We start from the raw sequence: 44,280 nt of genomic DNA, 5'->3' as shown, positions 1-44,280 counted from the left end.
CCGCGTAACAGCCCTGGCCGACGCGGTGCCGCACGACCGATCCGGACGCCGCGCCCGCCGCCACCGCCACGCACTGCCCCTACTGCGCCCTGCAGTGCGGCATGCTGCTGCGCCCCACCCCGGACGGCGCCACGGTGACGGTGGAGGAGCGGGCCGACTTCCCCGTCAACCGGGGCGCGCTGTGCGGAAAGGGCCTCACCGCCCCCGCCGTGCTGTCCTCCCGGGTCCGCCTGACCGAGCCGCTGGTGCGCGACCGCGACGGACGGCTCGCCCCGGCCACCTGGGAGGAGGCCCTCGACGCCGTCGCCGCGGGCCTCGGCCGCACGGCCCGCGTCCACGGCCCCGACACGGTCGGCGTCTTCGGCGGCGGCGGACTCACCAACGAGAAGGCCTACGCGCTCGGCAAGTTCGCCCGCGTCGCCCTGCGCACCTCCCAGATCGACTACAACGGCCGATTCTGCATGTCCTCGGCCGCCGCCGCGCACCAGCGGGCCTTCGGACTCGACCGCGGGCTGCCCTTCCCGCTGGAGGACCTGCCGCGCACCGGCTGCGTGATCCTCGTCGGCTCCAACCTGGCCGAGACCATGCCCCCCGCCCTGCGCTACCTCACCGAACTCAAGGCGAACGGCGGCACCCTCATCGTCGTGGACCCGCGCCGCACGCGCACCGCCGAGCAGGCCGACCTGCACCTCGCCCCCCGCCCCGGCACGGACCTCGCGCTCGCCCTCGGACTGCTGCACCTGGTGGTCGCCGAGGGCAGCACCGACGAGGAGTTCATCGCCGCCCGCACCACCGGCTGGGAGGAGGCGAGGGCCTCCGCGATGGCGCACTGGCCCGAGCTGGTCGAACGGATCACCGGCGTGCCGGTGCCGCGACTCCGCGAGGCCGTCGGCCTGTTCTGCGCCCCCGACTCCGCCATGGTCCTCACCGCCCGGGGCCCGGAACAGCAGTCGAAGGGCACCGACACCGTCGGAGCCTGGATCAACCTCTGCCTCGCCACCGGCCGCGCCGGCCGCCCCCTCTCCGGCTACGGCTGCCTCACCGGCCAGGGCAACGGCCAGGGCGGCCGCGAGCACGGCCAGAAGGCCGACCAGCTCCCCGGCTACCGCAAACTCACCGACCCGGCGGCCCGCGCGCACGTCGCGGGGGTCTGGGGAGTCGACCCCGAGAGCCTGCCCGGCCCCGGCCGCAGCGCCTACGAACTCCTCGACGCCCTGGGCACCGACGTCCGCGCCCTGCTCCTGATGGGCTCCAACCCGGTGGTCTCCGCACCCCGCGCGGCCCACATCGAGGACCGCGTCCGGGCCCTGGACTTCCTCGCCGTCGCCGACGTGGTCCTCTCCGAGACCGCCGCGCTCGCCGACGTGGTCCTGCCCGTCACCCAGTGGGCGGAGGAGACCGGCACCACCACCAGCCTCGAAGGCCGGGTCCTGCTCCGCCGCCGCGCCCTCACCCCGCCGCCCGGGGTCCGCACCGACCTGGAGGTCCTGCACGGCCTCGCCGCCCGCCTCGGCGTGGAGAAGGGCTTCCCCACCGACGCGGAGGAGGTCTTCGAGGAACTCCGCCGCGCTTCCGCGGGCGGTCCCGCCGACTACTCCGGCATCACCTACGCCCGCGTCGAAGCCGAACAGGGCGTCTTCTGGCCCTGCCCCGAGGGGTCCCCGGGCGAGCCCCGGCTCTTCCTGGACCGGTTCGCCACCGACGACGGCCGGGCCCGCTTCGTTCCCGTCGCCCACCGCGAAGCCGCCGAGGTCCCCGACGCCGAGTACCCGCTGCTGCTCACCACCGGCCGGGTCGTCTCCCAGTACCAGTCCGGTGCCCAGACCCGCCGCGTGCCCGAGCTCAACGCCGCCGCCCCCGGCCCCTTCGTGGAACTCCACCCGCGCCTCGCCGCCCGCCTCGGCGTGAGCGACGGCGCCCCGCTGGCGGTGACCTCCCGCCGGGGCCGGGCGGTGGCCCCGGCGCGGGTCACCGACACCATCCGGGCCGACACCGTGTTCATGCCGTTCCACTGGCCGGGGGAGGGCCGTGCCAACACCCTCACCAACCCCGCCCTGGACCCCGTCTCCCGGATGCCGGAGTTCAAGGTGTGCGCGGTGCGCGTGGAGCCCGCGTGAGGGATCCGCCGGAGCCCCGGGACCATCAGCCCCGAGACCATCTCTTGCCGGAGTCTTGGCCGCCGCTTTGGCGAGCGCCCCGCACCCCCGAACTACCGTTCCCGCCATGGCCTTTCGCCCCCCACAGCCCCCGGTCTCCCGCGGTCTCCCGGTGCTCCCGTACCGCAAGCCGACCCGCGGCCGCGACTACTGGGTACTGGACGACGTACTGCCCGACGTGGACGCCGTACGCGCGCGCTGCCTGGCCAAGGAGGACTGGGTCCAGGGCGCCCCGCACAAGCCCGAACCCTGGCCCGGGCTGCGGGCCATGCCCGGGCTGGAGCCGGCCGAACTCGCCCGCGTGGAGCGGCTGGTGCGGCAGGCCACCGGGGCGAAGCGGATCTGGCCGGAGAACCCGGAGGGCGCGGGCACCTTCAACCACAACTGCGTCCAGGTCGTCGGCAAGGACGAGTGCGAGCCCCGTCCGCACACCGACTCCCGCACCCTGTGCCGCTACGCCGCCGTGCTCTACCTCAGCCCCGGCACCCCCAAGGACTGCGGCACCAGCTTCTACCGCCAGAGCCTCCCGGGCGGCGTCCTCGGCGGCAACCAGGTCCTCGCCCCGCACAACAACCTGGTCGACGCCCTGGGCACCCGCTTCGTCCCCGAGGACTCCTTCACCGAGGACGTCCGCGTCCCCCACCGCTACAACCGCCTCCTGCTCTACTCCGCCAACCTGATCCACAGCGCGACCGGTTACTGGGGCACGACCCTGGAGGACAAGCGGATGACGGCCGTCTTCTTCTGGATGGCCTGACCCGGCCCTCACCCCCGCCGGTCGAAGGTCGGCCCCAGCGCCGTGATCAGGCGCCGGGCGTAGGACCCGGCGGAGCCGCCCACCCCGGGGTACTCCCGCTGGAACAGCTCCCAGTCGGCCGACCCGGCCTCCGCGAACGCGTCGAGGGTCAGGGGCGTGTCCCGGGGCGACTTCGGCGGGAACCACTCGCCCGACTCGCGGAACACCGTGTGGACCAGCTCGTACGGGGCCGTGCACCGCTCGGCGAGCAGCACCGCGTCGTAGAGGTCCTTCCCGTGCGGGTACATGTCCGTGGCCAGCCACACCAGCTTCCAGGCCAGGGAGAGTTCGGGGGTGGCGGCCACGAGCCGGACCCCGGCGACGTCGGCGGGCTCCGGCGGCGCGGGCAGCCGCTCGTTGAAGACGAAGTCCAGCTGGACCTGCCCGCCCGGCAGCCCCGGCGCCGACCAGGGCAGGACGAGCCGGCGCCCCGGTACCCGCTCGTACGTCCAGATGTCCTCGCAGACCGCCTCCCCGGCACTGATCACCAGGCCGTCCTCCTCGGCGGCGGCCCGTTCGGCCGCCTCCGCCACCGCCTCCAGCATCCGGCCGGTCCGGGGCTCCTCGATGCCCCAGTCCTGCGGGACCACCACGAAGTCCAGGTCGTGCGGCTCCCGGGCGGCCGCCCCGAACCAGCCGGCCATCAGCATGCTGCCGCGCAGCACCAGGGAGTCCAGCCGGCCGGAGCGGGCGACCCCGCGTACGACCACGTCGAGCGCCCGGCGCCGGGCGGCCCGCCAGGCCGGGCGCAGCGCGGGATCGACGACGCCGTCCGCCACCCGGTAGCCGTGCGCGAAGTGCTTGAGGGCGGGGTCGAAGAACCGCTCTCCGTCCCGGCCGGGCGCCCCGATCCCGGCGGTCGAGGTCCGCGGCAGCTGGTCCTGGCGTCGCGCCCGGTCGGCGTCGTACGTGCTCATCGGTCCGTCCCCTCCTCGTCGATCCACCCGTCGTCCACCGACAGGTCGCTGTCGTACAGCACGAGTTCCCGCTCCTCCGAGCGGATCTCGTACCCCGCCGCCACCAGCTCCGCGATCAGCGTGTCGCAGGCAGCCGTCGCCCGGGAGGCGGTGCCCCGGACCCGCTGGGTGACGAAGCGCTCCTGGCACCCGTCGGGCCCCGGCAGGACGCGGCGGGCGTTCCACGACAGGTGCGCCCCGTGCGGCAGCACCAGGGCCTCCAGCAGCAGGTGGTCGTAGCCCGCCGGCAGCAGCAGCTTCAGGTGGTGCTCGAAGTAACCCCCGCCCGGGCCCGCCGGCTCCGTACTCCAGGGCACCGTCTCGATCTTGACCCGGACCGGGTCGAAGCCCGCCGCCCTCAGCTGCGGCACCAGCCGCTCGTGGCCCGTGCGGTCCGGCAGCGTCAGCATCGGCTGCGAGCGCGTCCGGCCCCGGCCCAGCATGATGTGCGTGACCTTCAACTCCCGTGCCCCGGCCCAGGATTCGAGGCGGCTGAGTTCCGCCTCGTCAGGGCAGCGGACCGTCACGTGGGTTTCGTGGGTTCCGTACGAAGACATGATGTCGATCATCTCGGACATGCGTCCGATCCGCATCGGGGTTCCCGGCGGCGGGTAACCATCCGGTCACGCACCGGACTCAGAAAGTGCTCGCACGCCCCTCGTGGCAGCGATGTGTCGTACCCCACACTGAGGTGCGGTGCTTGAGTCCTCGCCAGCCCTGGAGGTCGCCCCCGTGCAGACCCAGACCCTGACCGTGAACGTGAGCCACCCCGCCGAGATCCCGGTCGCCCCGGAGGCCGGAGCAGCGGACGAAGCAGCGGACGAGGCCGTGGACGAAGCGGCGGATCCCGCCGCGGACGCGGCCGACGACGGGGTCGCCGACGACGAGCCCGAGGCCCTGGAACTGATCGAACAGGTGCCCCCGCCGCGCACCCGCGCCGCGGACGGCGCCGGCGGAGCGGGCCCCTCCGCGGACCTCTTCCGCCAGTACCTGCGCGAGATCGGCAGGATCCCGCTGCTCACCGCCGCCGAAGAGGTGGACCTCGCGCGCCGCGTGGAGGCCGGCCTGTTCGCCGAGGAGAAGCTCGGCAGCGCCGCCGACCTCGACTCGCGGCTCGCCGTCGACCTCGACCGGCTCGTCGTCATGGGGCGGATGGCCAAACGCCGGCTCATCGAGTCGAACCTGCGCCTCGTCGTCTCCGTCGCCAAACGCTACGTCGGGCGCGGGCTGACCATGCTCGACCTGGTCCAGGAGGGGAACCTCGGCCTGATCCGCGCCGTCGAGAAGTTCGACTACGCCCGGGGCTACAAGTTCTCCACCTACGCGACCTGGTGGATCCGGCAGGCGATGTCGCGGGCGCTGGCCGACCAGGCCCGCACCATCCGCGTCCCCGTCCACGTCGTGGAGCTGATCAACCGCGTCATCCGCGTCCAGCGCCGCATGCTCCAGGAACGCGGCTACGAGCCCACCGCCGAAGAGGTCGCGGTCCACCTGGAACTGACCCCCGAGCGGGTGCTGGAGGTGCTCCGCCTCGCGCAGGAGCCGGTCTCCCTGCACGCGCCGGTCGGCGAGGAGGACGACGTCGCGCTCGGCGACCTCATCGAGGACGGCGACGCCGCCTCCCCCGTGGAGTCGGCCGCGTTCTTCCTGCTGCGCGAACACCTCGAAGCCGTCCTCTCCACCCTCGGCGAGCGGGAACGCAAGGTCGTCCAGCTCCGCTACGGGCTCGCCGACGGCCGCCCGCGCACCCTCGAGGAGATCGGACGGATCTTCGGCGTGACCCGCGAGCGGATCCGCCAGATCGAGTCCAAGACCCTCAACAAGCTCCGCGACCACGCCTTCGCCGACCAGCTGCGCGGCTACCTCGACTGACCGCCCGGACACGCGGAAGGGGGCGCCCCGTAAGGCGCCCCCACCCCGTCGTGCCGTCTGAGGACTAGTCGACCTCGGCCACCGCCTGCGCGAACTGCGCCGCGTACAGCCGCGCGTACGCGCCGTCCGAGGACAGCAGATCCTCGTGCGTGCCCTGTTCGACGATCGAGCCGCTCTCCATCACCAGGATCACGTCCGCGTCGCGGATCGTGGACAGCCGGTGCGCGATCACGAAGGACGTACGGCCGTGCGCCAGGCGCGCCATCGCCTTCTGGATGAGCACCTCGGTACGGGTGTCCACCGAGCTCGTCGCCTCGTCGAGGACCAGGATCACCGGGTCCGACAGGAACGCCCGGGCGATGGTGATCAGCTGCTTCTCGCCGGCGCTGACGCCCGCGCCCTCGTCGTCCAGCACCGTGTCGTAGCCGTCCGGCAGGGTGCGGACGAAGCGGTCGGCGTGCGCCGCCCGCGCGGCCTCCTCGATCTCGTCGCGCGTGACCTCGCGCGAGGCACCGTAGGCGATGTTCTCCGCGATGGTGCCGCCGAACAGCCAGGTGTCCTGGAGCACCATGCCGATCCCGCCGCGCAGTTCCTCGCGGGTCATCTTGGCGATGTCCACCCCGTCGAGGGCGATCTCGCCGCCCGTGACCTCGTAGAACCGCATCAGCAGGTTGACCAGCGTGGTCTTGCCGGCGCCGGTCGGTCCGACGATCGCGACGGTCTGGCCCGGCTCCACGCTCAGCGAGAGGTTCTCGATGAGCGGCTTGTCGGGCTCGTAGCGGAAGGCCACCTTGTCCAGCGTGACCTGGCCGCGCAGCACCTCCGGACGCTCCGGAACCTCGACGTCCGGCTCCTGCTCCTCCGCGTCCAGCAGCTCGTACACCCGCTCCGCCGAGGCGACGCCCGACTGCACGAGGTTGGCCATCGAGGCCACCTGCGTCAGCGGCATCGAGAACTGGCGCGAGTACTGGATGAAGGCCTGCACGTCACCGATCGACAGGGTGCCCGAGGCCACCCGCAGACCGCCGACGACCGCGATCAGCACGTAGTTGATGTTCGATATGAAGAACATCACCGGCTGCATGATGCCGCTGACCAGCTGCGCCTTGAACGAGGCCCGGAACAGCTCCTCGTTCTGCTCGGCGAAGACCGCCGCCGACTCCTTCTGCCGCCCGAAGACCTTCACCAGCGTGTGGCCGGAGTACATCTCCTCGATGTGGGCGTTGAGCGAACCGGTGCTCTTCCACTGCGCCACGAACTGGGGCTGCGACTTCTTGCCGATCTTCGCCGCGACGAAGATCGAGACCGGTACGGTCACCAGCGCGACCAGCGCCAGCAGCGGCGAGATCCAGAACATCATCACCAGCACGCCGACGATCGTCAGCAGCGAGTTCAGCAGCTGCCCCATCGTCTGCTGGAGCGTCTGCCCGATGTTGTCGATGTCGTTCGTCGCCCGGCTCAGCACCTCGCCGCGCTTCTGCTGGTCGAAGTACGACAGCGGCAGCCGCGACAGCTTCGCCTGGAGCTCCTCGCGCATCCGGTACACGGTGCCGTTCATCACGTGGTTCGACAGCCGCGTCGCCACCAGCATCAGCAGGCCCGCCAGGGTGAACGCCACCAGCGCCCAGAGCGCCACGACGCCTACGGCGCCGAAGTCGATGCCCTGGCCCGGGGTGAAGTCGAGGCCGGACAGCATGTCCGCCATCCCGCCCTGCCCCTTGGCGCGCAGACCGTCCAGGGCCTGCTCCTTGGTGAGCCCGGCCGGCATCTGCCGGCCGACGATCCCCCCGAACACCAGGTCGGTGGCCTCGCCGAGGATCTTCGGCCCGACCACCGCGCAGCCGACGCTGCCGACCACGGCCGCGACCATGCCCCAGATCTTGGCCCGGTCGTGCGCCAGCTGGCGCAGCAGCCGCTTGCCCGATCCCTTGAAGTCCATGGACCTCTGGACCGGGCCCGCCATCATCCGTCCTCCGGGCCCGCTCATGCGGCCTCCGCCTCCGTCAGCTGGGAGAGCACGATCTCCCGGTAGGTCTCGTTCCCGGCCATCAGCTCGTGGTGCCGGCCCTCGCCCACCACCTGTCCCTCGTCGAGGACGATGATCCGGTCGGCGTCGCGGATCGTGGAGACCCGCTGGGCCACGATCACCACCGTCGCCTCCTCGGTCTCGCGGGCGAGCGCCGAGCGCAGCGCCGCGTCCGTCGCGTAGTCCAGGGCGGAGAAGGAATCGTCGAAGAGGTAGATCTCGGGCCGCTGCACGAGGGTGCGGGCGATCGCGAGGCGCTGGCGCTGGCCGCCGGAGACGTTCGTCCCGCCCTGGGTGACGGGCGCGTCGAGCCCGCCCTCCAGCGCGGACACGAAGTCCTTGGCCTGGGCCACCTCCAGGGCGCGCCACAGTTCCTCGTCGGTCGCGTCCGGGCGCCCGTACCGCAGGTTGGAGGCCACGGTTCCGGAGAACAGGTACGGCTTCTGCGGAACCATGCCGACCGTCTTGGCCAGCAGCTCCGGGTCGAGGCGGCGTACGTCCTCCCCGTCGACGAGGACCTCGCCGCCGGTCGCGTCGAACAGCCGGGGCACCAGGCCGAGCAGCGTGGACTTGCCGCTGCCGGTGGAGCCGATCACGGCCGTGGTCTCGCCGGGGCGGGCCACCAGGTCCACCCCGCGCAGCACCGGGGCCTCGGCGCCCGGATAGCGGAAGTCGGCGCCGCGCAGTTCCAGCTGCCCGCGCCGCAGGAGCTCGCGCACCGGGTCGGTGGGCGGGACCACGCTGGTGTCGGTGTCCAGGACCTCCTGGATGCGCTCGGCGCAGACCTCGGCGCGCGGCACCATCATGAACATGAAGGTGGCCATCATCACGGACATGACGATCTGCATCAGGTAGGCGAGGAAGGCCGTCAGCTGGCCGATCTCCATGCCGCCGCTGTCCACGCGCATCGCGCCGAACCAGATGACGGCCACGCTGGAGACGTTCACGACGACGATGACGGCCGGGAACATCAGCGCGAGCAGCTTGCCCGAGGCGAGGGAGACGGCCGTCAGGTCGGAGTTGGCGGCGCGGAACCGCTCCTCCTCGTAGCCGTCGCGGACGAAGGCGCGGATCACGCGGTTGCCGGTGATCTGCTCGCGCAGCACCCGGTTCACGGTGTCCAGGCGCTCCTGCATCTGGCGGAACAGCGGGCGCGTCTTGTAGACGATCGCGCCGACCGCCAGGCCGAGCGTGGGCACCACCGCGAGCAGGACGCCCGACAGCTTCACGTCGAGCGAGAGGGCCATCACGATGCCGCCGACGCACATGATCGGCGCCGAGACCATCAGCGTGAAGGTCATCAGGACCAGCATCTGGACCTGCTGGACGTCGTTCGTCGTACGGGTGATCAGCGACGGTGCGCCGAACTGGCCCAGCTCGCGGGCCGAGAAGCTCTGCACCCGGTCGAAGACCGCGGCGCGCACGTCGCGGCCGAGCGAGGCCGCGGTGCGGGCGCCGTAGTAGACGGCCCCGACGTTGCACAGGAGCTGGACGAGGGAGACACCGAGCATCAGGGCGCCGGAGCGCAGGATGTAACCGGTGTCACCGTTGACGACACCGTGGTCGATGATGTCGGCGTTGAGGGTGGGCAGGTAGAGGCTCGCACTGGTCTGCAGGAGTTGCAGCAGCACCAGTGCGGCGATCGGTTTCCGGTACGGACCGAGATGGGTCCGCAAAAGTCGTATGAGCACGCGCAGGCTCCGGTCGGCATGATCGAGGGGTTCAGTCCATCTTCTGCCAACAGGTGGGGTGATCCCCACCCGATTTCGCAAAGCCCGGTCAAAAGGCGTAGGCCGCCCTGCGCCCCGCGACCCACCGCGCGCCGGGCCCGGACCGGTGCGGGTCCGGCGCGCGGCCTACGCCTGGAAGGCGCCGGGGTGCAGCTGTTCGCGCGTCGTCACGTACTGCTGGCGCACGGCCTGCCAGGCCGGGAGCTCCTCGCCCGGTTCGAAGACCTGCGCCGCGGGGGCCGGCCAGACCGGCGGGGTGTGCGGGGCCAGCGTGCCCTGCTGCACCCCGAGCGCCCAGGCCGCCTGACGGGCCGCGCCGAGCGCGGCGTAGTCCGCCGGCGCCGGTACGACGACCTGCGTCCCGAACAGCCCCGGAGCGGCGGCCTGTACGGCGGGCAGCTCGGCCGCCGCGCCCAGCAGGAACACCCGCCGGATCGGTACGCCCCGGTGGCGCAGCACGTCGAGGGCGTCGACCAGCCCGCACAGCATCCCCTCGAAGGCGGCCCGCGCCAGGTGTTCGGGCTTCATCGAGTCCCGGCGCAGCCCCGACAGGGTTCCGGCGGTGTGCGGCAGGTTCGGGGTCCGCTCGCCCTCCAGGTAGGGGAGCAGTACGAGGCCGTGGGCACCCGGGGTCGACTTCAGCGCGAGCGCGCTCAGCCCCTCCAGGTCGGTGCCCAGCAGCTCGGCGGTGCCGCGCAGGGCCCGTACGGCGTTGGAGGTGTTCACCACCGGCAGGTGCATGCCACCGGCGTCGGCGAGCGACGTCACCAGGCCGCCCGGCTCCGACACGGCCTCGTGGTGCACGGCCATCACCGAGCCCGACGCGCCCAGCGAGACCACCGCGTCCCCCGGACCCAGGCCCAGCCCGAGCGCGGCGGCCATGGTCTCCCCGGTCCCGGCGGAGATCAGCAGCCCCTCGGGGGTCATCCCGGCGGCGTCGGCGGGACCGAGCACCTCGGGCAGCAGCGCCTGGTGCCCGAGCGCCAGCTCGACCAGGTCGGGGCGGTAGGAGCCGGTGGCCGCCGACCAGTACCCGGTCCCGGACGCGCCGGCCCGGTCGGTGGTGCGGCGGGCGGGCCGGCCGAGCAGCTGCCAGACGAGCCAGTCGTGGGGGGACATCACCACCGCCACCCGGCGCGCGGCCTCCGGCTCGGTACGGGCCAGCCAGGCCAGCTTCGCCACCGGCTGCGCGGAGTGCGGGACCGAACCCACGGCGGAGACCCAGGCCTGCCGGCCCCCGAGCGCGTCGATCAGCTCGGCGGCGGCCACCTGGCCCCGCTTGTCGTTGCCGACGAGGGCCGGCCGGACCAGGCCGCCCTGCGCGTCCAGCGGCAACACGCCGTGCTGCTGAGCCGAGACGCCGATGGCCTGGACGCCCTCCAGCAGCCCGCCGCCGGCGGCCTCGCCGAGCGAGAGCAGCCAGGCCTGCGGGTCGGTTTCGTGGGGGACCGCCTCGCCGGCGGACTGTGGATGGGACGCGTAGCCCTGGCGCAGCACGGCGCCCGTCTCCGTGTCACAGACCACGATGCGAGTGAAGGTGGAAGAGCTGTCCAGCCCGGCGACTATCCCCATGCGGAGAATTCTGCCGCACGCCGGGCCGGACTCGACTCGTCCGGAACGGCCCTCAGGTGTTGCTGGTGCCCCACTCGTCCTCGGAGCCCGCACCCGCCCGGCCGCGCAGCACCCGTACCCGCTCCGCCAGGGAGGCCGGTACGGCGCCACCGACCGTGTCGCCCACCGCCGCGAACGCCTTGCCCGCGAAGGCGCGCCCGCTCTGACCGGCGGTCTCGGCGGCGTTGCGCACCGCCGGGTTCTGCGCGATCTCCCGCGCCGACTTCTTCAGCTGCTCGTACCGCTCGCGCCCCGCCCGGGTTCCGAGCACGTACCCGAGGGCCAGTCCGACCGCGAACGTGACCTTGTACCGCATGGCTGTCACCCTTCGTCGTGTGGTGCCCGGCCTGCTGTGGATACCGATTGGCGGAGCACCCCCCTGCTTGCGCTAATCTATGACTCGCAACGGGCACTCGCCCCCCGGCAAGGCCGGAGGTGGGCTGTTCGGTGCACCGCAGCAATCCCCTGTAGCTCAATTGGCAGAGCAGCCGGCTGTTAACCGGCAGGTTACTGGTTCGAGTCCAGTCGGGGGAGCGCAGTCCCCTGTAGCTCAATTGGCAGAGCAGCCGGCTGTTAACCGGCAGGTTACTGGTTCGAGTCCAGTCGGGGGAGCAGGAAAGAAGAGGGCCCGGGCGGGTCCTCTTTCTTTTTGCCCTGATCCGGGAACCGGGCAGCCTTCGGCGCGGTCTCTCTGAACAGGCGAAGCCGATCATGCGAGGCATCCGAGGCAGGAGATCGTATGAGCGGCTATGCTGCGGCAGACGGCGCGCACACATGTACGCGCCACGCCGTAAAGGGGCGGTAGCTCAGCCGGTTAGAGCAGCGGACTCATAATCCGTCGGCCGTGGGTTCGAGTCCCACCCGCCCCACTTCTTCACATACGGCATGCAGAAACGTTAAGGCGGCCCCTTGGGGCCGCCTTTCGTGTGTGTGTGGGCGGGGGTCAGTCCCAGCCGATGACGGCCTTCTTCGCGGGGGCCGAGTCCCAGCCGATGACCTGGGGGGTGGCCGGGCCGGCGGCCTGGACGGAGTCCCAGCCGATGACCGCCTTGTCCGCGGGGGCCGAGTCCCAGCCGATCACGCCGGGCGTCGCGGCCTGGACCGAGTCCCAGCCGATCACCTGCGGGGCCGTGGTGGCCGCCACCGCGGTGGCGGTGAAGGAGAGCAGAGCGGTGAGGCCGGCGGCAGCGATCAGGTGAGCGGTGCGAGACATGGAATTCCCCCTGGAGCACGAGCGGATGAGGTGGGGCGCGCTGCTCCGGTCCGGCCTTTCGGCCCTGGCCTGGGGTGGGGCTCCGTGCCCCGCCGTCCCGGTGAACACCATCCTGCTGGGCCCCGCGAGCGGACAGAAGGGGATGCGGGTGGCACCAAAGTGACTGGCACCTTGGTGCCGTCTATGGATCTGATCAAGCCACGTTTAGGATCATGCCGCCGGTGGTGGTCTTCCACCGACAGGGGATGAGTGCCGGGGGGCTGAAGTCATGCTTGAAGCGCTGGGGTTGGACACGGAGGTAGAGGGTGTCTACCGCGAAATGCTCGCGGATCCGACCGGCGGAGTGGCCGAAATGGGAGCGCGTCTCGGGCTGACCGAGGAGCAGGTGCGCGAAGCCCTGGACCGGCTGGTCGACCTCGAACTGCTCACCGCTTCCCGCGAGAACGCGGGCGGGCTGCGGGCCGTCAGCCCGGAGGCGGGGCTGGAGCAGCTCCTGCGCCGTCAGGAGGAGGACCTGATCCGCCGCCAGCAGGAGCTGGCACTGAGCAAGGCGGCCGCGGCGCGCGCCGTCGCCGAGTTCGCGGGCCTGCGGCCCAACACCGAGACCGACGGCGCCGAGCGGCTCGTGGGGCTCGACGCCATCCAGTCCCGGCTGGAGGTCCTCGCCCGCGGGCTGAGCCGGGAATGCCTCGCGATCATGCCGGGCGGCGCCCAGTCCCAGGCGAGCCTGGACGCGTCGCGGCCGCTCGACGAGGACGCGCTCGCCCGGAAGGTGAGCATGCGGGTGGTCTACCAGGACAGCGCCCGCAACGACCCGGCCACCCTCGCCTACGCGCAGTGGACCACCGAGCGCGGCGGCCAGGTGCGCACCAGCCCCGTCCTGCCGCCCCGGCTGGTGATCTTCGACCGGACCACCGCCGTCGTCCCCATCGACCCCGAGAATTCCCGCCTCGGCGCCCTGTGCACCACGGCCCCCGGCATCGTCGCCTCGCTCGTCACCCTCTTCGAGCAGACCTGGGGGACGGCCGTCCCGCTCGGCGCCGCCCGCGAGCAGGCCGACGGGGACGGGATCACCGCCGGCGAGCGCGAACTCCTCAAGCTGCTGGCCTCCGGGATGACCGACGAGGCCGCCGGCAAGCGCCTCGGGGTCTCCCTGCGCACCGTGCGCCGCCAGATGTCCGGGCTGATGGAACGCCTCGACGCGACGAGCCGTTTCGAGGCCGGCCTGCGCGCCGCCCAGCGCGGCTGGCTCTGAGACGGGGGGGGGTCGCGGCCGCGGGTGTGGTGGAAGGCACCCGCGGCCGCGGATCCGTGGGGAGCTAGGAGTTTTCCGTCTCCTCCACCATGAGGCGCAGGACGTCCGTCAGCTTCTGGCGGCGGGCGAACTCCGCGCGCTGGCGGGCCGCGCCCGAGCCGTCGCGCAGCAGGCCGCCCATGGTCTTCGCCGCGTGGTCGAGGTCGCCGGTGGCGGCCAGTTCCGGGGCGACCAGGTCGAGCAGGGCCTCCGCCAGGTCGGCCGCCGGGAGTTCGGCGCCCGTGTACGGGTCCAGGCCGAAGCCCTCCAGCCCGTCGTGGGCCGCCCGCCAGCGCGCGAGACGCAGTACGTCGTCCCGTACGGGCGGATCGGGCCGCTGCTCGGCGATCTCGCGCAGGGCCGTGGCCACCAGGGCGCGGCCCAGCTCGGCCTGGAGGACGGCCGTGTCGATGTCCGGGGACATGTCGGGAGCCCGGATCTCCAGCGTGGGCCAGTTCCCGGACGGCCGGAGGTCCCAGTAGACCATCTTGGTGTCCAGGGCGGCCCCGGAGCCGAGCAGGGTCTGCACCGAGCGCCGGAAGTGGGCCGTGGACGTGAAGTGCGGGGGCGGGCCCGCGGAGGGCCAGCCCGACCAGGCCATCGCCCGCCAGCTGGAGTGGCCGGTGTCGCGGCCGTTCCAGAAGGGGGAATTGGCGGCCAGCGCGATCAGCGTGGGCAGCCATGGTCTGACCCGGTTGGACACGGCCACCGCCGTGTCCACGTCGAGGGTGCCGATGTGGATGTGGCGGCCACAGCTGACCAGGGTCTCGGTCAGGGTGCCGAACCGGCGGTGCTGCTCGCGCTGGCGGGGCTCGTCGTCGGTCAGGTGCAGCGGCCCCTCCACGGCCACGACGGGCGAGGGCGCGGCCAGCAGCCGGCAGCCGTGCTCACGGGCCGCCGCGGCGAGCGTGCGCCGCAGGGCGGCGAGCTCCGCGCGCAGGGCGGCCGCCGAGTCGGCGACCGGGGTGGAAATCTCCACCTGGTACCGGGTTCCCTCGGCGTGCACCTGCTCGGGGAGCCCCGCGACGGTGGCGAGGACGAGCGGCGCGGCCGGGACCACCCGCAGGGTGTCGGCGTCGACGAGCAGGAACTCTTCCTCGACCCCGATCGTGAGGGGGGTGGTGACACCGCTCGTGGTGCGCAGGCTTCTGCCCGTGGGGCTGGTGTGGCCGGTGTCACTGGTGCTCGTGGTGCTGTTGCCAGGTTCGATCACTACGCCTCCCTGGACATACGAGTCTTTCATCATGGGCCGAACGGGAGGCGAGACGGCTACGTCGATTCGGTCAAATCTCCGGTGATAGTGGCGGGTTAGCGGCAAGCCGGACCCCGCTCTGGGGCCCCGGATCCGGATGGGGAGGGCGGTGCGGGTGGGTGCACGGCGACCGTTGTCCCGTGCACGACGACCGTTGCTCAAGGGCCGCGCGACAGGCCGGTGGTTATCATCCGCTGTGACCGGTACCGCCTCGCCTCCCCGCCCCCGCCCCCGAATATTCGCCGACCTGACCCCGCTGCGCACCTCCGCCCACTACCGGCGGCTGTGGATCGGCGGCACCATCTCCTGGATGGGCCAGGCGATGACGGCGCTGGCCATCTCCCTCCAGGTCTACGCGATCACCGGATCCAGTTTCTCGGTCGGACTGGTCGGCCTCTTCTCCCTCGTCCCGCTCGTCGCCTTCGGCCTCTACGGCGGGGCCATCGCCGACACCGTGGACCGGCGCAAGCTCGGCCTCTACAGCGCCGCCGGGCTCACCGCGCTGTCGGTCGGGCTGGCCGCCGCCGCGCTGCTCGACTACCACCGGGTCTGGCTGCTGTACACCGTCGTCGCGCTCCAGGCGGTCTGCGGGGCGCTGAACGGGCCCGCCCGCTCGGCCATGATCCCCAAGCTGCTGCCGGCCGAGCAGCTGCCCGCCGCCAACGCGCTGAACTCCGTCACCATGACCTCCGGGACGATGCTCGGCCCGGTGCTGGGCGGCCTGATCGTCGGCTGGTGGGGGTACCAGGCGGCGTACCTGATCGACGCGGTGACCTTCATCGCCGCCCTGTACGCCATGTGGCGGCTGCCGTCGATGCTGCCGGAGGGGCGCAAGGGCCGCGCTTCGGTGCTGGACGGGCTGCGCTTCCTCGGGACCCGCCCCAACATCCGGATGACCTTCTTCTCCGACATGGCCGCCATGGTGCTGGCCCAGCCGAAGGCGCTGTTCCCGGCGATCGCCGTGCTCTGGTACGGCGGTGACGCCAAGACGGTCGGCCTGCTGGTGGCCGCCCCCGCCGTCGGAGCGCTGCTGGGCGGGCTGTTCTCCGGCTGGCAGGGGCGCATCCGGCGGCACGGGCTGGCGATCCTGCTCTCCGTCGCCGCGTGGGGGCTGGCCATCGCCGTCTTCGGGCTGACCCGGAACCTGTGGCTCGGGCTGCTGTTCCTCGCCCTGGCCGGAGCCGCCGACACCATCTCGATGGTGTTCCGCTCGACGATGATGCAGACCGCGACCCCGGACGGGATGCGGGGCCGGCTCCAGGGCGTGTTCATCGTGGTCGTCGCGGGCGGGCCCCGGCTCGGGGACTTCCTCGCCGGGACCGTCGCCGACCTGACCTCCCCGGCCGTCGCGATCACCGGCGGCGGCCTCGGCTGCGTGCTGGTCCTGGGCCTGCTCGCCGCCCGCTGGCGCGCCTTCGCCCGCTACGACGCCCGCTCGCCGCAGGCGTGATCCCCGGCCCGGCGGCCCTACGCGTCCACCGCGGTCCGGGTGCGCTCCCCGCCCTGGTCGCCCGTGTTGGGGGTGCCGGCCGGCTCGAACAGCAGGATCGAGGCCTCCTCGGCCGCCGCCGGGCAGTGCTCCACCCCGCGCGGGACCACGTAGAGCTCGCCGGGCCCCAGCGTGACGTCCCCGTCGCGCAGGTGGATGGTGAGGCTGCCGCTCACGACGAGGAACATCTCGTCGGTGTCCTCGTGCGCGTGCCAGATGAACTCGCCCTGGAGCTTGGCCACCTTGACCTCGTAGTCGTTGACCCGGGCGATCCGGCGCTGCGCCCACTGCTCGGTGAAAGCGGCCAGTTTCTCCGCGATGTTGACCTTCCGCGCCTGCTGTGCCGTCCGTGAGTTCGTCATGGGGGCAGCCTGCCGTGGTCCGCGCGGGCCGGTCTTGTACGTTCCTGACATGGCCGCTCCCCGTCCGCGCAGCACCGTCTCCGCCTGGCGGCCGCCCGTCGAGGGCATCGCCGAGGTGTTCCACGCGCGCTTCCTCGACCACGCGTACCCGGCCCACGTCCACGACACCTGGGCCCTGATGGTCCTCGACGGCGGGCGGGTGGACTTCGGCCTCGACGGGGAGCGGCACGGCGTCGGGGTGTCGGACCAGGTGGTCCTGCTGCCGCCCGGAGTGGTCCATGACGGGCGGACCGTGACCGAGGCGGGCTTCCGCAAACGGGTGCTGTACCTGGACTCCTCGGTGCTGCCGGAGCGGCTCACGGGCGCCGCCGTCGACGCCCCGCTGCTGGACGATCCCCGGCTGCGCACGCGCGTGCACGCACTGCACCTGGCCTTGGCCCGGGAGCGGGACCCGCTGGAGGCCGCCTCCCGCCTGGCCTTCGTGGGGGAGCGGCTGCGCCGGTGGCTGGCCGGGCGCCGGCCGGCGGCGTACGGGCCCGCGCACGCCCGGGACGCCGTACGGCTGCGGGAGCTGCTGGACGCGCGGGTCGTCGAGGGGATCACCCTGGCGGAGGCCTCGGCCGCGCTGGGCGGGGTCCACCCCACCCAGCTGATCCGCGGCTTCCGGCAGGCCTACGGGCTGCCCCCGCACGCGTACCTGACCGGACGTCGGGTGGCGCGGGCGCGGGAGCTGCTGCTCGCGGGAACTCCGGCGGCACTGGCCGCGACGGCGGCCGGGTTCTACGACCAGGCCCATCTGACGCGGCATTTCGGGCGCCACGTGGGGACCAGTCCGGCCCGCTTCGCCCGTTCCGGCCGGATGTGACGGGGAGTTGGCGGGTCCGTTGCCGGGCCGTTGCCGCGTCTTCCGTTTTCTTTCGAATCGACATATGACAGTTCGGCAGTCTTCCGCCCTCGCCGACGCGGGCGGTCCAGCCGTACCAGCCGATCCAGGAGGAAGGCCTCCATGCGCCTTCGTACGCTCGTCACCACCGCGGTCGCCACCGCCGCGCTCTGCGGAGCATCCGTCCCGCAGGCCGTCGCCGCCGCCGCGCCCGAGGACCGGGCCGCCTGTTCCCCCTTCATGTCCGTCGCGGGCTTCTCCGACTCGCTCGACAAGAAGCTCCTCGACGGGAAGCCGGTCGGCGGCATCTCCGGCCTCTCCCTCGACCGGGACGGCACGGTCGCCGCGATCTCCGACCGGTCCGCCCTGTACGCGCTGAAGGTGGCACGCGGCAACACCCCGACGGCCACCGCCACCGCACGGCTGCCGCTCACCGACGGCGCCGGGACGGCCCTCGACTCGGAGGGCCTGGTCGTCGACCGGGACGGGACCTACCTGGTCACCGACGAGACGACCCCCACCATCCGCCGCTACAGCCGCACCGGCCGGGTCCTGGCGACCCTGCCCGTCCCGCCCGCCTTCCGCATCGCCCCACAGGGCCGGGCCACGGTGAACCAGACCTTCGAGTCCCTCACCCTGCTGCCGGGCGGGCACACCCTGGTCGCGGGCCTCGAAGGCGCGCTCGCCGGGGACGGGAAGGACGCGCAGGGGCACACCCTCCAGCGGATCCAGACCTGGGAGCGGCGCGGGAACGGGGAGTTCGCGCTGGGCCGCCAGTACGCCTACCCGGTCGACGCGGGCCACGGGCTGGTCGAGCTCGCCCCGACCCGCGACGGACGGCTGATCGTGCTGGAGCGGGGCTTCACGCAGCAGTTCGCGATCACGGTCCGGCTGTACGCGGCCGATCCCCTGGGGGCGAGCGACACCTCGAAGGTGGAGACGCTGACCGCGGGCCCGCGGCTGCGGCTCGCCCGCAAGACGCCGATCGGCGACTTCAACGACTGCCCGACGCTCGGCGCCCCCTCGAAGCTGCCGCAGAACCACCCCCTCGTGGACAACGTCGAGGGCATGGTCGTCACCGGTTACGACGGGCTGGGCCGGGTGCGGCTGCTGCTGGCCAGCGACGACAACGAGCTCGCGCAGCAGATCACGCGGCTCTACGCGGTGGACGTGAAGCTGCCGCGCCGCTTCTAGCCCGCCGAGCCCGCCCGGTCCGCCGCCGGGGGCACCACGCCCCGCGCCACCCCCAGGTCCACCAGGTCCTGGGGGCGGATGCGCAGCTGGTCGGCGGTGGCGGGGGCCTCCTCGGCCGGGCGCTTGAGGATGGCCGCCGCCAGTTCCGGGGCGATGACGGAGAAGTAGCTGTCCGGGGTGACCCAGGTGTTCCCGGGCGCGGCCAGGGCGAGCGCCCCGCCCGAACCGCCCTCGCCGATGAGGAGGGTGGTCACCGGGACCCCGGCCGCGGCGAGCGCCGCGAAGGCGTCGGCGATGGCCGGGCCGGCGCCCGCGTGTTCGGCGGCGGCGTCGTTGGCCGCGCCGGGGGTGTCGACCAGGGTGAGCACCGGGATGCCGAGCCGGTCCGCGAGGCGGATCACGCGGGCCGCCGTACGGTAGCCCGCCGGGCGGGTGGCGGTGCCGCGCTGGGCCGCGTACGCGACCGCCCGGCCCTCGCGGAGCCCGATCCCGCACAGCATTCCGGGGTCGGTGCCGCCGGCCCGGTCCCCGCGCAGCGGCAGCCGCAGCTCGAAGTACGCCTCCAGGTACGCCTCGGCCCGCGGGCGCTCGGGGTGCCGGGCCTGTTGGACGGCGTCCCAGCCGGTCTTCGGGGGTGCCACGCCGGCCAGCGCGGCCGGGGGCTCGACGGGTGTGGCGGCGCGGGGCGCGGCCAGCACGCGCAGCCAGTCCCCGAGGACGGCCGGGAGCTCCTCGGGGGGCACGACGGCGTCCACGTGCCCGGCCGCGTACTGCCCCTCGGCGGTGTAGGCCGCCGGGTCCGCGTCCGCGGGGCGCACCCGGGATCCGGCGAAGCCGACCTGCGCGCCGGGCAGCGCCAGCACCACGTCGGCGCCCGCGCCGAGGGTGGCCCAGCCGCCGCCGGTGGTGGGGTCGCGCAGCACGGCGATCTGCGGGAGGCCGGCGGCGCGGGTCAGCACGCACTGGCGGGCCACGCGCTGCAGCTGCGTCAGCGCGAGCATCCCCTCCTGCATGCGGGAGCCGCCGGTCGCGATCAGGGACACCAGGGGCAGGCGGTGTGCGCGGGCGTGCCCGTACGCGGCTTCGAGGCGGTCGCCGGTGCGTTCGCCGAGGGACCCGCCGAGGAAGCCGAACTCGAAGGAGATCACGGTGGCTTCGCGGCCCCCGACGCGGGCGGTGCCGGTGACGACGGACTCCCGCTCGCCGGTGCGGGCCGTGGCGCGGGCGCGGGAGGCGTCGTAGCCGGTCCAGCCGAGGGGGCCGTCGTCGGGGGACTCCCCCGGGGGCGCGGGGAGTTCGGCGAAGCTGCCGGGGTCGGTGAGGGCGGCGATGGCGGCGCGGGCCGAGAGGCGGGTCGTCACGCCGGTCACCCTAGGCGGTGGGGGCCCGCCCGGCGAGGCCGGATCAGAGTGCGGCTTCCCACGTGATCGTCGTGCCGGCGGGGGAGGTGGTGGTGTGGCCGTCGTCGGTGACCGTCAGGCGGACGCGCTTCGGGGTGGCCTCGACGCGGACCTCGATCGCGGTGACTCCGTCGCGGCGGTGGGCCGCGGCCAGGGCGCCGCGCAGGGCGGAGAGGAGGTCGCCCGACACCGCCTCCGGGAGCAGTGCGTCCACCGCGCCCGCGAAGTGCACCGACGGCTGGAAGCCGAGCAGCACCGCCGCGCCGCCCGTCTCGCGCAGGACCCGTCCCCGGAACGTCGTCGGGGCGTCGGTCGGCGGCTGCTGGAGGGCGAAGATGGCCGTGCGGACCTCCTGGATGGTGGAGTCCAGTTCGTCGACGGCGCGGCTCAGTTCGTCGCCCACGGTGTCCCCCGTCGGCGCGTTCGCGGCCCGGCGGCGGGTGCTCTCCAGCATCATCTCCGTCGCGAACAGCCGCTGCACCACCAGGTCGTGCAGGTCCCGCGCGATCCGGTCGCGGTCCTCGTACACCGCGAGCTGTTCGCGGTCGTGCTGGGCGTCGGCCAGCACGAGCGCCAGCGCGGCCTGGGAGGCGAACTGCGAGGCCAGCAGCCGGTCCACCGCGTCGTACGGGGGCCCGCCCCGGGCGCGCGGCAGGGCCAGGGTGCCGATCAGCTGGCCGCCGCTCTGCAGCGGCAGCATCATGCTCGGGCCGAACCGCTCCCGGACGTGGGTGGTCATCCGGGGGTCGGTGGCGGAGTCGTCTATGAAGACCGGCTCACCGCCGAGGAGTTGTTCCAGCACGGGCGAGCCGGGCGCGATGGCGGTGCCGACCAGGTCGCCGGGGTCCCCGTGCGTCGAGGCGGCCACGATCTCCATGCCGCCCTCCGGGGTCGGCTGGAGCACCACCCCGGCCGCCGCGTCCGCGAGCAGCCGGGCCCGTTCGGCCACGCACATCAGGGCGTCCGCCGCCGGGCTGCCCGCCAGCAGGGTGGTGGTCACGGCGGCGGCGCCCTCGATCCAGCGCTCCCGGCGGCGCGCGGTCTCGTACAGCCGGGCGTTGCCGATCGCTATGCCCGCCTGCGAGGCCAGCACGCGGACCAGCGCGACGTCCTCCTCCGTGAAGGTGCCGCCGCCGGCCTTCTCGGTGAGGTAGAGGTTCCCGAACACCTCGGTGTGCACCCGGATGGGCACGCCGAGGAAGCCGCGCATGAGCGGGTGGCCGGGCGGGAAGCCCGCCGAGCGGGGGTCTGTCGTCAGGTCCTCCAGCACGAGGGGCCGCGGGTCGCTGATGAGCGCGCCGAGCACGCCCGCGCGGCCGTCGGGCAGGTGGGGGATCGCGGCCCGTTCGGCCTCGCTCATGCCGGTGGTGAACAGCCGGGTCAGCCGGACGCGCTCGGGGTCGACGACCCCGAGCGCTCCGTACCGTGCCCCGCACAGCTCCGCGGCGGACTCCACGATGTGCTGGAGGGTGGCGTGCAGCTCCAGTTCGGAGCCGACGCTGAGGACCGCCTCCAGCAGCACCGGGAGACCGGACGGCTCGCCGGCCCCGGCCCCGGCTTCGAGTACGGGTTCCGGTTTCCGCGGGTCCCGCGTCATTCGGCCAGCGGATTGAGGACCATCGGGGCGATCTTCCCTTCGAGCATCGCGCCGAGACCCAGTACGGCGCACACGTCGGGCCGTTCCGCGATGGCGACGGGCATTCCGGTCGCGTCCCGCAGCATCTGGTCCAGCCCCGGCAGCAGGGCGCTGCCACCCACCATCATGATCCCCCGGTCCGTCAGGTCCGCGACCAGGTCCGGCGGGCAGTCCCGCAGGATCTTGCCGATGCCGTCGATCACGGCCGTCAGCGGGGTGTGGATCGCGTCCCGTACGGCGGCGGTGTCCACGTGGACGGAGCGGGCCAGGCCGGTGGCCACGTCACGGCCGTGGATCAGCGTGGAGGCCGGTCCCTCGGCGGTGATGCCGTTGCCGTGCAGGGCCACCTGGAGCGGCCGGACGGCCTGGCTGGGCAGCATCAGCTCGTGCGCGTGGCGCAGGTGCTGGACCACGGCGTGGTCGATGGCCTCACCGCCGATCGGAATGCGCTCGGCGGTGACGATCGAACCGAGGGAGAGGACCGCCACCTGGGTGGCCGCCGCCCCGCACACCATGATCATCGTCGCGGTCGGCTGCTCCACGGGCAGGCCGCAGCCGACGGCCGCCGCGATCAGGGTGTCGACCAGTTCGACGCGGCGGGCGCCGAGTCCGACGAGGGTCTCGACGGTCGCCCGCTGCGCGAGCGGATCGGCGTCGTGCGGGGTGCAGGCGGCGGCCCGCAGCCGGGGCTTGCGGCGCAGGGCGCGCCGCAGCTTCTCGCCGAGGAGGTGACGCAGCATCCGCTGGGCCATCTCGATGTCGACGACGGTGCCGCCGGAGACGGGCCGTACGACGCGGATGTAGTCGGGCGTGCGGCCGGTCATCCGTTCGGCGAAGCTGCCGACGGCGATGAGCGCGCCGGTGCGCGTGTTCACCGCGGCGACGCTGGGCTCGTCGACGACCAGTCCGGCGCCCTTGACGTAGACGCGGGTCCTGGCGGCTCCCAGGTCGACGGCGACGTGGCAGCGGCGCAACTGCTCAAGACTGACGGTCACGGCAGATCCTCCCGAGTGCGCTGACGCAAGAAGACCGGCGGTTGCCGGTCGCACTTCACATCTTCTCGGGTAAATGGGTCAATCCGCCCGTTGAAATGCTCCGGGTGGGGTGGGGCGTACGGGGCTGGGGGTGCTGCACGGGGGTGGATTTCTGTACCGACAGGCACGACGATGCGCGCACCATCCGCGCTACTCGTGCGTAACAAGGTAAAGGGGACCCGATGCTGACGCCCCGCCAGAAACTCCTGGCCCTCCTGACCCTCTGCCTCACCCTCCTCGTCCCCCTCCCGGCCCACGCCGCCGCCGCGTCCGACGCCCCGTCGCCCGTGCGGAGCACCCCGCGCGTTCCGGTGGTCTTCGTCCACGGCTACAACGCCGACCCGGGCGTCTGGGGCGCCCTGCGCGAGGACCTCAGAGCCGACGGGTACACGGACGCGGAGCTCTACTCCTGGGGCTACGACACCCACCAGTCCGTCAACGAGGTGCTCTCCGGACGGCTCGCCGCCTACGTCGACCAGGTCCGCCGGCAGACCGGCGCCGCCCGCGTCGACCTCGTGGGCCACTCGTTCGGCTCGCTCGTCAGCCGCTGGTACGTCAAGTACGGCGGCGGCACGGGGACGGTGGACCACTGGGTCTCCCTGGCCGGCCCCAACCACGGCACCTCCACCGCCTGGGCCTGCGCCCTGTGGGACCAGGCGTGCCGGGACATGACCCCGGGGTCGTACGTGGTGAAGAGCCTCGCCTCCGGGGACGAGACCCCGGGCGCGGTGAAGTACGCGACGTTCTGGTCGGCGTGCGACGAGGTGGTCAACCCGGACGACAGCGTCCCGCTCGCCGGAGCCCTCAACACCCCGGTCGGCTGCCTGAAGCACAACGACCTGCTCGGCGACGACGCCACCTCGGCGGGCGTCCGCGCCTTCCTCGCCTCCTAGGCCCCGGCCGCGTCGACGGCCTGCACCCGCTGGAGCAGGCCGTACGTGAACTCCGCCACCAGGGGCCGCCCCGACGCGGTGAACGCCAGCCGCCAGCGCGTCGGCGCGGTGCCCTCCATCGGCCGCACCGGCGCGTAGGCGCGCGCCACCTCGTCCACCGTCGCCGACCAGGGCCGCAGGTCCCCGGCCGTCTCCAGTACGGGGCCCCGCGCGCCCGGGGCGCGGACCAGCCACTCGTTCCACACCGCCCCGTCCGGCGCCGCCAGCACCTCGAAGCGCAGCTCCGGCCAGAGCGGCAGCGCCCACAGCAAGGCCTCGCACTCCAGGTCGCCGATCGTGCGCCGGGACGCCGACTGCGGCGGGCCGAGCACCGACCGGTAGCGGGCCAGGGCTCCTCGGGAGCGGGGCGACCGGACCATCGCCTGCCAGCGCCGGTTGGCCTCCCGCTGCTCGGCGAGCGTGGCGCCGAGGCGCAGCCGGGCCTCCTCGGCGAGGTCCGGCTGGAAGTCCGCCATCCGCCGCAGCAGGACCAGCTGGAAGGCGGCGGGGCCGAAGAAAGCGGGTGCGGCGGTCATGGAGGCAACGATTCCACACAGGATCCTTACGTTCCCGGAATACTTATGTTGCCGAGAACCGCATAGCCTGCGGGCGCCATGAACTACTGCCCCGCTTGCCGGAGGCACCTCAACGGCGCGCTCGCGTGCGCCGGGTGCGGAACCCCGGCCGAGTACCTGATGCCCGCCGCGACGCCCGGCCCCGCCGTGCCGCCGCCACCGCAGCCCGCGCTGGCGGAGGTGTTCGCCGACTCGCTGGTGGTGCTGTCCGGGCCCCACGAGGGCCGCGCCGGTACCCGGCGCCGGGCCGTGACGCAGCGCAGGCGCCGCCGGACCGTGCTGTCGGTCGGCCTCGGGCTGCTGCTCGCCACGGGGTGCTCGATGGCGGTGGCCCGGATCGTGACGGACGACGAGGGCGTCGACCGGGCCGCCGAGGTGGTCCTGACGGACGACGCCGGCCCGAAGGAGCCGGATCCGCTGCCCAGCCTGGAGGGCGCGCCCGCCCTGCCCTCGGCCCTGCCGACGGCGAAGGCCGCCGCGGGAGTGGTGAAGACGGCCGGGTCCGGGGGGACGCCGAGCGGGTCCGCGCAGCCGGGGCAGGGGGCGAGCGCCTCCGCCTCCGGGGCGGCCGGGCCGACGCAGAGTGCTCCCGGCGGCGGGTCGTCCGTACGGCCTACGAAGCCGGGGCAGCCCGCGCCCGGTCCCACCGGTACGGCGAAGCCGCCCGGGCAGACCCCGCAGCCGTCGCCGACGAAGACCAAGCCGGGACAGCCGAAGCCCACGCCGACGCCGACCCCGACCGACGACTGCTGGATCTTCTGCGGCTGGTTCTGACGCGCCCGTGATCGGCGCGCCCGTGACCTGCGGCGTCAGGCCAGCATGCGCCTGAGCAGGTCGCGCAGGGCCGTGCGCTCCTCGGTGGAGAGCCCGGCCAGCGGTTCGCGCGCGAAGTCCAGCGACTCGCGCAGCCGCTCGGCGGTCTGCAGCCCCTCCTCGGTGGGCGCGGCCAATTTCACCCGGCGGTCGGCCGGGTCCGGGCGGCGTTCGACCAGGCCGCGGGTCTCCAGCCGGTCGACGATGCCGGTCACGTTCGACGGCTCGCAGCGCAGCTTCTGCGCGATCCGGCGCATGGGGAGCGGCTCCAGCGACAGCAGGGTCAGCACCCTGGCCTGGGCGCCGGTGAGCTGGTGGCTGGCGGCCGCGTCCTCGTACTCCATGTGGTAGCGGGCCACGACGTCGCCGATGAGTTCGACGACCTCGACGGTCACTGGGTCTGCGCGACGACTGGGCATGCATCCAGCGTACCCATTTACTTGACAACATGAAATATCCAGGCGCATGGTTGTTTCACCTAGTGAAGTATTTGCCGTCCAGCACGGCATCCTCGCCCCAGGAGTTCCGCATGTCTCAGATCCCCGCCGTCAGCCGCGAGTGGCACCTCGTCCGCCGTCCGCAGGGCTGGCCGGTCGCCGAGGACTTCGCCCTGCGCGAGGTGCCGGTCTCCGCCGAGCCCGCCCCCGGCCGGATCCTCGTGCGCAACCTCCACATGTCCGTGGACCCGTACATGCGCGGCCGCATGAACGACACGAAGTCCTACATCCCGCCCTTCCAGCTCGACGAGCCGATGCAGGGCGGTGCGGTCGGCGAGGTCGTCGCCTCCGCCGCCGAGGGCTTCGAGGTCGGCGACCACGTCCTGCACCACCTGGGCTGGCGCGAGTACGCGGACTTCGACGCGCAGTACGCCACCAAGGTCGACGCCTCCCTCGCCCCGCTCTCCGCCTACCTCGGCGTGCTCGGCATGCCGGGCCTGACCGCCTACGCCGGCCTCTTCGAGGTCGCCTCCTTCAAGGAGGGCGACTCCGTCTTCGTCTCGGGCGCCGCGGGTGCGGTCGGCGGCCTCGTCGGGCAGTTCGCGAAGATCAAGGGCGCCTCCCGGGTGATCGGCTCCGCCGGCTCGGACGAGAAGGTGACGCTCCTCACGGAGAAGTACGGCTTCGACGCCGCCTTCAACTACAAGAACGGCCCCGTCGCCGAGCAGCTGCGCGCGGCCGCTCCCGAGGGCATCGACGTCTACTTCGACAACGTCGGCGGCGACCACCTGGAGGCGGCCATCTCCTCCCTGAACGTGCACGGCCGCGCCACCCTGTGCGGTGCCATCGCCGGCTACAACGACACCGAGCCCACCCCCGGCCCGCGCAACCTGATGATGGTCATCGGCAAGCGCCTGCGCCTCCAGGGCATCCTGGTCGGCGACCACGCCGGGCTCCAGCAGCAGTTCGTCGAGGACGTCGCCGGATGGCTGTCCTCCGGTGAGCTGCGCTACGACGAGACGGTCGTCGAGGGCGTCGAGAACGCCACCGGGGCCTTCCTCGGAATGCTGCGCGGCGAGAACACCGGAAAGATGATCGTTTCCTTCACCGGTTAGGCTCACTCCACACCGTCGCGATCGTGGGCGCGCATCGCGGCGATTCATCTGGAGGATCTTCTTCATGTCCATCACGCAGTCCGACGTCGCGTACACCGCTGTCGCCACCGCCGAGAACGGCCGTGACGGCCGCGTCGCCACCAACGACGGGCAGCTCGACGTCGTCGTGAACCCGCCGAAGGAGCTCGGCGGCAGCGGTGCGGGCACCAACCCGGAGCAGCTGTTCGCCGCCGGCTACAGCGCCTGCTTCCAGGGCGCCCTCAGCGTCGCGGCCCGCAACGAGAACGTCGACGTCACCGGCTCCACGGTGACCGCCGAGGTCGGCATCGGCAAGAACGACGAGGGCTTCGGCATCATCGTCAAGATCACGGCCTCGATCCCGACGGTGGACGCCGCCACCGCCAAGGACCTGGTCGAGAAGGCCGACCAGATCTGCCCCTACTCCAAGGCGACCCGCGGCAACATCACGGTCGAGCTGAACGTCGCCTGACCGCACCCCGCGCTCGCACGCGTCACAGTGAAGGCCGCACCCCCCGGGGGTGCGGCCTTCGCCGTTTAAACTGGCCCCATGCGTGATCTTGCGGGGGGATTCCGGTACTTGCTGGCCGGACAGAGATGGGTGTTCCGAAACGGCCGCTGGCTGGGCTTCGGCCTGCTGCCGGGGCTGGTGTCGCTGCTGCTCTACGCCGCGGCCCTGACCGGCCTCTTCTACGGCGCCGACGACTTCACCGCATGGGCCACGCCCTTCGCCTCGGACTGGTCCTCGCCCTGGCTCGGCCTCTTCCGCGGGTTCCTGACCGCGCTGGTCGTCTCCCTCGGGCTCTTCCTGACGGTGATCACCTTCACCGCCGTGACCCTGCTCGTCGGCCAGCCCTTCTACGAGTCCCTCTCGGAGCAGGTCGACCGGAGCGAGGGCGGCGAGGTCCCCGAGTCGGGGCGCTCGCTGTGGGAGGACCTGTGGATCTCCGCCCGGGACAGCCTGCGGCTGCTGGTGCGGGTGCTGCTGTACGGGATCCTGCTGTTCGCCCTCGGGTTCATCCCGGTGGTCGGGCAGACCGTGATCCCGGCGATCGGGTTCTGCGTCTCCGGCTTCTTCCTCACCCAGGAGCTCACCTCCGTCGCCCTCCAGCGGCGCCGGGTCGACCTCGACGAGCAGCTGGTCCTGCTGCGCGGACGGCGCGCGCTGGCGCTCGGCTTCGGGGTGCCGCTGGTGCTGGTGTTCCTGGTCCCGCTGGTCGCGGTGTTCCTGATGCCGGGCGCGGTGGCGGGGGCGACCCTGATGGCGCGCGACCTGGTGGGGGCCGACGCACAGGACACCGAGGACGGCGAAGAGCAGTCCGAGGAGTCCGTCCCGGCCGGCGGCTTCGGCCCGCCGCCGCCCTCGTTCTCGTAGCGCCCCCTACGCGGCGCCGACCACCGCCGTGACCACGCCCGGGGTGCGGTCGTCGGCCTCGGCCAGCAGCTCCCCGCCGGGACCCCACACGGCCGCGCCGCCACAGCCCGTCCACGGGCCCGCCGGGCCGGTGTGGTTGGCCAGCACCACGTAGAGGCCGTGCTCCTCGGCGATCCCGGGGTACACGGTCGCCCGCTCGGCGATGCCGTCGCCCGTGCCGTACAGGGAGCTCGCCAGGTGCACCCGGCAGCCGTCGGCCGCGGCCCGGCCGGTCAGCTCCGGGAAGTGGTTGTCGAAGCAGACGCCGAGCGAGAAGCGGATCCCGCCGAGCTCGAAGCGCCCGTCCGCCGTGCCCGGGGCGAAGACGCCCCGCTCGTGCCCGTAGAGGTGCTGCTTCGCGTACGTCGTCACGTGCGCGCCGTCCGCGTCGTACACCAGGGTCGCGAGCGCGGGCAGCGGCCCGTCGCCGCGCAGGGCGGCGTTGACCGCGACGGCGGTCCCGGCGGAGCGGACCGCGTCCAGGCGGGCATCGTCGGCGCCGGCCAGCCACAGGCCGGAGTCCCCGGCCAGGGCCTGGAGTTCGTACCCGGTGAGCGTCAGCTCCGGGAACACCACCAGCTCCGCGCCCTCGGCGCGGGCCCGTACGGCCAGGGCGGCGGCGCGGGCGGCGTTGGCGGGCACGTCGGCGGGGGCACAGGTGAGCTGTGCGGCGGCGATCCTCATGCGCTCCAGGGTGTCAGCAGGCCCCGGTCCGCCGGGCGGGGCCCCGGAGCAGGGTGAGGAAGGAGCGGAAGGCGGCGGGCATGTCGACGGATTCGGGGGCGAGCAGCCACTGGTACTGGAGGCCGTCCATCACCGCCGTCAGCAGCGGGGCCGCCTCCTCCGGAGTGAGCCCGGAGGGCAGGCGCTCGCCGAACTCGGCGCGGAGCACGGCGGCCATCTCCCCTCGCACCTGCGCGTAGCGCTCGGTGAAGAACTCCCGCGCCGGGTGGCCGTCGGTGACGCTCTCGCCCAGCAGCGCCGAGAAGGTCTGCACGATGCCGGGGCGCATGGCGTTGTACTCCACCAGCGAGGCCAGCAGGTCGAGCCGCCACGTCTGCGCCGAGGCCCGCGAGCCCCCGCCCGTGTCCCACCGGTCGCGTTCCTCCAGGACGGCCACCAGCAGGACCTCTTTGGTGGGGAAGTAGTGCAGCAGCCCCTGCTGGGTGAGGCCCACGCGTTCGGCGACGGAGCCCAGCGACGCCCCCCGGTAGCCGCGCTCCGCGATCACCTCGACCGCCGCGCGGACGATCTCGCCGCGACGCTCCTCGCTCTTCGCCCTGGCCATCGCCCGCCACCCCTTCCGTTCGTACCCGCCAGGAGGACCGTACGACATATGGATATCACGAAAAGATTACAACCCCTACCGCTCTACAAGTATGGGGTCCACGATGGGGGCCACCACCGCACCGCACCGCACTCAATGAGGAGGCACGGCCGTGACCGATGCCGATCAGGCCCGCGACCGGATCCGCGAAGACGCCGTGGAAACGGCGCTGGGCAAGCTGGATCTCGACACCAAGACCCGGCTCCTGGCCGGCCAGGACATGTGGTCGCTGCCCGCCGTCCCCGAGATCGGGCTCGGATCCCTGGTGATGTCCGACGGGCCCATCGGGGTGCGCGGCGTGCGCTGGACCGCCGACGACCCGTCCATCGCCCTGCCCTCCCCGACCGCGCTCGCCGCCGCCTGGGACCCGGGCCTCGCCCGCCGCGCCGGCCGGCTCCTCGCCCAGGAGGCCCGCCGCAAGGGCGTCCACGTCCTCCTCGCCCCCACCGTCAACCTGCACCGCTCCCCGCTCGGCGGGCGCCACTTCGAGTGCTACTCCGAAGACCCGTACCTCACCGGAGCCATCGGCAGCGGCTACGTGAACGGCGTCCAGGACGGCGGCGTCGGCACCACCGTCAAGCACTTCGTCGGCAATGACGCCGAGACGGAACGCTTCACCGTCGATTGCGTGATCGCCCCCCGCCCGCTGCGCGAGCTGTACCTGGCGCCCTTCGAGGCCATCGTCACCAACGCCCACCCCTGGGGCATCATGACCGCCTACAACCAGGTCAACGGCACCACCATGACCGAGCACCAGTACCTGGTGAACGAGGTCCTGCGCGCCGAGTGGGGCTTCGACGGCTACAACGTCTCCGACTGGATGGCCGCCCGCTCCACCACCGGGGACATCCTCGGCGGCCTCGACGTGGCCATGCCCGGCCCCAAGACCGTCTACGGGCCGGACCTCGCCGCCGCCGTCCGCGCCGGTGAGGTCCCCGGGGCCGCCGTCGACGGGGCCGTGCGCAACGTGCTGCGCCTCGCCGCCCGCGTCGGCGTCCTGGAAGGCGCCCCCGCCGTGGTCACCGAGCCCCCGGCGCCGCTCGACGGGCAGGCCCTCGCCCGCGAACTGGCCGTACGCGGCTTCGTCCTCGTGCGCAACGAGGACGGCGCCCTGCCCCTGGAGGCCGGCGCGGGCCGCACCGTCGCCCTCAGCGGCGCCGCCGCCCGCGACGCCCGCGTCCTCGGCGGCGGGTCCGCCACCGTCTTCCCCGAGCGGGTGGTCTCCCCGCTCGACGGGCTCACCGCCGCCCTCCCCGAGGGCGCGCTCAGCTACGTCGTCGGCGCCGACCCGAGCGACGAACTCGGCCCCGCCGACAAGGGCTTCGAGCTGCATGCCGTCTGCCGCGACGCCTCCGGGGCCGTCCTCGGCGAGGGCAGCCTGCCGAGCGGCCAGGTCCAGTGGATCGGCGACGACCTGCCCGCCGGCACCACGTACGGGACGATGGCGAGCATCGAGGTCACCGGCACCTTCCTGCCGCGCGAGAGCGGCGAGCACGCCTTCGGCACCCGCGGACTCGGCGCCTTCGCCCTCGCCGTCGGCGGCCGGACCCTGTGGGAGGGCGTCCAGGAGATGGGCGACGAGGCCGACCCCTTCGAGGCCTTCTTCGGCGCCCCCAGCGAGCGCGCCCGGCTCACCCTCACCGCGGGGGAGCCCGTCGAGGTCTCGCTGACCTACCAGGTCCCCGACATGAGCGCCCTGTCGCTCAAGGCGATCATGTTCTCCCTGCTCCACCTCGGCCCGCGCCGCGACGCCGACGAGCTGATCGCGGAGGCCGTCGAAGCCGCCCGGGCCGCCGACACCGCCGTCGTGGTCGTCGCCACCACCGACCGCGTGGAATCCGAGGGCTTCGACCGCCGCGACCTCACCCTCCCCGGCCGCCAGGACGACCTCGTACGCGCCGTCGCCGCCGCCAACCCCAACACCGTGGTCGTCGTCAACGCCGGCTCCCCGGTGGAACTCCCGTGGCGCGAGGACGTCGCCGCCGTCCTCCTCACCTGGTTCCCCGGGCAGGAGGGCGGCGCCGCGCTGGCCGACGTACTCCTCGGCGACGCCGAGCCCGGCGGGCGCCTGCCCACCACCTGGCCCGCCTCCTTCGCCGACGCCCCCGTCACGGAGGTCGTCCCGACCGAGGGGCGCCTGGAGTACCGCGAGGGCCTCTTCATCGGCTACCGGGCCTACGAGAAGCACGGTGTGATCCCCGCCTACCCCTTCGGGCACGGCCTCGGCTACACCGGCTGGGCCTACGAGTCCCTCGAAGTCACCGCCGACACGGCCCGGGTCCGCCTGACCAACACCGGTGCCCGGCCCGGCCGCGAGGTGGTCCAGATCTACGTGGCGCCCGTCGCCGACGCCGTGGAACGCCCCGCGAGCTGGCTCGCCGCCTTCGCCGGCGTCGAGGCGGGCCCCGGCGAGAGCGTCGAGGTGGAGGTCCCGCTGCCCGCCCGCGCGTTCGAGATCTGGGACCAGGCCGCGCGCGGCTGGCGGCGGATCGGCGGGACGTACGAGGTCCGCGCGAGCCACTCGCACGCCGACACCCGGCTGTCGGTCACCCTCGACCTGTGAGCCGCCCCGCAGGCCGCTGACCGGCGCGACACGCCGTAGGACCGGTATGGCCGGAAAACGACCATGATTGCGGCCGATGAACCGGACCGGGGGCGGGCCCTGACACCCGCCCCCGGTCCTTCGGCGTCAACGCGGGGGCTGCGCCGCCGTCACCTGGCGGTGCGCCAGTTCCGCGAGCCGGGCCTGCCCGTCCCTGCCCGGGTGGAACCAGTCCCAGCGGCTCAGCTGCTCCGCGGAGAAGGGGTACTGGAACACCGCCCCGCCGTCGTAGCGGCACAGCTCGTCCTTCGCGCAGACCTCGCGCAGCACCTCGTTGTACTCGACCACCCGCGCCCGCACCTTCTCCCGGCGGGCCGTCGCGGCGTCCGCCCCCGACAGCGGTTCGGCGAGCATGGACTGACAGATCCCCAGCTTCCAGACCTGACGCACCATCGGGCTGTCCTTGCCCTGCTCCCACAGCCGCTGGAGGTCCGGCACCGAGGACACGTACACCTGCGACGCGGGCGACGCGGCCCGCAGTTCCTTGAGGGACCGCTCGAAACCGGCCCGGAACTCCGCCACCGGAGTCATCGAGGAAACCGTCGGACGGCAGGCGTCGTTCGAGCCCACCATCACCGTGACCAGGCCGGGCTTGTGCCCGGCCGCCGCGGCCAGCTGCCCGGGGAGGTCCGCCATCCGCGATCCCGTCACCGCGAAGTTCCAGCTGCGCGCCGGCACCTCGGACTCCCCGAGCAGCCGGGCCGCGAGGGACTGCACGGCGGGATCGCTGCCGGTGGCCCAGGACACCTCCGGGCAGTCGGCCAGGACCGAACAGGCGTCGAAACCACGGGTGATGGAATCCCCGACGGCCGCGACCGAAGCGGGCGCGGTGTTCCAGCGCGGTGCGGCGGCCTGCGCCCCCCGCTCGCCCCCGGACTCCGGCCCCCCGGAATCACAGCCCGTGACCGCCGCCGCCAGGACGGCCACCGCCACGCCCGCCCCCGCGACGGTCCGGCGCACGCTTCGGCGCGGAGCGGTCGTGCGCATCGCGTGGTCCCTCCCTCGTCGCCCCGCGTCCGTCCGGGGGGCGTCCTGCTGAGTGAATGCTCTGTGTTTACGGGTCTTGGAGCGACCGTACGTCACACCATGACCCCTGGCGCACGGTAGCTTTTTCCCGTGGCGTTTCGGCCGCAGGTGCCGCTACGCAATGTCAAATAATTTCCGTTACATTACATCACGTCACATACTGTCCGTTTTCTGGAGTTTATTCCCGACCTCGTCCCACACTGGAGGTCCCGGTGACGACACGTGGAGTTCTGTACGTGCATTCCGCACCGCGCGCGCTCTGCCCGCACGTGGAATGGGCTGTTGCGGGCGTGCTCGGGGTGCGGGTGAACCTCGACTGGATCCGGCAGCCCGCCTCCCCCGGCACCTGGAGAGCCGAGTTCTCCTGGCAGGCCGAGGCGGGAACCGCCTCGAAACTCGCCTCCGCCCTGCGCGGCTGGCATCTGCTCCGCTTCGAGGTGACCGCCGAACCCTGCCCGACCGCCGAGGGGGAGCGCTACAGCTCCACCCCGGAGCTGGGCATCTTCCACGCCGTCACCGGCATGCACGGCGACATCCTGATCCCCGAGGACCGGCTGCGCGCCGCGCTCGCCCGGTCGGCGCGCGGCGAGACCGACCTGGAGGCGGAGATCGCCAAGCTGCTCGGCAAACCCTGGGACGACGAACTGGAGCCCTTCCGCTACGCGGGCGAGGGCGCCCCCGTCCGCTGGCTCCACCAGGTCGTCTGAGCCCCGGCAACGCGAAAGGCCCACCCGGACACCGGGTGGGCCTTTCGCGTGAGCGGGACCGCTAGACGCTTCGGAACGCGAGGGTCACGTTGTGGCCGCCGAAGCCGAAGGAGTTGTTGATCGCGGAGATCGGGCCGTCGACGGGAAGCTTGCGCGGCTCGCCGCGCACGATGTCGGCGTCGATGTCGTCGTCCAGGTCGTCGACGTTGATCGTCGGCGGGGCGATCCGGTGGTACAGCGCCAGCACGGTCGCGACGGTCTCGATGCCGCCCGCACCGCCCAGCAGGTGACCGGTCATCGACTTGGTCGCGGAGATCGCGATGTGGTCGAGGTCGTCGCCCAGGACCTTGCGCAGGGCCTTCAGCTCGGCCGTGTCACCCTGCGGGGTGGACGTGGCGTGCGCGTTCAGGTGGACCAGCTCGGAGGTGTCCAGGCCGGTGTTGTCGAGCAGGTTCTGCACGGCGGCCGCGACACCGCGGCCCGTCGGCTCCGGCTGCGCGATGTGGTGGCTGTCCGCGGACAGGCCCTGGCCCAGCACCTCGCAGTAGACCCGGGCGCCGCGCGCGGCGGCGTGCTCGGCGGACTCCAGCACCACGACGCCCGCGCCCTCGCCGAGGACGAAGCCGTCACGGGCCTTGTCGTACGGACGCGAGGCCTGCTCGGGGTGCTCGTTGTTCTTGGACATCGCCATCATGTTGGCGAACGCCGCGATCGGCAGCGGGTGGATGGCCGCCTCGGTGCCGCCCGCGACGACCACGTCGGCACGGCCGGTACGGATCATCTCGACGGCGTAGCCGATGGCCTCGGCGCCCGACGCGCACGCGCTGACCGGCGTGTGCACACCGGCGCGGGCGTTGACCTCGAGGCCGACGTTGGCCGAGGGGCCGTTCGGCATCAGCATGGGGACGGTGTGCGGGGAGACCCGGCGCACACCCTTTTCCTTCAGTACGTCGTACTGGTCGAGCAGGGTGGTGACGCCGCCGATGCCGGAGGCGATCACGGTGCCCAGACGCTCGGGCGCGATGGACTCGTCCTCGCCGGCCGGAGCGGTGTAACCCGCGTCCGCCCAGGCCTCACGGGCCGCGATGAGGGCGAACTGGGCCGAGCGGTCGAGCTTGCGGGCCAGCGGGCGGGGGAGTACCTCGCTCGGGTCCACAGCGGCCTGGGCGGCGATGCGGACCGGCAGTTCGGCGAAGCGCTCGCCCTCCAGGGGCGAGACGCCGGACCGGCCGGCGAGCAGACCTTCCCAGGTCGAAGCGCTGTCGCCACCCAGCGGAGTGGTTGCGCCGATACCGGTGACGACCACGGTGCGATTGGTCGGGCTCACAGGAATTCTTTCTCCACGTCTAAGGGGGTGCTGAATTGTCACGGCGCCACCGCCAGGTGGCGACAAACGCTCGTCAGGCTCAGGCCTGGTGCTTCAGGATGTAGCTCGCGGCGTCGCCGACCGTCTTGAGGTTCTTGACGTCCTCGTCCGGGATCTTGACCTCGAAGCGCTCTTCGGCGGCGACGACGACCTCGACCATGGACAGCGAGTCGACGTCCAGGTCGTCGGTGAAGGACTTGTCGAGCTGGACGTCCTCCTGCGGGATGCCGGCGATCTCGTTGACGATCTCCGCGAGACCTTCGAGGATCTCTTCCTGCGTGGCGGCCATGTGGCGCTCCTTCTGTAGCTAACTGGATGAATCAGGGTCGGAACGGGTCCCGTGCCCTAGGGGAGGGTAACGACCGTCGCGGCGTAGACGAGCCCCGCCCCGAAGCCGATGACGAGCGCGGTGTCGCCGCTCTTGGCCGCTCCGGTCGCCAGGAGCCGCTCCATGGCGAGCGGAATCGAGGCGGCCGACGTGTTGCCGGTGGTTTCCACGTCACGGGCGACCGTGACGTGCTCCGGCAGCTTCAGAGTCTTCACCATCGAGTCGATGATCCGCATGTTCGCCTGGTGCGGAATGAAGACGTCCAGGTCCTCCGCGGTGATCCCGGCCGCGTCGAGCGCCTGCTGGGCCACCTTGGCCATCTCGAAGACGGCCCAGCGGAAGACCGCCTGACCCTCCTGCGTGATGGCCGGGAACTTCTCGCCGCCGTCCTTGCCGAGGTACTCGTCCCACGGCACGGTCTGCTTGATCGTCTCGGACTTGTCGCCCTCCGAGCCCCACACCGTGGGGCCGATGGCCGGCTCGTCCGACGGACCGACGACCACGGCGCCGGCGCCGTCACCGAACAGGAAGGCCGTCGCGCGGTCCTCCAGGTCGGTCAGGTCCGAGAGCCGCTCGACACCGATGACGAGGACGTACTGCGCCGACCCCTCGACCACCAGGCCCTTGGCCAGCGTCAGACCGTAGCCGAAACCGGCACAGCCCGCCGAGATGTCGAACGCCGCGGGCTTGCCCGCGCCGATCCGGTGCGCGATCTCGGTCGCGACGGCCGGGGTCTGCTTGAAGTGCGAGACCGTCGAAACGATCACCGCACCGATCTGCTCCGGGGAGACCCCGGCGTCCGCGAGCGCCTTCCCGGACGCCTCCACGGACATCGCGGCGACCGTCTCCTGGGGCGAGGCCCAGTGCCGGGTCGCGATGCCGGAGCGGGACCGGATCCACTCGTCGGACGAGTCGATCGTCTCCAGGATGACCTCGTTGGGCACCACCCGGGTCGGGCGGTAGCCGCCGACACCGAGGATGCGGGCGTACGGGGAGCCCTTGGCCGGCTTGATCTTCGACATGCTGTGTGGGCTCCTTCTCTCAGGCCGGCTGCTCGGCGAGGAGCGCCGCGGCCTTGTCGAGATCGTCCGGGGTCTTCAGAGCCACGTTCGGAACGCCCTTCAGCGCCCGCTTGGCCAGACCCGTCAGGGTGCCACCGGGGCAGAGCTCGACGATCCCGGTGACGCCCAGCTCGGCGAACGTCTCCATGCACAGGTCCCAGCGGACCGGATTGGCGACCTGGCCGACCAGGCGGGCGACGACGTCGGCACCCGTGGCGACGACGAGGCCGTCCTTGTTCGATACGTACTTCAGCGCCGGGTCGGCCGGGGCGAGGGCCTCGGCGGCCTTCTCCAGCGTCGCCACCGCGGGCGCCATGTGGTGCGTGTGGAAGGCGCCCGCGACCTTGAGGGCGACGACCTTCATGGAACCCTCGGGCTTGTCGGCCACCAGGGCGGCGATCTGCTCCGCGGTACCGGCGGCCACGATCTGGCCGGCGCCGTTGATGTTGGCCGGGGTCAGCCCCAGCTTCTCCAGGTGCGCGACGACCACGTCCTGGTCACCGCCGAGGACCGCGGCCATGCCGGTCTCGGTGACGGCGGCGGCCTCGGCCATGGCCAGACCACGGGTGCGGACGAAGGACAGCGCCTCGTCCTCGCCGAGCACACCGGCGTACGCGGCGGCGGTGATCTCGCCGACGCTGTGCCCCGCGACGGCGCCGAAGGCGGAGGAGCCGTCGCCGAGGGCGGCGGTCAGCGCGGAAGCGGACAGCAGGCCCGCCGCGACCAGCAGCGGCTGGGCCACGGCGGTGTCGCGGATCTCGTCCGCGTCGGCGTTCGTGCCGTAGTGGGCGAGGTCGAGCCCGAGGGCGTCGGACCACCCGGCGACGCGTTCGGCGGCACCGGGGAGTTCGAGCCAGGGAGTCAGGAAGCCGGGCGTCTGAGCGCCTTGGCCTGGAGCGACGAGTACGAGCACCCTCACACTCTCTCTTGTGGACGGTCCCCGCCGCCCGTGGGGACAGGGACGAAGAACCGTCGGGCTAATTGTTGATGTCCGACAAAAGTCTAGGACTGCGGATCTCCGTCGGCCAGACGTCCCAGGATCAGGGCGATCCGCAGCGTGAACGCCGAACGAACGTCGGAGGGTGACCAGCCGGTGACGTCGGTCACACGTCGGAGCCGGTAGCGCACCGTGTTCGGGTGCACGAACAGCATCCGCGCCGCCCCCTCCAGGCTGCTGGCCTGCTCCAGATAGACGCTCAGCGTCTCCAGCAGAGCCGAGCCCGCCTCTTCGAGCGGTCTGTAGATCTCCTCCACCAGTTGCTCCCTGGCCGAGGGATCCGACGCGATCGCCCGTTCCGGCAGGAGATCGTCCGCCAGCACCGGGCGCGGCGCGTCCTGCCAGGCCGTGCAGGCCTTCAGCCCGGCGGCCGCCGCCTGCGCCGACTTCGTCGCGTTCAGCAGGTCGGGCACCACGGGCCCGGCCACCACCGGACCGGCCGCGAACGGCCCGATCAGGGACTTCGCCACCTGCATCGGGTTGTCGCTGCCGCCCGCGATCACCACCAGGCGGTCGCCCAGCACGCCGGTCAGCACCTGGAGCTTGTGGTGGCGGGCCGCACGCCGGATCGCCTCGACCGTCAGCTCGCTGTCCCCGTCCGGGGCGGTGCCCAGCACCACGCACACGTGCTCCGGCGAATTCCAGCCAAGGGCCGCGGCCCGCGACAGCGCGCCCTCGTCGGCCTCGCCCGAGAGCACGGCGTTGACGACCAGGGACTCCAGCCGGGCGTCCCACGCCCCGCGCGCCTCGGCGGCCTGCGCGTACACCTGGGCGGTCGCGAAGGCGATCTCCCGGGCGTACACCAGCAGCGCCTCGCGCAGGATCGACTCGTCGCCCGGGGCCGCCACCTCGTCGATCGCGGCCTCCATGACCTCGATCGTCGTACGGACCATCTCGACGGTCTGGCGCAGGGTGATCGCCCGGGTCAGCTCGCGCGGAGCCGTCCCGAAGACGTCGGTGGAGATGGCCTGCGGTGTCTCCGGGTGCCGGAACCACTCCGTGAACGCGGCGATGCCGGCCTGTGCGACCAGGCCGATCCACGACCGGTTCTCCGGCGGCATGGCCCGGTACCACGGCAGGGTCTCGTCCATCCGCGCGATCGCGTTGGCGGCGAGCCGGCCGGAGGACTTCTCCAGCCGGCGCAGCGTCGCCGTGTGGGGGTGCGGCGGATGCGCGGGACGGGTCTCGGGGGACTGCTCACGTTCGGGTTGGGGCACGGGACAAGACTGCCTTATCGGCGCCCCGGCGCGGACTCGGGTCCACGGGCCGTCGCCCGCCGGGGGCTACCGTGACCCCCATGATTGATGTACGCCGCGCCGCCGACCGGTACGGGGGAGGGGACGCGGGCGCCGGGATCGCCACCCGCCACGCCTTCTCCTTCGGGTCCTTCTACGACCCGGACAACATCCGCTTCGGCCCGGTGCTGGCCTGCAACGAGGAGCGGCTCGCCCCCGGGGCCGGCTTCGACGAGCACCCCCACAGCCACACCGAGATCGTCACCTGGGTGGTGGAGGGCGAGCTGACCCACCGGGACGGCATCACCGGCGAGAGCGGCGTGGTCCGGCCCGGTGACGTCCAGCGGCTCGGGGCGGGCGACGGGGCCCGGCACGTGGAGCGCAACGACGGCGCGGTCCCGCTGCGGTTCGTGCAGACCTGGCTCGCGCCGCTGGTCGCGGGCGGGGAGCCCGCGTACGAGGTGGTACGGGACCTCGCGGACGACGCCCCGTACAAGGTCCCGGCGGCCGGGGCGGTGCTGCACGTGCGGCGGCCGGGCGCGGGCGAGCGGGTCCCCGTACCGGCGGCGGAGCGGGTCTACCTGCACGTGGTGCGCGGGGACCTGCGGCTCGACGGGGCGGAGCTGGGCCCGGGGGACTCGGCGCGGATCACCGGCGAGAAGGACCTGGTGATCACCGCCGGGTCCCCCGGGGAGCTGCTGATCTGGGAGCTTCCGCTCTAGCGGGAGGCCGTGCGCAGCTCGGCGAGGACCGCGTCGGTGAAGGGGGTCCAGGCCTCCACCGCCCAGGGGCCGAAGGCCCGGTCGGTCAGCGCCACGCAGGCGGCGCGGGCGTCCGGGTCCACCCACAGGAAGGTGCCGGACTGGCCGAAGTGGCCGAAGGTGCGCGGGGAGGAGGTGGTGCCCGTCCAGTGCGGGGACTTGCCGTCGCGGATCTCCAGCCCGAGCCCCCAGTCGTTGGGGGACTGGTGCCCGTAACCGGGCAGGACGCCCTTGAGGCCGGGGTGCACCACGGAGGTGGCCTCGGCGACCGTGCGGACGTCCAGCAGCCGCGGCGCCTGCAGTTCGGCGGCGAAGCGGACCAGGTCGCGGACGGTGGAGACGCCGTCCTTGGCGGGGGAGCCCTCCAGGGTGGTCGAGGTCATGCCCAGCGGCTCGAAGACGGCCTGGTGCAGGTACTCGGGGAAGGGGATCCCGGTGGCCTTGGCCAAGTGATCGCCGAGCACCTCGAAACCGGCGTTCGAGTACAGCCGCCGCACTCCGGGCGGGCCCATGACGCGGTGCTCGTCGAAGGCCAGGCCGCTGGTGTGCGCGAGGAGGTGACGGACCGTCGAGCCCTCGGGCCCCGCCGGTTCGTCCAGCTCGACCGCGCCTTCCTCGTACGCGACGAGGGCGGCGTACGCGGTGAGCGGCTTGGTGACCGAGGCCAGCGGGAAGCGGTGGTCCAGCGGCCCGTGGGAGCCGGCCAGGCTCCCGTCGGCCCGCACGACGGCCGCGGCGGCGGTCGGTACGGGCCAGGTCTCGATGGTCCGCAGACTTGCCATGCTGTTGACGGGTTCCAGGCTCTCCATGCGGCCGAGCCTACTTGCTTGGAGTGCACTCCAGGGTTTTAGCGTGGAGTCATGAGCCAGAGCCTGACGCAGACGCGGTACACGATCAGCGAGGTCGAGGCCCGGACCGGTCTGACCCAGCACACGTTGCGCTGGTACGAACGGATCGGCCTGATGCCGCACGTGGACCGCTCCCATTCGGGACAGCGGCGGTTCACCGACAAGGACCTCCACTGGCTGGCCTTCGTGGGCAAGCTCCGCGCCACCGGCATGTCGGTGGCGGACATGGTCCGCTACGCCGAACTCGTCCGCGAGGGCGACCACACGGTCGACGAACGCCGCGCCCTGCTGGAACACACGCGCCGCGAGGTGCGCGCCCGCATCGCGGAACTGACCGACGCGCTCGGCGTACTGGACTTCAAGATCGAGATGTACGCGACGAACACCCTCGCGGGGAAGGCGAAGCAATGACGGAGCGCAACGGCACCATCGGGCGGGTCGAGCTGGGCAAGGGCGGGCCGGCCGTCGGGGTGCAGGGGCTCGGCTGCATGGGCATGAGCGAGTTCTACGGGGACACCGACGAGGCGGCGGCCCGCGCGACCCTGGACGCGGCGCTGGCCGCCGGGGTCACCCTCTTCGACACGGCGGACGCCTACGGGCGCGGGGCGAACGAGGAGTTCCTCGCCCCGTTCGTGGCCGCCCACCGGGACGAGATCACCCTCGCCACGAAGTTCGCCATCGAGCGCACCGACGACCCCCGGTACCGGGGCTTCCGCAACGACCGCGCCTACGTCCGCCAGGCCGTCGAGGGCAGCCTGCGGCGGCTCGGGGTGGACGTGATCGACCTCTACTACATGCACCGCCGCGACCCGGCCGTGCCGTTCTCCGAGTCGGTGGGCGCCATGGCCGAGCTGGTCCGGGAGGGCAAGGTGCGCCACCTGGGGCTCAGCGAGGTCACCGGGCCCGAGCTGCGCGAGGCGTACGCGGTCCACCCGATCGCGGCGCTCCAGTCGGAGTGGTCGCTCTTCAGCCGGGACGTGGAGCGCAGCGCGGTCGGCGCGGCGGCGGAGCTGGGCGTGGCCTTCGTGCCGTACTCCCCGCTCGGACGGGGTTTCCTGACCGGGGCCTTCGCGGACGCCTCCGTCGAGCTCTCCGCCGACGACTACCGGCGCCACCAGCCCCGCTTCACCGGGGACAACGCCAAGGCCAACGCGGCGCTGCTGGCCCCGGTCCGGGAGATCGCGGCCGCGCACGGGGCCACCCCGGCGCAGATCGCGCTGGCCTGGGTGCAGCAGCGGGCGGCGGTGCACGGGCTGACGGTGGTCCCGATCCCCGGCACCCGCAAGCCCGGCCGGGTCGCGGAGAACACCGAGGCGACCCGGATCACCCTGAGCGGGCCGGAGCTCGCCCTGCTGGAGCCGATCGCGGGCCGGGTCGCGGGGGACCGCTACCCGGACATGACCTTCAGCTCGGCGGCGCGCGAGGAGGAGTAGGGCCCGCTCCGGCGACCGGCGCCACTTTGACGACGGGGCCTACGCGTCCGCGGCGAAGCGGTCGCGCAGGGCCGCGTACTCCGAGTCGGTCAGCAGGCCCGCGCCGTAGAGCTCGCTCAGGTGCCGCAGGCGGCCGTCCTCGGCGGAGCGGGCGCGGGACAGGGAGGCCACCGGGGTGCGGCCGCGCAGGGCCGCCAGGACGGCCGCCGCGAACGGCAGGGACTCGTGGACGGCCCCGTACCCGACCCCGAACACGGCGGCGGCCAGGTCGTGGTCGGCGCGGGCGTCCCCGACGCCGGGGGCGGGGTCCCGGGTCAGCAGGCGCAGGTGGCCGACGCCGGGGCGCTCGGGGGAGACCCACTCGACGCCGGACAGGGCGCTCAGCGGGTACCGCTGGTCGCCGGCCCGCCACTTGGTGCTGGAGGCGCCGGTGCGCGACCAGTGGAAGGTGACGGCCGTACCGTCGAAGCTCACCCGCGCGTCGTACGCCTTCAGCTGCAGGGGCGGCTGCGGGACCGGGACCAGGAAGGGGCCGGCGGGCTCGTCGGCATCGGGGCCCAGCCGTGCGCGCAGCGCGTCGGCGAAGGCCTCGGCGTCCGCGGCCCGGTCCGCGGGCAGCGTGAGCCGGTAGGGGTCGCAGACCTCCTTCAGCTGCCCGGCGGCAGCCTCCATCAGCGGATCCGCCCCCGTACGCGGTGCGGCGCGCAGCACCACCGCGTCCCGTCGGCCCCCGGACACCTCCACGCTCACCCCGGACATCGCTTCCAGGGGGATCCGCCGTTCGCCCAGCGCGTTCCAGAGGCGTGGAGTCCGTATCCCCCGTACGAAGCGGATGAGCACCGAGTCCGAGTCGAACTCCCAGACGGCATGATTTCCGGCCAGTACGTCACCCATGCGGCACATCGTAAAGGGACGCGACCCCGCGCGTCCCCCTCGTCGGCAAGGACGATTTTCCCGTCTGTTACGCCTACGGGGCGCCGGCGGCCACCCTCAGTGGCCGTCCGTGCCGGAAATTCCGCGTCGGCAGTCGTCGGCGCCGCTCGCACACGCGACGGAACCGAAAGCGCCGGTTCCGATCTTGGCGAAGTTGTCCAGGGAAGTGGTGCCTGGCTCGAAGTAGCCGGTGTGGCTCCGGGCCCCGGCCGAGGACAGCACCCGGGCGCCGAAGCCGGGGGAGACCGGGTCCGCCCCGTGGCCCAGTCCGCCGAACTCCAGGTGCGGTACGTCGGCGATCCAGTCGCCCTCGTCGCGCATGGCCCAGACCCGCGCCGAGGTGTGCAGTTCGGCGGCGTTCCCGGCCCGCATGCCGGGACTGCCCGCCACCACCAGGTCGGTCACCCGGGCCGGCAGCCGGTCCGCGGCCACCCCGCACACCACGGATCCGTAGCTGTGGCAGAAGAGGGCCACGCTCGCGTCCCCGGGCAGGGCCGCGGTCAGGGACTCCAGCCGCGCGGCGCCCTGTACGGCGAGCCGGCCGGTCGCGGCGTCCACGCCGAGGCCGGTGGGCGCGGTGTAGCCCGCCCAGGCGATGACGGCGCTCGCGTCGTCGGGCGCGGCCGCGCGCTCGGCCTCGTACAGGGACTGCGCCATGCCGACGGGGGCGGTGAGGCGGCGCTGGCTGCGCTCGAAGGTGAGCGCGTCGGTGTCGACGCCGGGGACGATCACCGAGACCCGGCGGGCGGCGGCGAGGTTCCCGAACACCTCGGCGGCGAGGCCGCCGCCGGTGGGGTCGAAGACGAGGATCTGCCGGCCGGGCTCGGCCAGCGATTCGAAGCGGTGGGCGCGGCGGACGGCCTCGGCCCGGTCGGCCGGGGTCAGGGCCACGTCGAGACCGCGGGCCTCCTCGACCCGGGCGGCCTCGGCCAGGGAGGTGCGGTTGGCCCGGTAGCGGGTCTCGGCGGGGGCGCCGTCGAGGTTCCCGACGACGAGCGGGTAGCCGTCGGCGAGGCGGGCCCGCTGGGCGCCGTCGAGCTGGGAGAAGAAGCGGGCGACGGTCCGTACGGGGGCGTCGGCGGCCGGTACGGTCCGTCCGTCGATGCGGGCCACGGACCACGCGGCGAGCGCGGCGGCCCGCGGCGCGGTGCCCACCTCGGGGCGGTGCACGGCGGTCCAGCCGGTGGTCGCCAGCATCAGGAAGACCACGGCGAGCGCGAGCAGCGTGCGCAGGACGGCCTGGCGCGCGGGGGCGTCGTCGGCATCGGCGGCGGCGGGGTGGGCGGGGTGGCCGGGCAGGTTCACTGGAGCCAGCGTAGGAGACCACTGGAGTCCGTGGCGCTCCGGGTGACAGGTCTCACGGCCGGTCGTGGGACACACCGGCCCTTCGGTCACGGTCAGTTGCGGCCCGACCCCCCGGCGCCGCCGGGCTCAGCCCCCGGCCGCGC

41 protein-coding genes, 3 tRNA genes and 1 pseudogene are annotated in these 44,280 nt (G+C 73.1%); 20 read left to right on the top strand and 25 right to left on the bottom strand.

The features are described from left to right. Positions 1–59: 59 nt before the first annotated feature. Both ACFV0Q_RS07250 and ACFV0Q_RS07245 read left to right on the top strand, forming a co-directional pair. A pseudogene (locus ACFV0Q_RS07250) lies at positions 60–2,117 on the top strand (molybdopterin oxidoreductase family protein); the annotation flags it as partial. Between the two features lie 106 nt (positions 2,118–2,223). Next, a complete protein-coding gene (locus ACFV0Q_RS07245; RefSeq protein ID WP_385001740.1) occupies positions 2,224–2,913 on the top strand; it encodes a DUF6445 family protein in 690 nt (229 codons plus the stop codon). An 8-nt stretch (positions 2,914–2,921) separates the two neighbouring features. Here ACFV0Q_RS07245 and ACFV0Q_RS07240 read toward each other — a convergent pair whose 3' ends face one another. Next, the gene (locus tag ACFV0Q_RS07240; protein ID WP_385001737.1) at positions 2,922–3,869 is read right to left on the bottom strand and encodes a nucleotidyl transferase AbiEii/AbiGii toxin family protein; all 948 of its coding nucleotides are present in this window, start codon (positions 3,867–3,869) and stop codon (positions 2,922–2,924) included. Beyond that, entirely contained in the window at positions 3,866–4,486 is a 621-nt protein-coding gene (locus ACFV0Q_RS07235) for a hypothetical protein (protein WP_385001734.1), read from the bottom strand. Before ACFV0Q_RS07235 ends, ACFV0Q_RS07240 begins: the two co-directional genes overlap by 4 nt. A gap of 154 nt (positions 4,487–4,640) precedes the next feature. Between ACFV0Q_RS07235 and ACFV0Q_RS07230 the strand changes: the two genes are divergently transcribed. Beyond that, a complete protein-coding gene (locus tag ACFV0Q_RS07230) occupies positions 4,641–5,780 on the top strand; it encodes an RNA polymerase sigma factor (protein WP_385001748.1) in 1,140 nt (379 codons plus the stop codon). 64 nt (positions 5,781–5,844) lie between these two features. Here ACFV0Q_RS07230 and ACFV0Q_RS07225 read toward each other — a convergent pair whose 3' ends face one another. The 4 genes from ACFV0Q_RS07225 to ACFV0Q_RS07210 all read right to left on the bottom strand — a co-directional run bounded on the left by ACFV0Q_RS07225 (position 5,845) and on the right by ACFV0Q_RS07210 (position 11,463). Then, positions 5,845–7,767, bottom strand: coding sequence for an ABC transporter ATP-binding protein (locus ACFV0Q_RS07225; protein ID WP_385001731.1), 1,923 nt, complete (start codon positions 7,765–7,767; stop codon positions 5,845–5,847). Then, positions 7,764–9,497, bottom strand: coding sequence for an ABC transporter ATP-binding protein (locus tag ACFV0Q_RS07220; RefSeq protein WP_385001728.1), 1,734 nt, complete (start codon positions 9,495–9,497; stop codon positions 7,764–7,766). Before ACFV0Q_RS07220 ends, ACFV0Q_RS07225 begins: the two co-directional genes overlap by 4 nt. Positions 9,498–9,662: 165 nt before the next feature. Then, a complete protein-coding gene (locus tag ACFV0Q_RS07215; RefSeq protein WP_385001725.1) occupies positions 9,663–11,108 on the bottom strand; it encodes an FGGY family carbohydrate kinase in 1,446 nt (481 codons plus the stop codon). 52 nt (positions 11,109–11,160) lie between these two features. Beyond that, positions 11,161–11,463, bottom strand: a complete 303-nt coding sequence (locus ACFV0Q_RS07210; RefSeq protein WP_385001722.1) for a YtxH domain-containing protein — start codon at positions 11,461–11,463, stop codon at positions 11,161–11,163. Between the two features lie 145 nt (positions 11,464–11,608). On the opposite strand from ACFV0Q_RS07210, the gene ACFV0Q_RS07205 reads away from it, so the two are divergent. From ACFV0Q_RS07205 to ACFV0Q_RS07195, 3 genes are all read left to right on the top strand, one after another. After that, positions 11,609–11,681: transfer RNA gene (locus ACFV0Q_RS07205), tRNA-Asn, on the top strand. Between the two features lie 5 nt (positions 11,682–11,686). After that, a tRNA-Asn gene (locus ACFV0Q_RS07200) sits at positions 11,687–11,759 on the top strand. A gap of 183 nt (positions 11,760–11,942) precedes the next feature. Beyond that, positions 11,943–12,016: transfer RNA gene (locus tag ACFV0Q_RS07195), tRNA-Ile, on the top strand. A 74-nt stretch (positions 12,017–12,090) separates the two neighbouring features. Here ACFV0Q_RS07195 and ACFV0Q_RS07190 read toward each other — a convergent pair. Then, positions 12,091–12,360 (bottom strand): hypothetical protein, encoded by a 270-nt coding sequence (locus ACFV0Q_RS07190; RefSeq protein WP_385001719.1) that lies wholly within the window; start codon positions 12,358–12,360, stop codon positions 12,091–12,093. Between the two features lie 268 nt (positions 12,361–12,628). On the opposite strand from ACFV0Q_RS07190, the gene ACFV0Q_RS07185 reads away from it, so the two are divergent. After that, complete coding sequence (locus ACFV0Q_RS07185; RefSeq protein ID WP_385001716.1) at positions 12,629–13,615, top strand: LuxR C-terminal-related transcriptional regulator; 987 nt, start codon at positions 12,629–12,631, stop codon at positions 13,613–13,615. Positions 13,616–13,679: 64 nt separating this feature from the next. Here the strand turns inward: ACFV0Q_RS07185 and ACFV0Q_RS07180 are convergent, their stop codons facing one another. Then, a complete protein-coding gene (locus ACFV0Q_RS07180) occupies positions 13,680–14,867 on the bottom strand; it encodes a glutamate--cysteine ligase (RefSeq protein ID WP_385001713.1) in 1,188 nt (395 codons plus the stop codon). A gap of 235 nt (positions 14,868–15,102) precedes the next feature. Here ACFV0Q_RS07180 and ACFV0Q_RS07175 point away from each other — a divergent pair, with 235 nt between their 5' ends. Next, positions 15,103–16,356, top strand: coding sequence for an MFS transporter (locus ACFV0Q_RS07175; protein WP_385001710.1), 1,254 nt, complete (start codon positions 15,103–15,105; stop codon positions 16,354–16,356). A gap of 17 nt (positions 16,357–16,373) precedes the next feature. Here the strand turns inward: ACFV0Q_RS07175 and ACFV0Q_RS07170 are convergent, their stop codons facing one another. Beyond that, entirely contained in the window at positions 16,374–16,757 is a 384-nt protein-coding gene (locus tag ACFV0Q_RS07170; RefSeq protein ID WP_385001707.1) for a cupin domain-containing protein, read from the bottom strand. 49 nt (positions 16,758–16,806) lie between these two features. Here ACFV0Q_RS07170 and ACFV0Q_RS07165 point away from each other — a divergent pair, with 49 nt between their 5' ends. Then, the gene (locus tag ACFV0Q_RS07165) at positions 16,807–17,622 is read left to right on the top strand and encodes an AraC family transcriptional regulator (protein WP_385001704.1); all 816 of its coding nucleotides are present in this window, start codon (positions 16,807–16,809) and stop codon (positions 17,620–17,622) included. A 141-nt stretch (positions 17,623–17,763) separates the two neighbouring features. After that, positions 17,764–18,834: an esterase-like activity of phytase family protein gene (locus ACFV0Q_RS07160; protein ID WP_385001701.1), complete on the top strand. Its 1,071-nt coding sequence runs from the start codon at positions 17,764–17,766 to the stop codon at positions 18,832–18,834. Here ACFV0Q_RS07160 and ACFV0Q_RS07155 read toward each other — a convergent pair. From ACFV0Q_RS07155 to ACFV0Q_RS07145, 3 genes are read right to left on the bottom strand one after another with little or no spacing between them, the layout of a single operon-like run. Continuing rightward, positions 18,831–20,195, bottom strand: a complete 1,365-nt coding sequence (locus tag ACFV0Q_RS07155; protein ID WP_385001698.1) for a carboxyl transferase domain-containing protein — start codon at positions 20,193–20,195, stop codon at positions 18,831–18,833. The two genes, ACFV0Q_RS07160 and ACFV0Q_RS07155, sit on opposite strands and share 4 nt — an antisense overlap. 43 nt (positions 20,196–20,238) lie before the next feature. After that, positions 20,239–21,831, bottom strand: a complete 1,593-nt coding sequence (locus ACFV0Q_RS07150; protein ID WP_385001695.1) for a GAF domain-containing protein — start codon at positions 21,829–21,831, stop codon at positions 20,239–20,241. Beyond that, a complete protein-coding gene (locus ACFV0Q_RS07145) occupies positions 21,828–22,865 on the bottom strand; it encodes a rod shape-determining protein (protein ID WP_385001693.1) in 1,038 nt (345 codons plus the stop codon). The genes ACFV0Q_RS07150 and ACFV0Q_RS07145 overlap by 4 nt, the downstream gene beginning before the upstream one ends. A 221-nt stretch (positions 22,866–23,086) precedes the next feature. Here ACFV0Q_RS07145 and ACFV0Q_RS07140 point away from each other — a divergent pair, with 221 nt between their 5' ends. Next, positions 23,087–23,797, top strand: coding sequence for an esterase/lipase family protein (locus tag ACFV0Q_RS07140; RefSeq protein WP_385001690.1), 711 nt, complete (start codon positions 23,087–23,089; stop codon positions 23,795–23,797). Here ACFV0Q_RS07140 and ACFV0Q_RS07135 read toward each other — a convergent pair. Continuing rightward, entirely contained in the window at positions 23,794–24,372 is a 579-nt protein-coding gene (locus ACFV0Q_RS07135) for a hypothetical protein (protein ID WP_385001687.1), read from the bottom strand. The genes ACFV0Q_RS07140 and ACFV0Q_RS07135 overlap by 4 nt on opposite strands. A gap of 78 nt (positions 24,373–24,450) precedes the next feature. On the opposite strand from ACFV0Q_RS07135, the gene ACFV0Q_RS07130 reads away from it, so the two are divergent. Further along, on the top strand, positions 24,451–25,185 hold the full coding sequence (locus ACFV0Q_RS07130) for a hypothetical protein (protein WP_385001684.1): 735 nt from the start codon (positions 24,451–24,453) through the stop codon (positions 25,183–25,185). 35 nt (positions 25,186–25,220) lie between these two features. Here the strand turns inward: ACFV0Q_RS07130 and ACFV0Q_RS07125 are convergent, their stop codons facing one another. Continuing rightward, complete coding sequence (locus tag ACFV0Q_RS07125; RefSeq protein WP_385001681.1) at positions 25,221–25,643, bottom strand: MarR family winged helix-turn-helix transcriptional regulator; 423 nt, start codon at positions 25,641–25,643, stop codon at positions 25,221–25,223. A gap of 110 nt (positions 25,644–25,753) precedes the next feature. Here ACFV0Q_RS07125 and ACFV0Q_RS07120 point away from each other — a divergent pair, with 110 nt between their 5' ends. The 3 genes from ACFV0Q_RS07120 to ACFV0Q_RS07110 all read left to right on the top strand — a co-directional run bounded on the left by ACFV0Q_RS07120 (position 25,754) and on the right by ACFV0Q_RS07110 (position 28,169). After that, positions 25,754–26,776 (top strand): NADP-dependent oxidoreductase, encoded by a 1,023-nt coding sequence (locus ACFV0Q_RS07120; RefSeq protein WP_385001678.1) that lies wholly within the window; start codon positions 25,754–25,756, stop codon positions 26,774–26,776. A 64-nt stretch (positions 26,777–26,840) separates the two neighbouring features. Further along, positions 26,841–27,266, top strand: a complete 426-nt coding sequence (locus ACFV0Q_RS07115) for an organic hydroperoxide resistance protein (protein WP_385001675.1) — start codon at positions 26,841–26,843, stop codon at positions 27,264–27,266. Positions 27,267–27,344: 78 nt separating this feature from the next. Continuing rightward, positions 27,345–28,169, top strand: a complete 825-nt coding sequence (locus ACFV0Q_RS07110; protein ID WP_385001672.1) for an EI24 domain-containing protein — start codon at positions 27,345–27,347, stop codon at positions 28,167–28,169. Positions 28,170–28,175: 6 nt separating this feature from the next. On the opposite strand, the gene ACFV0Q_RS07105 is transcribed toward ACFV0Q_RS07110, so the two are convergent. Both ACFV0Q_RS07105 and ACFV0Q_RS07100 read right to left on the bottom strand, forming a co-directional pair. Then, a complete protein-coding gene (locus ACFV0Q_RS07105; protein WP_385001669.1) occupies positions 28,176–28,892 on the bottom strand; it encodes a carbon-nitrogen hydrolase family protein in 717 nt (238 codons plus the stop codon). Positions 28,893–28,905: 13 nt separating this feature from the next. Beyond that, positions 28,906–29,496, bottom strand: a complete 591-nt coding sequence (locus ACFV0Q_RS07100) for a TetR/AcrR family transcriptional regulator (RefSeq protein ID WP_385001666.1) — start codon at positions 29,494–29,496, stop codon at positions 28,906–28,908. 151 nt (positions 29,497–29,647) lie between these two features. Here ACFV0Q_RS07100 and ACFV0Q_RS07095 point away from each other — a divergent pair, with 151 nt between their 5' ends. Then, on the top strand, positions 29,648–32,098 hold the full coding sequence (locus ACFV0Q_RS07095) for a glycoside hydrolase family 3 protein (protein WP_385001663.1): 2,451 nt from the start codon (positions 29,648–29,650) through the stop codon (positions 32,096–32,098). A 126-nt stretch (positions 32,099–32,224) separates the two neighbouring features. Here ACFV0Q_RS07095 and ACFV0Q_RS07090 read toward each other — a convergent pair whose 3' ends face one another. Next, positions 32,225–33,124: an SGNH/GDSL hydrolase family protein gene (locus ACFV0Q_RS07090; protein ID WP_385001660.1), complete on the bottom strand. Its 900-nt coding sequence runs from the start codon at positions 33,122–33,124 to the stop codon at positions 32,225–32,227. A gap of 251 nt (positions 33,125–33,375) precedes the next feature. Here ACFV0Q_RS07090 and ACFV0Q_RS07085 point away from each other — a divergent pair, with 251 nt between their 5' ends. Further along, positions 33,376–33,870, top strand: a complete 495-nt coding sequence (locus tag ACFV0Q_RS07085) for a DUF3145 domain-containing protein (protein WP_030160508.1) — start codon at positions 33,376–33,378, stop codon at positions 33,868–33,870. Between the two features lie 61 nt (positions 33,871–33,931). Here the strand turns inward: ACFV0Q_RS07085 and fabF are convergent, their stop codons facing one another. From fabF to ACFV0Q_RS07060, 5 genes are all read right to left on the bottom strand, one after another. Continuing rightward, positions 33,932–35,197, bottom strand: a complete 1,266-nt coding sequence (gene fabF, locus ACFV0Q_RS07080; RefSeq protein WP_385001657.1) for a beta-ketoacyl-ACP synthase II — start codon at positions 35,195–35,197, stop codon at positions 33,932–33,934. A 79-nt stretch (positions 35,198–35,276) separates the two neighbouring features. Then, positions 35,277–35,525 carry an acyl carrier protein gene (locus ACFV0Q_RS07075; protein ID WP_385001654.1) on the bottom strand — a complete coding sequence of 83 codons (249 nt, stop codon included), beginning with the start codon at positions 35,523–35,525 and terminating at the stop codon, positions 35,277–35,279. A gap of 56 nt (positions 35,526–35,581) precedes the next feature. Beyond that, positions 35,582–36,586: a ketoacyl-ACP synthase III gene (locus ACFV0Q_RS07070; protein ID WP_351821428.1), complete on the bottom strand. Its 1,005-nt coding sequence runs from the start codon at positions 36,584–36,586 to the stop codon at positions 35,582–35,584. 19 nt (positions 36,587–36,605) lie between these two features. Next, positions 36,606–37,538, bottom strand: a complete 933-nt coding sequence (locus ACFV0Q_RS07065) for an ACP S-malonyltransferase (protein WP_385001651.1) — start codon at positions 37,536–37,538, stop codon at positions 36,606–36,608. 89 nt (positions 37,539–37,627) lie between these two features. Then, positions 37,628–38,839 (bottom strand): helix-turn-helix domain-containing protein, encoded by a 1,212-nt coding sequence (locus tag ACFV0Q_RS07060; RefSeq protein WP_266838856.1) that lies wholly within the window; start codon positions 38,837–38,839, stop codon positions 37,628–37,630. Positions 38,840–38,919: 80 nt separating this feature from the next. Here ACFV0Q_RS07060 and ACFV0Q_RS07055 point away from each other — a divergent pair, with 80 nt between their 5' ends. After that, complete coding sequence (locus ACFV0Q_RS07055; RefSeq protein ID WP_385001647.1) at positions 38,920–39,579, top strand: pirin family protein; 660 nt, start codon at positions 38,920–38,922, stop codon at positions 39,577–39,579. Here ACFV0Q_RS07055 and ACFV0Q_RS07050 read toward each other — a convergent pair. Further along, positions 39,576–40,400: a serine hydrolase domain-containing protein gene (locus ACFV0Q_RS07050; protein WP_385001745.1), complete on the bottom strand. Its 825-nt coding sequence runs from the start codon at positions 40,398–40,400 to the stop codon at positions 39,576–39,578. The two genes, ACFV0Q_RS07055 and ACFV0Q_RS07050, sit on opposite strands and share 4 nt — an antisense overlap. Before the next feature lie 78 nt (positions 40,401–40,478). Between ACFV0Q_RS07050 and ACFV0Q_RS07045 the strand changes: the two genes are divergently transcribed. Both ACFV0Q_RS07045 and ACFV0Q_RS07040 read left to right on the top strand, forming a co-directional pair. Next, positions 40,479–40,877, top strand: coding sequence for a MerR family transcriptional regulator (locus tag ACFV0Q_RS07045; RefSeq protein WP_385001643.1), 399 nt, complete (start codon positions 40,479–40,481; stop codon positions 40,875–40,877). After that, complete coding sequence (locus ACFV0Q_RS07040) at positions 40,874–41,899, top strand: aldo/keto reductase (RefSeq protein ID WP_385001639.1); 1,026 nt, start codon at positions 40,874–40,876, stop codon at positions 41,897–41,899. The genes ACFV0Q_RS07045 and ACFV0Q_RS07040 overlap by 4 nt, the downstream gene beginning before the upstream one ends. Before the next feature lie 39 nt (positions 41,900–41,938). On the opposite strand, the gene ACFV0Q_RS07035 is transcribed toward ACFV0Q_RS07040, so the two are convergent. Together ACFV0Q_RS07035 and ACFV0Q_RS07030 are read right to left on the bottom strand one after the other, a co-directional pair. Beyond that, entirely contained in the window at positions 41,939–42,802 is an 864-nt protein-coding gene (locus ACFV0Q_RS07035) for a DUF4429 domain-containing protein (RefSeq protein ID WP_385001636.1), read from the bottom strand. 87 nt (positions 42,803–42,889) lie between these two features. Next, positions 42,890–44,029, bottom strand: a complete 1,140-nt coding sequence (locus ACFV0Q_RS07030) for an alpha/beta hydrolase (protein WP_385001742.1) — start codon at positions 44,027–44,029, stop codon at positions 42,890–42,892. Positions 44,030–44,280 lie beyond the last annotated feature (251 nt).

Origin of the sequence: Streptomyces sp. NPDC059564 (genome assembly GCF_042735575.1) — a bacterium.
Classification (GTDB): Bacteria; Actinomycetota; Actinomycetes; order Streptomycetales; family Streptomycetaceae; genus Streptomyces.
Note: the sequence above shows the minus strand (reverse complement) of the source record. Positions and strands in the feature narration are given on the sequence as shown.

Coding starts and splice junctions, on each gene's coding strand:
- ACFV0Q_RS07235 (WP_385001734.1), bottom strand. CDS start 4,486: ATGTCCGAGATGATCGACATCATGTCTTCGTACGGAACCCACGAAACC.
- ACFV0Q_RS07040 (WP_385001639.1), top strand. CDS start 40,874: ATGACGGAGCGCAACGGCACCATCGGGCGGGTCGAGCTGGGCAAGGGC.
- ACFV0Q_RS07240 (WP_385001737.1), bottom strand. CDS start 3,869: ATGAGCACGTACGACGCCGACCGGGCGCGACGCCAGGACCAGCTGCCG.
- ACFV0Q_RS07105 (WP_385001669.1), bottom strand. CDS start 28,892: ATGAGGATCGCCGCCGCACAGCTCACCTGTGCCCCCGCCGACGTGCCC.
- ACFV0Q_RS07225 (WP_385001731.1), bottom strand. CDS start 7,767: ATGAGCGGGCCCGGAGGACGGATGATGGCGGGCCCGGTCCAGAGGTCC.
- ACFV0Q_RS07130 (WP_385001684.1), top strand. CDS start 24,451: ATGAACTACTGCCCCGCTTGCCGGAGGCACCTCAACGGCGCGCTCGCG.
- ACFV0Q_RS07120 (WP_385001678.1), top strand. CDS start 25,754: ATGTCTCAGATCCCCGCCGTCAGCCGCGAGTGGCACCTCGTCCGCCGT.
- ACFV0Q_RS07055 (WP_385001647.1), top strand. CDS start 38,920: ATGATTGATGTACGCCGCGCCGCCGACCGGTACGGGGGAGGGGACGCG.
- ACFV0Q_RS07125 (WP_385001681.1), bottom strand. CDS start 25,643: ATGCCCAGTCGTCGCGCAGACCCAGTGACCGTCGAGGTCGTCGAACTC.
- ACFV0Q_RS07115 (WP_385001675.1), top strand. CDS start 26,841: ATGTCCATCACGCAGTCCGACGTCGCGTACACCGCTGTCGCCACCGCC.
- ACFV0Q_RS07070 (WP_351821428.1), bottom strand. CDS start 36,586: ATGTCGAAGATCAAGCCGGCCAAGGGCTCCCCGTACGCCCGCATCCTC.
- ACFV0Q_RS07030 (WP_385001742.1), bottom strand. CDS start 44,029: ATGCTGGCGACCACCGGCTGGACCGCCGTGCACCGCCCCGAGGTGGGC.
- ACFV0Q_RS07160 (WP_385001701.1), top strand. CDS start 17,764: ATGCGCCTTCGTACGCTCGTCACCACCGCGGTCGCCACCGCCGCGCTC.
- ACFV0Q_RS07090 (WP_385001660.1), bottom strand. CDS start 33,124: ATGCGCACGACCGCTCCGCGCCGAAGCGTGCGCCGGACCGTCGCGGGG.
- ACFV0Q_RS07210 (WP_385001722.1), bottom strand. CDS start 11,463: ATGCGGTACAAGGTCACGTTCGCGGTCGGACTGGCCCTCGGGTACGTG.
- ACFV0Q_RS07140 (WP_385001690.1), top strand. CDS start 23,087: ATGCTGACGCCCCGCCAGAAACTCCTGGCCCTCCTGACCCTCTGCCTC.
- ACFV0Q_RS07035 (WP_385001636.1), bottom strand. CDS start 42,802: ATGTGCCGCATGGGTGACGTACTGGCCGGAAATCATGCCGTCTGGGAG.
- ACFV0Q_RS07165 (WP_385001704.1), top strand. CDS start 16,807: ATGGCCGCTCCCCGTCCGCGCAGCACCGTCTCCGCCTGGCGGCCGCCC.
- ACFV0Q_RS07075 (WP_385001654.1), bottom strand. CDS start 35,525: ATGGCCGCCACGCAGGAAGAGATCCTCGAAGGTCTCGCGGAGATCGTC.
- ACFV0Q_RS07245 (WP_385001740.1), top strand. CDS start 2,224: ATGGCCTTTCGCCCCCCACAGCCCCCGGTCTCCCGCGGTCTCCCGGTG.
- ACFV0Q_RS07050 (WP_385001745.1), bottom strand. CDS start 40,400: ATGGCAAGTCTGCGGACCATCGAGACCTGGCCCGTACCGACCGCCGCC.
- ACFV0Q_RS07135 (WP_385001687.1), bottom strand. CDS start 24,372: ATGACCGCCGCACCCGCTTTCTTCGGCCCCGCCGCCTTCCAGCTGGTC.
- ACFV0Q_RS07170 (WP_385001707.1), bottom strand. CDS start 16,757: ATGACGAACTCACGGACGGCACAGCAGGCGCGGAAGGTCAACATCGCG.
- ACFV0Q_RS07045 (WP_385001643.1), top strand. CDS start 40,479: ATGAGCCAGAGCCTGACGCAGACGCGGTACACGATCAGCGAGGTCGAG.
- ACFV0Q_RS07185 (WP_385001716.1), top strand. CDS start 12,629: ATGCTTGAAGCGCTGGGGTTGGACACGGAGGTAGAGGGTGTCTACCGC.
- ACFV0Q_RS07110 (WP_385001672.1), top strand. CDS start 27,345: ATGCGTGATCTTGCGGGGGGATTCCGGTACTTGCTGGCCGGACAGAGA.
- ACFV0Q_RS07215 (WP_385001725.1), bottom strand. CDS start 11,108: ATGGGGATAGTCGCCGGGCTGGACAGCTCTTCCACCTTCACTCGCATC.
- ACFV0Q_RS07190 (WP_385001719.1), bottom strand. CDS start 12,360: ATGTCTCGCACCGCTCACCTGATCGCTGCCGCCGGCCTCACCGCTCTG.
- ACFV0Q_RS07150 (WP_385001695.1), bottom strand. CDS start 21,831: ATGACGCGGGACCCGCGGAAACCGGAACCCGTACTCGAAGCCGGGGCC.
- ACFV0Q_RS07100 (WP_385001666.1), bottom strand. CDS start 29,496: ATGGCCAGGGCGAAGAGCGAGGAGCGTCGCGGCGAGATCGTCCGCGCG.